General features: G+C 72.8%; 42 protein-coding genes (1 of these 42 running past the window's edge). 23 read left to right on the forward strand and 19 right to left on the reverse strand.

The genetic code is table 11. The features are described 5' to 3' along the window. The first annotated feature begins 222 nt into the window (after positions 1-222). On the forward strand, positions 223-705 hold the full coding sequence (locus ABZ910_RS31305; RefSeq protein ID WP_361371693.1) for a VOC family protein: 483 nt from the start codon (positions 223-225) through the stop codon (positions 703-705). Positions 706-709: 4 nt separating this feature from the next. On the opposite strand, the gene ABZ910_RS31310 is transcribed toward ABZ910_RS31305, so the two are convergent. The 5 genes from ABZ910_RS31310 to ABZ910_RS31330 all read right to left on the reverse strand — a co-directional run bounded on the left by ABZ910_RS31310 (position 710) and on the right by ABZ910_RS31330 (position 6371). Beyond that, positions 710-1594, reverse strand: a complete 885-nt coding sequence (locus ABZ910_RS31310) for an aminoglycoside phosphotransferase family protein (protein ID WP_361371695.1) — start codon at positions 1592-1594, stop codon at positions 710-712. Positions 1595-1692: 98 nt separating this feature from the next. Further along, positions 1693-2595 carry a geranyl diphosphate 2-C-methyltransferase gene (locus tag ABZ910_RS31315; protein WP_361371698.1) on the reverse strand — a complete coding sequence of 301 codons (903 nt, stop codon included), beginning with the start codon at positions 2593-2595 and terminating at the stop codon, positions 1693-1695. A gap of 29 nt (positions 2596-2624) precedes the next feature. Then, a complete protein-coding gene (locus tag ABZ910_RS31320; RefSeq protein WP_361371701.1) occupies positions 2625-3680 on the reverse strand; it encodes a family 2 encapsulin nanocompartment cargo protein terpene cyclase in 1056 nt (351 codons plus the stop codon). A 25-nt stretch (positions 3681-3705) separates the two neighbouring features. After that, positions 3706-5142 (reverse strand): family 2B encapsulin nanocompartment shell protein, encoded by a 1437-nt coding sequence (locus tag ABZ910_RS31325; protein ID WP_361371704.1) that lies wholly within the window; start codon positions 5140-5142, stop codon positions 3706-3708. 221 nt (positions 5143-5363) lie between these two features. Continuing rightward, the gene (locus ABZ910_RS31330) at positions 5364-6371 is read right to left on the reverse strand and encodes a zinc-binding alcohol dehydrogenase family protein (RefSeq protein ID WP_361371831.1); all 1008 of its coding nucleotides are present in this window, start codon (positions 6369-6371) and stop codon (positions 5364-5366) included. 196 nt (positions 6372-6567) lie between these two features. Here ABZ910_RS31330 and ABZ910_RS31335 point away from each other — a divergent pair, with 196 nt between their 5' ends. The 6 genes from ABZ910_RS31335 to ABZ910_RS31360 all read left to right on the forward strand — a co-directional run bounded on the left by ABZ910_RS31335 (position 6568) and on the right by ABZ910_RS31360 (position 11954). Next, the gene (locus ABZ910_RS31335) at positions 6568-7362 is read left to right on the forward strand and encodes a VOC family protein (RefSeq protein WP_361371707.1); all 795 of its coding nucleotides are present in this window, start codon (positions 6568-6570) and stop codon (positions 7360-7362) included. Positions 7363-7395: 33 nt separating this feature from the next. Beyond that, complete coding sequence (locus ABZ910_RS31340; RefSeq protein WP_361371709.1) at positions 7396-8088, forward strand: ribonuclease H; 693 nt, start codon at positions 7396-7398, stop codon at positions 8086-8088. A gap of 126 nt (positions 8089-8214) precedes the next feature. After that, positions 8215-9711 carry an MDR family MFS transporter gene (locus ABZ910_RS31345; protein WP_361371712.1) on the forward strand — a complete coding sequence of 499 codons (1497 nt, stop codon included), beginning with the start codon at positions 8215-8217 and terminating at the stop codon, positions 9709-9711. After that, positions 9708-10328, forward strand: coding sequence for a TetR family transcriptional regulator (locus ABZ910_RS31350; RefSeq protein WP_361371714.1), 621 nt, complete (start codon positions 9708-9710; stop codon positions 10326-10328). The genes ABZ910_RS31345 and ABZ910_RS31350 overlap by 4 nt, the downstream gene beginning before the upstream one ends. A gap of 73 nt (positions 10329-10401) precedes the next feature. Next, positions 10402-11385, forward strand: a complete 984-nt coding sequence (locus ABZ910_RS31355; protein WP_361371717.1) for an aldo/keto reductase — start codon at positions 10402-10404, stop codon at positions 11383-11385. Positions 11386-11471: 86 nt separating this feature from the next. Beyond that, on the forward strand, positions 11472-11954 hold the full coding sequence (locus ABZ910_RS31360) for a DUF6328 family protein (protein WP_361371720.1): 483 nt from the start codon (positions 11472-11474) through the stop codon (positions 11952-11954). 20 nt (positions 11955-11974) lie between these two features. Here the strand turns inward: ABZ910_RS31360 and ABZ910_RS31365 are convergent, their stop codons facing one another. The 4 genes from ABZ910_RS31365 to ABZ910_RS31380 form a co-directional block, all read right to left on the reverse strand. Further along, complete coding sequence (locus tag ABZ910_RS31365; protein ID WP_361371723.1) at positions 11975-13534, reverse strand: serine/threonine-protein kinase; 1560 nt, start codon at positions 13532-13534, stop codon at positions 11975-11977. An 86-nt stretch (positions 13535-13620) separates the two neighbouring features. After that, the gene (locus ABZ910_RS31370) at positions 13621-14580 is read right to left on the reverse strand and encodes a threonine/serine dehydratase (RefSeq protein ID WP_361371726.1); all 960 of its coding nucleotides are present in this window, start codon (positions 14578-14580) and stop codon (positions 13621-13623) included. Positions 14581-14768: 188 nt separating this feature from the next. After that, entirely contained in the window at positions 14769-15986 is a 1218-nt protein-coding gene (locus ABZ910_RS31375) for a serine hydrolase domain-containing protein (protein ID WP_361371729.1), read from the reverse strand. A gap of 214 nt (positions 15987-16200) precedes the next feature. After that, positions 16201-16566, reverse strand: a complete 366-nt coding sequence (locus ABZ910_RS31380; protein ID WP_361371732.1) for a hypothetical protein — start codon at positions 16564-16566, stop codon at positions 16201-16203. Between the two features lie 131 nt (positions 16567-16697). Between ABZ910_RS31380 and ABZ910_RS31385 the strand changes: the two genes are divergently transcribed. Next, positions 16698-16946 carry a hypothetical protein gene (locus tag ABZ910_RS31385; protein WP_361371735.1) on the forward strand — a complete coding sequence of 83 codons (249 nt, stop codon included), beginning with the start codon at positions 16698-16700 and terminating at the stop codon, positions 16944-16946. Positions 16947-16987: 41 nt separating this feature from the next. Here ABZ910_RS31385 and ABZ910_RS31390 read toward each other — a convergent pair whose 3' ends face one another. Beyond that, the gene (locus tag ABZ910_RS31390; protein WP_361371738.1) at positions 16988-17338 is read right to left on the reverse strand and encodes a UBP-type zinc finger domain-containing protein; all 351 of its coding nucleotides are present in this window, start codon (positions 17336-17338) and stop codon (positions 16988-16990) included. Positions 17339-17498: 160 nt separating this feature from the next. Between ABZ910_RS31390 and ABZ910_RS31395 the strand changes: the two genes are divergently transcribed. Further along, positions 17499-18371 carry a universal stress protein gene (locus ABZ910_RS31395; RefSeq protein ID WP_361371741.1) on the forward strand — a complete coding sequence of 291 codons (873 nt, stop codon included), beginning with the start codon at positions 17499-17501 and terminating at the stop codon, positions 18369-18371. A gap of 11 nt (positions 18372-18382) precedes the next feature. On the opposite strand, the gene ABZ910_RS31400 is transcribed toward ABZ910_RS31395, so the two are convergent. Next, entirely contained in the window at positions 18383-19129 is a 747-nt protein-coding gene (locus ABZ910_RS31400) for an MBL fold metallo-hydrolase (protein ID WP_361371743.1), read from the reverse strand. Positions 19130-20052: 923 nt separating this feature from the next. On the opposite strand from ABZ910_RS31400, the gene ABZ910_RS31405 reads away from it, so the two are divergent. The 3 genes from ABZ910_RS31405 to ABZ910_RS31415 all read left to right on the forward strand — a co-directional run bounded on the left by ABZ910_RS31405 (position 20053) and on the right by ABZ910_RS31415 (position 21287). Continuing rightward, entirely contained in the window at positions 20053-20301 is a 249-nt protein-coding gene (locus tag ABZ910_RS31405; protein WP_361371746.1) for a hypothetical protein, read from the forward strand. Further along, positions 20301-21041 (forward strand): peptidoglycan-binding domain-containing protein, encoded by a 741-nt coding sequence (locus ABZ910_RS31410; RefSeq protein ID WP_361371749.1) that lies wholly within the window; start codon positions 20301-20303, stop codon positions 21039-21041. The genes ABZ910_RS31405 and ABZ910_RS31410 overlap by 1 nt, the downstream gene beginning before the upstream one ends. Before the next feature lie 81 nt (positions 21042-21122). Next, on the forward strand, positions 21123-21287 hold the full coding sequence (locus ABZ910_RS31415) for a hypothetical protein (protein ID WP_361371752.1): 165 nt from the start codon (positions 21123-21125) through the stop codon (positions 21285-21287). 8 nt (positions 21288-21295) lie between these two features. Here the strand turns inward: ABZ910_RS31415 and ABZ910_RS31420 are convergent, their stop codons facing one another. The 4 genes from ABZ910_RS31420 to ABZ910_RS31435 form a co-directional block, all read right to left on the reverse strand. Then, complete coding sequence (locus tag ABZ910_RS31420) at positions 21296-23563, reverse strand: 2-dehydropantoate 2-reductase (protein ID WP_361371755.1); 2268 nt, start codon at positions 23561-23563, stop codon at positions 21296-21298. Continuing rightward, positions 23560-24468 (reverse strand): SDR family oxidoreductase, encoded by a 909-nt coding sequence (locus ABZ910_RS31425; protein ID WP_361371758.1) that lies wholly within the window; start codon positions 24466-24468, stop codon positions 23560-23562. The genes ABZ910_RS31420 and ABZ910_RS31425 overlap by 4 nt, the downstream gene beginning before the upstream one ends. Next, complete coding sequence (locus ABZ910_RS31430) at positions 24468-25772, reverse strand: MFS transporter (protein ID WP_361371761.1); 1305 nt, start codon at positions 25770-25772, stop codon at positions 24468-24470. The genes ABZ910_RS31425 and ABZ910_RS31430 overlap by 1 nt, the downstream gene beginning before the upstream one ends. A 429-nt stretch (positions 25773-26201) precedes the next feature. Beyond that, positions 26202-27107 carry a polysaccharide deacetylase gene (locus tag ABZ910_RS31435; RefSeq protein WP_361371764.1) on the reverse strand — a complete coding sequence of 302 codons (906 nt, stop codon included), beginning with the start codon at positions 27105-27107 and terminating at the stop codon, positions 26202-26204. Positions 27108-27257: 150 nt separating this feature from the next. On the opposite strand from ABZ910_RS31435, the gene ABZ910_RS31440 reads away from it, so the two are divergent. From ABZ910_RS31440 to ABZ910_RS31470, 7 genes are all read left to right on the forward strand, one after another. Continuing rightward, a complete protein-coding gene (locus tag ABZ910_RS31440) occupies positions 27258-28346 on the forward strand; it encodes an Lrp/AsnC family transcriptional regulator (protein WP_361371767.1) in 1089 nt (362 codons plus the stop codon). Positions 28347-28844: 498 nt separating this feature from the next. Then, entirely contained in the window at positions 28845-33392 is a 4548-nt protein-coding gene (locus ABZ910_RS31445) for a hypothetical protein (protein WP_361371770.1), read from the forward strand. Then, complete coding sequence (locus tag ABZ910_RS31450; RefSeq protein ID WP_361371773.1) at positions 33389-37108, forward strand: DUF6603 domain-containing protein; 3720 nt, start codon at positions 33389-33391, stop codon at positions 37106-37108. The genes ABZ910_RS31445 and ABZ910_RS31450 overlap by 4 nt, the downstream gene beginning before the upstream one ends. Before the next feature lie 121 nt (positions 37109-37229). Next, positions 37230-42482, forward strand: a complete 5253-nt coding sequence (locus tag ABZ910_RS31455) for a DUF3892 domain-containing protein (RefSeq protein ID WP_361371776.1) — start codon at positions 37230-37232, stop codon at positions 42480-42482. 163 nt (positions 42483-42645) lie between these two features. Then, positions 42646-47364 carry a hypothetical protein gene (locus tag ABZ910_RS31460; protein ID WP_361371779.1) on the forward strand — a complete coding sequence of 1573 codons (4719 nt, stop codon included), beginning with the start codon at positions 42646-42648 and terminating at the stop codon, positions 47362-47364. A gap of 4 nt (positions 47365-47368) precedes the next feature. Next, a complete protein-coding gene (locus ABZ910_RS31465; protein WP_361371782.1) occupies positions 47369-49054 on the forward strand; it encodes a hypothetical protein in 1686 nt (561 codons plus the stop codon). A gap of 287 nt (positions 49055-49341) precedes the next feature. Continuing rightward, positions 49342-50082, forward strand: coding sequence for an SDR family oxidoreductase (locus tag ABZ910_RS31470; protein WP_361371785.1), 741 nt, complete (start codon positions 49342-49344; stop codon positions 50080-50082). Between the two features lie 326 nt (positions 50083-50408). Here ABZ910_RS31470 and ABZ910_RS31475 read toward each other — a convergent pair whose 3' ends face one another. Beyond that, positions 50409-51035, reverse strand: a complete 627-nt coding sequence (locus tag ABZ910_RS31475) for an alpha-ketoglutarate-dependent dioxygenase AlkB (protein ID WP_361371788.1) — start codon at positions 51033-51035, stop codon at positions 50409-50411. Between the two features lie 126 nt (positions 51036-51161). Between ABZ910_RS31475 and ABZ910_RS31480 the strand changes: the two genes are divergently transcribed. After that, positions 51162-51821 carry a TetR/AcrR family transcriptional regulator gene (locus ABZ910_RS31480; protein ID WP_361371791.1) on the forward strand — a complete coding sequence of 220 codons (660 nt, stop codon included), beginning with the start codon at positions 51162-51164 and terminating at the stop codon, positions 51819-51821. Positions 51822-51864: 43 nt separating this feature from the next. After that, positions 51865-53538, forward strand: a complete 1674-nt coding sequence (locus ABZ910_RS31485; RefSeq protein ID WP_361371794.1) for an FAD-binding dehydrogenase — start codon at positions 51865-51867, stop codon at positions 53536-53538. Positions 53539-53545: 7 nt separating this feature from the next. On the opposite strand, the gene ABZ910_RS31490 is transcribed toward ABZ910_RS31485, so the two are convergent. After that, positions 53546-53899 (reverse strand): DUF488 family protein, encoded by a 354-nt coding sequence (locus ABZ910_RS31490; protein WP_361371797.1) that lies wholly within the window; start codon positions 53897-53899, stop codon positions 53546-53548. Between the two features lie 218 nt (positions 53900-54117). On the opposite strand from ABZ910_RS31490, the gene ABZ910_RS31495 reads away from it, so the two are divergent. Continuing rightward, positions 54118-55611 (forward strand): M1 family metallopeptidase, encoded by a 1494-nt coding sequence (locus tag ABZ910_RS31495; RefSeq protein ID WP_361371800.1) that lies wholly within the window; start codon positions 54118-54120, stop codon positions 55609-55611. Between the two features lie 35 nt (positions 55612-55646). On the opposite strand, the gene ABZ910_RS31500 is transcribed toward ABZ910_RS31495, so the two are convergent. Beyond that, positions 55647-55898, reverse strand: a complete 252-nt coding sequence (locus ABZ910_RS31500) for a WhiB family transcriptional regulator (RefSeq protein ID WP_361371802.1) — start codon at positions 55896-55898, stop codon at positions 55647-55649. Between the two features lie 124 nt (positions 55899-56022). Next, positions 56023-57243, reverse strand: a complete 1221-nt coding sequence (locus tag ABZ910_RS31505) for a saccharopine dehydrogenase C-terminal domain-containing protein (protein ID WP_361371805.1) — start codon at positions 57241-57243, stop codon at positions 56023-56025. 120 nt (positions 57244-57363) lie between these two features. On the opposite strand from ABZ910_RS31505, the gene ABZ910_RS31510 reads away from it, so the two are divergent. Then, positions 57364-57671: the beginning of a TetR/AcrR family transcriptional regulator gene (locus ABZ910_RS31510; RefSeq protein WP_361371808.1), read on the forward strand. The gene runs 403 nt beyond the window's last position; 308 of the gene's 711 nt are visible here — the first part of the coding sequence; it begins with the start codon at positions 57364-57366; its stop codon lies off the right edge, out of view.

Consider the following 57671-nt stretch of genomic DNA (forward strand, 5'->3'; position numbering starts at 1 on the left):
GGGACCCCCATCGCGTCGACGCCCTCCTCCGCCTTGCAGCTGCACGCACCAGACCCCGCTCCCTGATCCGGCCTGATCCAAACGAAAGACCCTAGTTCCGGAGCGCGGCTCGCTCATTCGGATTAACCGGGCGTGCGACCGATGAGATACGCGGCGTGGACCAGTCGGTACAGATGCACAGACAAACCGCGTTCCATGCCCAGGAAGCCCCAGGAGGCGCTCATGACCACCGACGGATTCATCACGTGTCTCTGGTTCGACGGCCAGGCCGAGGAAGCCGCCCACTTCTACGTGTCGGTCTTCAAGAACTCCAGCGTGGGCCGGATCACCCGCCACAACGAGGCCACCCACGGATCGCCCGGTTCCGCGCTGACCGTCGAGTTCACGGCCAACGGCCAGAAGTTCGTCGCGCTCAACGGCGGCCCGCAGTTCACGTTCACCGAGGCCATCTCCTTCCAGATCCTCTGCGCGGACCAGGCGGAGGTCGACTACTACTGGACCAAGCTCACCGAGAACGGCGGCGAGCCCGGACCCTGCGGCTGGCTCAAGGACAAGTACGGCGTGTCCTGGCAGGTCGTCCCGGACCGGCTCCTTCGCCTGATCGCCGACTCGGACCCCCAGAAGGCGCTGCGCACCACCCAGGCCATGATGGCGATGCGCAAGCTCGACATCGCGGCACTGGAGGCGGCGCACGCGGGCGGGTGAGAGCTCACTCGGCCAGGATCGCGGCGATCACATGCCGTGAGTTCTCGGCCAGCGGCGGATTGGTCCGCCAGTAGTACGGCAGCTGGATGAGCGAGATCGACAGCGCCCAGCCCCGGCCGCGCGCCCACTCCGCGTCGTCGGCGCCCACGGCCTCCCGGAAGGTGTGCCTGGCCGGCGCGGGCAGCAGGTTCCAGGCCGGGATCAGGTCGACGGCGGGATCGCCCACGCCCACGGTGCCGAAGTCGATGACGGCGCCGAGGCGGCCCGCCGTGACCAGCACATTGCCGGGGGAGAGGTCGGCGTGGGCCCAGACGGGCGGGCCGGTGTGCTCCGGGGCGTGCAGGGCGTCCTCCCATAGGGCGGTGACCGCGGCTGTGTCGATCCGTCCGTCCAGCTGGGCGATGGCCTCGCGCGTCTCCGCGTCCCGGGTGGCGAGGGGGACGGCCCGGTGGCCCGGCGGCCCGCCGTGTGCGTCGATCCGGCGCAGGGCGCCGACGAACGAGCCCAGTTCCTTCGCGAGTTGCCCGGGTTCCCCGACGGCTCCGGCGACCGGATTGCGTCCGTCCAGCCACCGGTACACGGACCAGGGCCACGGGAAGCCCTCGCCGGGTTCGCCCCGCCCCAGCGGCTCGGGCGACGCCACCGGCAGCAGCGGCCCCAGCCGCGGCAGCCAGCGCTGTTCGTGGGCCACGTCCGCCACGGCGCCGGGATGGCGGGGGATCCGTACCACCAGGTCCGTGCCCAGGCGGAACATGGCGTTCTCGGTTCCGGAGGACTCCAGCCGCTTTACGGGCAGCGACCCCCACGCGGGGAACTGTCCGGCGATCAGCCCGCGGACGAGCGCGGCGTCGATCTCCACCTCGTCCGGGCGCATCTTCAGGGCACACATGCGGGCCATTGCAGCGGTCGACGTACCTGCTGTCGAGTGGATTTCACGGCGAGGGGGCGGTGCCGTAGTGGCACCGCCCCCGTCTCCACCGGCCGGGCTCAGACGCGGTCGGCCGCGATCAGCAGGTACTGGAAGCTGCCGTTGCGGTAGGCGGTGAGGAAGGTGTCCTCGATGCCCGTGACCAGGTGGTCGGCCTGCTTGCGCAACTCCCAGTACGGGACGGTGGCCTCGGTGAGGTCCTCCACGTGGACGGGCACCAGGCGGTTGCGGGCCATGGCCCGGAAGTACTCCGACCTGGGGTGGATGTCGCAGATGTAGTGCGCGTTGATGAGCGACACCTCGCGTGAGGCCTGCCCGTAGGTGTCGTTGTAGCAGCCGGTGATCACCACGTAGCGGCCGCCGCGGCGCAGCAGCCGGGCGTGCTCGGCGAACAGCAGGTCCAGTTCGACGTACATGGTGGACTCGTTGTTCCACGAGGCCGCGTACGCACCGGACTTGAAGCCCGTGTCGAGCATGTTGCGGTGGTGGTAGCGCACCTTGTCGCCGATGTCCCGTCCGCGTGCCGTCTCGTTGGCGAAGTCGGCCTGCTTGGCGGAGATCGTGACGCCGTCGGCATGGCAGCCGTACCGCAGGTTCGCCACCACGCTGCCGCCGCCGCGCCCGCAGCCGGCGTCGAAGACGCGGTCGGCGGGGGCGAGCGGGCCGAGGTGCGAGGCGAGCAACTCGGCCTGGGCGTGCTCCAGGCGGTGCAGTTCGGCGGTGACCCGCTCGCGGCGCAGGGCGGGATCGGGTTCGTCGAGCACCGACCAGTCGGCCTCTCCGACGCCGTAGTGGTGGTGGTAGAGGTCGTCGATCCTTCCGAGTTCGAGGTTGACCGGGTTCTCCTCGGCGTTCCAGTAGTCCGCGACGCGGTTCTGGTACGTGGACTGGGTCGGTACCGGTGCGGTCGTGGACCGAGCGGCGACGGGGGCGGTGGTCAACGGTGACTCCTCGTTGTGCATCTGACGGCTTTTCGGAGAAGCTGGGTCTTTCACCAGTAGTCGGGCAAGTGGTAGCGGTGGGTGTTGGAGGCGTGCCACTCGTGGTTGCCGGACACCCAGGCGGCGAGACCCCGGGCGTAGCGCTCGACGAGGGGCGAGGTGGCGGACAGGACGGCCGACTCCTCCTCGAAGGCCTCCATGATCCGGTTGTGGATCTCGACGGACTTCAGATAGGCGGCCTTCAGCCCGCACCGCTCGTCGGCGGCGACGACCTGCGGCAGATTGAGGTGCGTCGGGTCGCTCGCCAGCTCCTTGGTGAACGAGTACAGGTCGTTGACGATCGTGGTGGCGTTGCAGGCCAGGGCGGTGATCCGCTGGAGCTCGGGCCGGGCGTAGACCTGCTCGGGCAGTTCGTAGCCGTCCACGGCGTCGACGATCGACAGACACGGGCGGAAGTTGTTGAACTGCCGCATCACCAGGTACTCCCAGACCTTCGGCACGTACCCGGTCTCCGCCCAGGCGGCCTCGCCCAGATACCCCAGGTGCAGCCGGGCCATGTCGTGCACGAAGCGGTCGGTCTGGCTGGGCGTGGCGAAGGCGGCGAAGTCCTGCAACGCGCAGTGGTACGAGCGCACCGGGCCGTCCGCCCCCATGCCCTCGCGCCACTCCTCCTCCAGCTCCGCAACGCCGTGGTACGGGTCGAGCGCCGACTGGGCGATGACCAGTCGGCCGCCCAGGCCCCGGCGTGCCCCGCCCCGGCCCTCGTCCTCCTCGCAGTAGCAGGAGTCGACGACGTTCTCGGCCAGCAGCAGCTTCCCGGCGACGGTGAGGCGCTCCAGGTCGAGCGCGCCCGGATGCTGGAGCACCACGGCCCGGCCGAACTGGAATCCCGCGAAGTCCCCCTGCCAGGCGGCCGGGAACAGGTCGAGCTCGCGGGCCCACGCCTCGACCCTGAGGTCGACCTCGTGCACCTTCTCCGGGTCGGCGGGAACGGCGGGCCGGTACAGGAGCCCGGGGATCGCCCCGGTGCGCCGCCGCGGACGCAGGGAGCGGGCGAGGTTCGGCGGGCCGGGCAGTGTGTAGGACGGGGTGGGGGGTGCGCTCATGGGGTGCTCCGGTTGCTCCACAGCGTCAGTCGGCCGTCCGGCCGAGCTGGACGTTCTCGAGGATCCCCGCCGCGTCGGGGACCAGGATGGCCAGCGAGTAGTAGGCGGTGACGAGGTAGTTGACGATCGCGGCGGTGTCGATGCCCATGAAGCGCACGTTCAGCCCGGGCTGGTGCTCCTCCGGGATACCGGTCTGGTAGAGGCCGATGACACCCTGGTCGGCCTCTCCGGTGCGCAGCGCCAGGATGCTGCTGGTGTGGTCCCGGGTGATCGGGATCTTGCTGCACGGGTAGAGCGGGACGCCGCGCCAGGCGGGGATCTCGTGCCCGTCGACGGTCGCGGTGCCGGGCACCAGGCCGCGCTTGTTGCACTGCCGGAAGAACGCCGCGATCGCCTTCGGATGGGCCAGCAGCAGCCGGGTCTTGCGGCGCATGGCGAGCAGCTCGTCCAGGTCGTCCGGCGTGGGCGGTCCGGTGAACGTGCTGATGCGCTGGCCGTAGTCCACGTTGTGCAGCAGCCCGAACTCCCGGTTGTTCACCAGCTCCCACTCCTGGCGCTCACGGATCTCCTCGACGGTGAGCCGGAGTTGCTGCTCCGTCTGGTTCATCGGGTCGTTGTAGAGGTCGGCGACCCTGGTGTGCACCCGCAGCACGGTCTGGGTGAGCGACAACTCGTACTCGCGCGGGGCGAGTTCGTAGTCGACGAAGCCGCCCGGGAGCGTCTGCTCGCCCACATGGCCGGCCTGCACCGGGACGTCCGCCTCGCCCCTGCGGTTCATCGGCTTGCTCTGCCGCTCGACGTACGCCCGCAGATGCTCCGCGAGGGACGGCACCCGATCGGTCAACTCCTCGACCACGTCCCAGGGCAGCGCCAGCACGATGCCCGCCGTCTCCGCCCGCACCGAGGCCGGCCACAACGGGTCGGACTGCCCGACCGCCTCGTCGCCCATCTGGTCGCCGTCGGTGACGACCCCGATGACCTCCTCCTCGCCGTACTTGCCGGCGGCGAAGCGCGTGAACCGGCCGTGGACGACGAGGTACGCCTCCGTGACCGGCTGCCCGGCCTCGAACAGGATCTGCCCGGCGCGCACTTCACGGACCCGGAACCGGCCGGCGAGCTCCCGCAGCACCTCCGCGTCGGAGTAGCCGCGCAGCACCGTCAGCTCGGTCAGCGTCTCAGGGATGACCCGGATGTCGTCGGCGCCGTTCTGCTCGAAGTGCACCCGGCCGCGGCCGGTGCGCAGCGTCAGGCGCCGGTTGACCCGGTAGGTCCCGCCCTTGACGTCCACCCAGGGCAGCGTCTTCAGCAGCCATCGGGAGCTGATGGCCTGCATCTGCGGTTCGGACTTGGCGGTGGTGGCGAGCTGGCGTGCCGCGCGCGTGCCGAGACTGGTGAGCTGCCCGTCGGACAGGGGTGCGGGGTCGTCGACGGTGGAACCGGTGGCACTGTCCGGTGTGGACACATTCCCTCCCGGGAGGAGAACAGGGGTGACCGGATCGATCGGTGATGGACGAGGTGTGCGCTGGGACAAGCCAAACAGCCGTGACGAAAGCGGGGTACGGCGCGAAGGGGGCGGTTTCGCGCTCTAGGGGGACAAACCCGTGATCGGGAGGGGAGAGCGAGGCAGTGCGTGATCACGCGCTGGTCTTGTGCTCCCGCGCCCGCACTCCCGGGCGTTTGGGCTCAGGAAAGATCGTTGACCAGCACCGCCGCACCGTCGAAGCGGCCGGCCTTCAGGTCCTTCAGGGCCTGCGCCGCCTGCGACATCGGATACGTGTGCGTCGTCGCCCGCACGCCGTGCAGCGCGGCGAGCGCCAGAAACTCGCGGCCGTCCGCACGGGTGTTGGAGGTGACGCTGCGCAGTTCCTTCTCGTAGAAGAGGTCGGTCTCGTAGTGCAGCGGCGGCACGTCGCTCAGGTGGATACCCGCCACCGACAGGACCCCGCCCCGGTCCAGCGCCCGCAGCGCGACCGGCACCAGATCGCCGACCGGGGCGAACATGATCGCGCCGTCCAGCGGCTCCGGTGGCGCCTCGTACGCGTCGCGCGCCGAGGCCGCGCCCAGTTCGAGCGCAAGTTGCCGGGCGGCCTCGCCGCGCGTCAGGACGTGCACCGTGGCGCCCTCGGCGAGGGCGAGCTGCGCGCACAGGTGGGCGCTGCCCCCGAACCCGTACAGCCCGAGCCGGCCGCCCGTCGGCAGCGAGGTGCGCCGCAGCGCGCGGTAGCCGATGATGCCGGCGCACAGCAGCGGCGCCAGCGCCACGTCGTCCACGCCTTCCGGCAGCCGGTAGGCGAAGGCGGCCGGGACGGTCGTGTACTCCGCGTAGCCGCCGTCGGCGTCCCAGCCGGTGTACTGCGACGCCGGACACAGGTTCTCGGCACCGCGCACGCAGTAGGCGCAGGTGCCGTCGGTACGCCGCAACCAGGCAACGCCGACCCGGTCGCCCACCCTGAAGCCCTCGACGTCCGCCCCCGCCCCGGCGACCACGCCGACCACCTCGTGCCCGGGCGTGACCCCGCGTCGGTGCACCGGCAGATCTCCCTCGGTGACATGCAGATCGGTACGGCACACCCCGCACGCGAGCACATGCACCAACAGCTCGTCGGCCGCTGGCTCGGGCACCGGCCGCTCGACGAACCGGAGGGGGTCCTCCTCGACGGGACCGGGCTCGGTCACCGACCACGCCCCCATGGTCCCCGTCGCCCCGGCTCCGCCTGTCGCTGCCGCCATGGTTCTCCCGCATCCGCCCGTCCGGAGTCGGGCCTTTGATCTCGGGTTTCCGGTCTCCCCCTCCAGTGTCCGGGGTTTCGCGCGTTCGGCGCGCGGCTCGACGCCGGGATGACTAGCGTGATGTTTCGGAGAGTCCGTTCTCACGGAGGGCCGCACCATGGCCGTGCCACCTGAAGGAACCCCCTGCTGGGCCGATGCGATGTTCAGCGACGCCGAGGGAGCCAAGCGCTTCTACGGCGACGTCCTCGGCTGGACCTTCGGCAAGGCGTCCCCCGAGTACGGCAACTACACCCAGGCCTCCGCGGAGGGCAAGGCGGTCGCCGCCGTCGTACCGCCCATGCCCGGCCAGGAGGGCCCGGCGCAGTGGTGTCTGTACTTCTCGTCACCGGACGCCGCAGCCACCGCCGCCAAGATCCGTGAGAACGGCGGCGAGGTCCTCATGGAGCCGATGCAGGTCGGCGAGTTCGGCACCATGTGCCTGGCCCGTGAGCCCAGCGGCGCCGTGTTCGGCGTCTGGCAGGCCGGCACCCACGAGGGCTTCGAGACCACCGGGACACCCGGCGCGTACTGCTGGGCCGAGGTGTTCACCCGCGAGCCCGAGAAGGCCGACGCGTTCTTCTCCGCGGTCTTCCCGTACACGGCGAAGCAGATGGACGACGACGCGGTCGACTTCCGGATCTTCAACGTCGGGGACGACACGGTGCTCGGCCGGATGAAGATGACCGACGACTTCCCGCCCGAGGTGCCGTCGTACATCAACGTGTACTTCACCGTCGACGACTGCGACGAGGCGGTGGCCAAGGCGACCAAGGACGGCGCCGTCCTGCGGTACGGGCCTGTGACCACCCCCTTCGGCCGGTTCGCCGCGCTCACCGACCCGCAGGGCGCGAACTTCTCGGTGATCGACGTCACCACCACCGAGGGCGAGATGCCGACGACCACGGACGTCTGACCGGCCCGGCGGGACGGCCCTCCCGCGCATGGCATGATCGTGCGCATGGGTGAACGTGTGGTGGCCGCGTGCGACGGGGCTTCGAAGGGAAACCCCGGACCTGCGGGCTGGGCGTGGGTGGTGTCCGACGACGCGCGGACGCCGGCCCGCTGGGAGGCGGGGCCGCTCGGCAGGGCGACCAACAACGTCGCCGAACTGACGGCGCTGGAACGTCTGTTGGCGTCGACAGACCCCGGGGTTCCGCTGGAGATCCGGATGGACTCCCAGTACGCGATGAAGGCCGTCACCACCTGGCTGCCCGGCTGGAAGCGCAACGGCTGGAAGACCGCCGCCGGCAAGCCCGTCGCCAACCAGGAGCTCGTCGTGCGCATCGACGGGCTGCTCGACGGCCGCTCCGTGGAGTTCCGGTACGTCGCCGCCCACCAGGTCGACGGTGATCCGCTGAACGACTTCGCCGACCGCGCGGCCAGCCAGGCGGCCTCGGCCCAGGAGGCCGCGAGCAGCACGCTCGGCTCGCCCGAGCCGCCGCCCTCGCCCGACACCCCGGCGTCCGCCGCCCCGCGGCGCAAGGCGCCCCGCCGTCAGGCGAGCGGCTCGTCCGCCCGCACGATCAAGGCGAAGTTCCCCGGCCGCTGCGTGTGCGGCCGGTCCTACGCGGCCGGCGAGTCCATCGCCAAGAACGCACAGGGCTGGGGCCACCCGGAGTGCCGTACGGCCGAGGCCTGATCAGGCGGTCGTACTCGCGGTTTCGCGCGGTCGAACGAAGTCCAGGACGGGTGAATACCCGTTCACCCGGCTAAGGTGCACGGGTATTCACCCATGTTTTGCCTCGTGCGATCCGATGGAGTGCCGATGGACCAGCCCGCCCCGATATCCCGGCCCTCCGGCACGCCCGCCGGGGCGACGCGCGTGCGGGACCGGCTGGCCATTCCGGTGCTGGCGTCGGGCGGCATCCTCATGGCCGTCATGCAGACCGTGGTCGTACCACTGCTGCCGGACCTGCCGCGGCTGACCGGGGCCTCGGCGAGCGCGGTCTCCTGGATGGTCACCGCGACCCTGCTGGCCGGTGCCGTCCTCACTCCGGTGCTCGGCCGGGCCGGCGACATGTACGGCAAACGCCGGGTGCTGACGGCGGCGCTCGCGCTGATGACCGTGGGGTCGGTGATGTGCGCGCTGTCCTCCGACATCGGGGTGCTCATCGCGGCCCGCGCACTGCAGGGCGCCGCGGCCTCCGTCGTACCGCTGTCCATCAGCATCCTGCGGGACGAACTGCCGCCCGAGCGGCGCGGTTCGGCGGTGGCGCTGATGAGTTCCACGGTCGGCATCGGCGCGGCCCTCGGCCTGCCCCTCGCCGCGCTGGTCGTGCAGTACGCCGACTGGCACACCATGTTCTGGCTGACCAGTGCTCTTGGCGCGCTGGGCGTGACAGCGGTGTGGTGGGCGGTCAGGGAGTCGCCGGTGCGGGAGCCGGGCCGGTTCGACGTCCTCGGCACGCTCGGGCTGGCCGTCGGGCTGACCTGCCTGCTGCTGGGCGTGTCCCAGGGCGGGCAGTGGGGGTGGGGCAGCCCGCGGATCGTGGGACTGTTCCTCGGCGCCGTCGTCGTCCTGGCCCTGTGGGTGTGGTGGCAGCTGCGCGCGGAACGGCCGCTGGTCGATCTGCGCCTGGTGGCGCGGCCGCGGGTCGGCCTCTCCCATGTGGCGGCCCTGCTGACCGGGTTCGCCTTCTACGCCAACTCCCTGGTGACGGCCCAACTGGTGCAGGCGCCCAAGGCCACCGGGTACGGGCTCGGCCTGTCGATCGTCGCGACCGGCCTGTGTCTGCTGCCCGGCGGCGTCACCATGCTGCTGTTCTCGCCCGTCTCGGCCCGCATCTCCGCGGCCCGCGGGCCGCGGATCACCCTGGCGGTCGGGGCCGCCGTCATCGCCTGCGGCTACGTGGTGCGGATCGGCGACAGCCGGGACCTGTGGATGATCGTCCTGGGGGCGACGGTGGTCGCCATCGGCACCACGCTCGCCTACTCGGCGCTGCCCACCCTGATCCTGCGGGCCGTACCGGCCGCGCAGACGGCGTCCGCCAACGGCGTCAACGTCCTGATGCGCACCATCGGCCAGGCCACCTCCAGCGCGGCCGTCGCCGCCGTCCTCGTGCACCACAGCAGTCTGGTCGGCGGCGCCCCGGTGCCCACCCTGCACGGCTACCTGCTGGCGTTCGCGATGGCCGGCACCGTGGCCCTGGCCGCCTGCGCGGCCGCCCTGACCATCCCGGGTGACGCGACGCCCGCCGACGGCGCCCGAGGGACGCGCGGCACCGCCCGCGGAGCCAGGGACGAGGCGGTGAAGCGCGCATGAGCGCGGTGAGCGACCGGCCCGACGCCGAGGTGTCCGCGGAGCCCGCCGCGCCCGCCGCCATCCCCGCCCGCCGAGACGCCGAGGCGACCAAGGCGGCCATCCTCAAGGCGGCCCGCTATCTGCTGGCCCGGCACGCGCACGCCGACATCACCCTCAAGGCGGTCGCCGAACGCGCCGGAGTCAGCCCGCCGTTGATCCTGAAGTACTTCGGCAGCAAGGACGCGCTGTTCGCCCGTGTGATGTCCTTCGAGGCCGACGCGGCCGCCCTGTTGGACGCGCCCGTGCCGGAACTCGGCCGGCACATGGTGCGACACGTGCTGCAGAGCCAGCGCGAGCGGGGCACCGACCCGCTGCTGCGCATCGCGTTCGCGCCGCTGCACGGCGATCACGGCGACGTGCTGCGCGCGAACTTCCGCGCCGAGGTGACCGACCGCCTCGCCGACCGGCTCACCGGTCCCGACGCGGGACTGCGCGCCGAGCTCGCCGTCGCCACCCTCGTCGGCCTCGGCGTCATGTACGGCATCGCACGCGGCCCTCGGCTGCGCGCGGCCGAGGTCGACGACATCGTCGAGGGGTACGGAACGGTCGTCCAGGCGCAGTTGACGCCCGCACCCTGAGCCGCCGACCGGGCCCCGACCCGCACAGGCCCCGTCCGCACAGGTCATGCACGCCGGATGACAGACTGGCGGCATGGAAGAACGTGTAATCGGCAGGTCGGGTCAGCTGGCGTCGGTCGTCGGGCTCGGCACATGGCAGCTGGGCGCCGACTGGGGCGACGTGGAGGAGAAGGAGGCCCTCGCCGTGCTGGAGGCGGCGGCAGAGTCCGGCGTGACCTTCTTCGACACGGCCGACGTGTACGGCGACGGGCACAGCGAGCAGACCATCGCCGCCTTCCTGCGGGGCAGGCCGGATCTCGACGTGTTCGTGGCGACGAAAATGGGACGCCGGGTCGACCAGATCCCGGAGAACTACGTCCTCGACAACTTCCGCGCCTGGAACGACCGTTCCCGCCGCAACCTCGGCGTCGACCGCATCGACCTGGTCCAGCTGCACTGCCCGCCCACGCCCGTCTACTCCTCCGACGAGGTCTTCGACGCCCTGGACACCCTGGTCGAGGAGGAGCGCGTCGCGGCGTACGGCGTCAGCGTGGAGACCTGCGCCGAGGCGCTGACCGCGATCGCCCGGCCGAACGTGGCGAGCGTGCAGATCATCCTCAACCCGTTCCGCATGAAGCCCCTGCGCGAGGTGCTCCCGGCCGCCCGCGAGGCGGGCGTCGGCATCATCGCGCGCGTGCCGCTGGCGTCGGGGCTGCTGTCGGGCAAGTACACCAAGGACACGGTGTTCGCCGCCAACGACCACCGCACGTTCAACCGGCACGGCGAGGCCTTCGACCAGGGCGAGACGTTCTCCGGCGTCGACTACGAGACCGGTGTCGAGGCGGCCGCCGAGTTCGCCGCCCTGGCCCCCGAGGGCTTCACCCCGGCCCAGCTCGCCCTGCGCTGGATCACCGAGCAGCCCGGCGTGACCACCGTGATCCCCGGCGCCCGGAGTCCCGAGCAGGCCCGCGCCAACGCGGCCACCGCCACCCTGACGGAGCTGTCCGAGCGGACGCTGACGGCCGTCCGGGACCTCTACGACCGCCGGATCAAGGACCAGGTCGAGACCCGCTGGTAGGCAGGACGGCGCCAGGAGCGGCAGCCGCTGCCGCTCCTGGCGGCACCCTCCGTTTGAACGAACGGGCGGGGGGTTATCCGCACTGCATGACGGAGCCGGTGAGACGGACGGGGCGCGACGAGTCCGAGGAGGAGCGCGCCGACCGCATGTGGGGCGAGCTCATCCAGGAGGTCCGCGTCGCCCAGACCGGCGTCCAGATCCTGTTCGGCTTCCTGCTCACCGTCGTCTTCACCCCGAAGTACGACCACCTCGCCCACAGCGACCAGGTCATCTACATCGTGACCGTCGTCCTGGGCGCCTCCGCGACCGGGGCCCTCGTCGGCCCGGTGTCCCTGCACCGGCTGGTCTCCGGGCGGCGCGTGAAACCCCGTGCGGTGCGCCTGGCGTCCCGGATGACCTTCGTCGGCCTCATCCTGCTGCTCGCCACCATGACCGCCGCGCTCCTGCTGATCCTCCGGGTGGCCACCCACGCCGGCTACGTGCCCTGGCTGGTCGCGGCCGTGGTCGCCTGGTACCTGCTGTGCTGGTACCTGCTGCCGCTGTGGTTCCGGCGCCGCACCACGCGCTGAGCGCACAACGCGGTGCGCGCTCAGCGCGCCGGTTCGCGGAACGTCTGAAGCACGGTCTTCAGCACCAGCCTGCCGGCGGCGTCGTTCCACGCGTCGGCGGGGGTCGTGAAGCGCAGGGAGTAGCCGCGCTGCCCGCCGATGAGGAACCCGCGGCCGAAGGTGCGTACGCGGTCGTCCCCCGATCCCGAAACCCACGACATGTCGGCGGCCGCGTTCCCCTGGTACGTGGTCGCGCGGATGTCGCCGATGCGCCGGAAGCCGTCCAGCTGTTCCAGGTCCGGCTGGACGTCGTCCCGCCAGACGGCGACCGGGTCCGGGCCGACGCGTTCGCTGTAGGTGACCGCGAGGGCGCGTGCGTCGTCGCCGTCGGGCCCGAAGGTGACGCGGTAGGCGAGGCCGTCCGCGCGCGTGGCGCGCCGGTCCCAGCCGTCGGGGAGGGCGACGGAGAAGCCCTCCGGCGCGGTGTAGCGGCGGAAGCCGGCCGGCAGGCCCGAGGAGGACGGGGGCGGGGATGCGCTGCCGTCGGTGCCGTCGCCGGTCGGGGTGGCCGCCGCGGACGTGCGGGGCGGCGCGCCGGTCGCGGAGGTGCCGGGACGGGCCAGCATCTGGGTCGCGGCGAGCACCGCCAACGACACGGTGACGACGGCCAGCGCGGTCCCGGCGACCATGGTGCGCGTGCTCCAGTCCCGGCCGGTGCGCAGGGCGCCGGCGTAGGCGACGCGCAGCCGGGGCACGGGGCTGGTCCGCAGGCCCGCGGCGTCGTCCTCGGTGAGAATGCGGCCGAGCGCGTCACGGACCACCGGCCGGGTCAGCCGCTCCCTGGAGTTCTTGCGCAGCAGTCCCTGCACGGTCCGGGCCAGCGGTCCGGCGCGCAGCGGGGTGCGCAGCGGCAGCCGGTCCACGCCCTTCAGGGTCGTCTCGGGCCGGCCCCGGTCGCGGAACGGCGGCCGCCCCTCGACCAGCGTGTACAGGATCGCGCCCAGCGCCCAGAGGTCCGCGGACGGCCCGATGCGCTCGTCGCGGGCCTGCTCGGGCGAGGCGTACGACGGTGCGGTGATCCGGGGGGCGAGGGTGGCCCCGGCCAGCCCGAAGCCCGTGACCACGACCGGGCCCCGGTCGGGTACGAACACCTGGCCGGGGCTGAGTTCGCCGTGGGTGAGGCCCTCACCGTGGGCGGCCTCCAGCACGTCGAGCAGTTCCAGACCGATCCGGGCCACCCGCACATGGTTGAACGCGCCCTGCTGGGCGAGCAGTTCGCCCAGCGGCGTACCGTCGATCCAGTCGGCGACCGTCCACAGCGTGCCCGTCTCCTCGATCGCGTCGAGCACCGTGGCCACCCGGCCGGGCCGGAGCAGGCTCATGACCTCGGACGTGCGCAGGACGCGATCGGTGGTCCGGCGCGCGTTCTCGTCCGCCGCTCGCTCCGGCAGCACGATCCGGGTCACCAGGCGCGGCTGCTGCGTCTCGACGTCCTCGGCGTACCAGCAGATCCGGTTCACCTCGCGGCTCGCGACCTCGAGGAGCCGGTACCTTCCGGCGACCAACTCGTGTGCGGAGACGTGCGCCTTGGTCATGGCCATCCCTCGTCGAAACGCCTGTTTCTTCCTTCCAGGAAGTACGCGGGGCGCGACGCGGTGTGTTCAACGGATCGGCAACTCGGAGGCGATCAGTGCAGCCCGAACCGCTCCGTCCAGCCCATGATGTCCCGGGGTGTCGAGTTGCCCCCGCACACCACCAGCCCGATCCGGGCGCCGTCGCCCACCCGCTCCCGCACCTGCCGGGCCGCGGGCAGCAGACAGCCGGCGGCGGGCTCCGCCCACACCTTCGCGTGGTCGGCGAGGTCGAGGCAGCCGCGCACGGCCTCCCGGTCGGGGACCACGAGGACCTCCGTGACCAGGGCGGACACATGGTCGTACGTCAGCTGGGATACGGACGGCGCGCTCAGCGTGGTGACGATGGAGGACAGGGCGACCGGTACCGGGCCGCCCGCCGCCAGCGCCTCGGACATGGCCTGGGCGCCCTCCGTCTCCACGCCCCACACCCGGACGTCCGGGCGGCGGGCGCGCAACGCGGCCGCCACACCGGCGATCAGGCCTCCACCGCCGATGCTCACGATGACATCCGTCAACTCGTCGGCATCGTCGCAGAGTTCGAGACCCACGGTGCCCTGCGCGGCGACCAGGGCGGGGTCGTCGAACGGGTGGACCAGAGTCTGCCCCTCGTCCCGCAGCCGCGCCACGAGCTCGAAGGCGCTGTCCATGCCGTCGGTCAGCCGCAGCAGCGCCCCGGCCTCCTCCACGGCCTCGATGGAGCGCGCGGGCGCCGTACGCGGCATGACGACGGTCGCCTTCACATCGAGCGTGGCGGCCATCACGGCGACGGCCACCCCGTGGTTGCCGCCACTCATCGCCGCCACGCCCGCCGCCCGCTCGGCCTCGCTCAGCGACAGCAGTTTCGCCGTCGCGCCGCGCGCCTTGAACGAGCCGGTCCGCTGCAGGAGTTCGAGCTTCGCGGTGACCGGGACGCCGAGCAGCGCGGACAGACCGGGGCTCGGCACGGTCGGGGTGCGGACGACGTGGCCCGCGATGCGCTCCGCCGCGGCTTCGATGTCCTGGATGCCGATCAAGTCAGTTCACCCTTTCGGTGCGGGGCTGAGAACCGCACCGCCCGCACCCTGTCGCGCGGACACGGCACAGGTCAACACCATCTCTCCCGACACGCGGGAACCCATCAACTGCCCTTGCTTGGCCAGGACTTGAAGCGACGGTGAGGGGGGAGCCACCCCCCTCGTCGCCTGAGTTCGCCTACGGGGACTCAGCGCCGTACGACGCCCGGGGCGATGTCCTCGTTCCGCTCCACAGTGGCCGACCGACGGGTCTTGGCCTGCTTGCCGCAGAACGCCGAGTCCAGCGCGCGGGCCATGGTGTTGAGCACCGTGGCGTTGTTGGAGGTGGTGGCGACCGCGGTGAGGCTGCGCCGGCCGTCCTTCGTGGTGAACGCGTAGGTGTAGTAGCCCTGGACGGTGCCCGTGTGGCCGTACACCGAGACACCGCAGGACAGGTCGCGCCGGCGCAGCCCGAGACCGTACGCCGTCGTGCTGTTGACCTTCGTCCAGTGCTCCATCTCCGCCAGCCGCGCGGACGAGAGCAGCCGGCCGCCGAGCAGCGCGGAGTAGAACGCGTTCAGGTCCCGGGTGCTGGAGATGATGGCGCCCGCGCTCTGGGCCCAGGAGACCGTCTGCCGGGTCGCGTCGACCAGGGCGGCACCGGTCTTGTCGGGGGTCAGGTAGCCGCGGGCGTACCGGCCCGGCAGCTTGGTGTCGGGGTGCACGTAGAAGGTGTCGCCCAGCGCCAGCGGCTTGATGATGCGGTTCTCGTACGCGGTCCTCACGGAGTGGCCGGTGAGCTTCTCGATGAGCATCCCGGCGACGACGAAGTTGGTGTTGGAGTACGAGTAGGCGACACCGGGCGCGTTCGTGCGCGGTTTCTTGAGCGAGAGCTTCACCAACTGGCGGTAGGTGAAGACCTTGTTGCGCACCGCCTCGAAGCCCGACACGCTGTGGGCGAACATGTCGTTCGTGTAGTCGTACAGACCGCTGCGGTGGCTCAGGATGTGCCGCACGGTGATCCGGTCGTCCGGGAGCAGTCCCGGCAGATAGCGGTTGACCGGGTCGTCGAGGGTGAGCTTGTGCTCGTCGGCGAGCTGGAGCAGGACGACGGCCGAGAAACTCTTGGTGACGCTGCCGACGCGGAAGCGGTCGCCGGCGGTGATGGCCCGCCGGGTGCTTCGGTCGGCGACGCCCTGCCATGCCTTGTAGACGCTGCCGCGGTCGTCGATCCGCGCCATGGCGCCGGGCGCGCCCTGTGCCACCGCCGAGCGCAGCACGTCGCGCAGGCCCGCCTTGTCGGGCGCCGGCAGCGCCGCGGCCGTCGCGGTGTGCGCGGCCCCGGGCGCGGCCTGGGCCGGCACCGCGAGGAGCGACAGCGCGACCGCTCCGAGCACCGCGCTCCTGCCTACTGTTGTTGAGACCATCCGGTCCTCCCATCTCCGCTGTGTCCGACACAAGATCGGACACATTCAGGCGAGGCCACCTAAGCGCACACCGTCAGATCTCCATCGATGACACGCAGTTGACCGGCCCGCGACCACTCTGTGGCGCCAACGCACGGAGACGGATGACCTTGCGGGCAAGCGGAATGAACGGACGGCTCGGCAAGCCGGAAGGGTGATCGCTGTCGACGGGCCGTCAGATGCGGTCCGTCAGGTTCTCCGCGAACACCTGCGACAGGGGCTGCGGGCCCACGTACTGCTGGCAGTTGCACTGGGCGGCCTCGTAGCGCAGCGGCTTCTTGTGCTCGTCCCAGGCGGTGGGCACCTCGACACGCTCGTGGCAGCGGCCCTGCTTGTCGTGCTTGGCGAGGTGGTGCGTGCAGCCGCACACCGGCTCCGGCGGCTTGTTCGCCGTCTCCACGGCCAGCCGCTCCTGCCTCTCCGCCTCCAGCAACTGCAGCTTGCGCTCATGCCGATTGCGCAGCGCGGTGCGGACGTTGTCGGTCGCCCACGCGAAGCCGCCCGTCCAGAAGATGATGAGAACCCACCAGATCCAGTTCACCAGCCGCCCCTTCCCCCGTGTCCGGCTGCCGGTCAGCATAAGGCTCGTCCCGGGTTCTCCCCAGGCTCTACCCGAACGGGCGGTAAGTGCCAGGGCCGGGGGCTCGTCCTGCCCGCCTAGGATCCGTGGTCGTGGCAGACATTCCCGACGAACTGATCAAACTGGAGCACGCCGCCGAAGAGGAGCGCGCACGGCTCGCGGGCCTCACGGGTGACGCGTACGACGAGCAGTGGAGGGCCTGGCGCACGGCGGCCGAAGCGTTCCAGGCCGCGGTCACGCAGTACGCGGCACGCGCGGATGTGGGGATGTCCCGGCATGAGCTGGAGCAGGCGGTGAAGCAGGCCGTACGGCACGGGCAGGAGGACCCGGCCGTGGAGTGACCGGCCGGCGCGCCGCTCGCGCGGCCGGCCGAGGAGGCGGGTCAGCGCAGCGTCTCCGCCCAGTTCTCCGGCACCCGTCCCGCCGGGCCCGGGACGGGCTGGTCCGCCGGGTGGGCGGCCGGGGGAGCGAGCTCGGGTCCGGACGCGTACAGCTCGCCCGTGTCGTAGTCCCAGAACCAGCCCTCGCCCGGCTCGTAGCTGCGGATCACCGGGTGGCCGGTGGCCTTGTGGTGGGCGGTGGCGTGCTTGGAGGGCGAGTCGTCGCAGCAGCCGATGTGCCCGCACTGCGCGCATCGCCGCAGGTGGAACCACCAGCCGCCGGTCGCGTCGCACTCCACGCAGCCGCTGCCGCTCGGCGGGACGCTCTGATCGATCGCGGCGTCACTGCTCATGATGTCTCCTCGGGCGGGACGGGGGCGCCGTGGTGACCGCACCGGTACCTGCCCATCGTATGTTCGATCGGCCGGCTCCGCCCCGGTACGCGGCAGCGCGCACACCGGGTGAAGACTGGCCGTGGAAGCGGTGCGACGAACAGGCTGGGAGGCCCGAGGCATGACACGCCCGATCACGGCAGGGGTCGACGACACGGAGGAGAGCCGGGCCGCGCTCGCGTGGGCGGCCCGGGAGGCCGTACGCCGTGGGCTGCCCCTGCGTGTGGTGCACGCGTGGCGGTTCCAGCCGTACGAGGCGATCGGCGCGGCGGACCGGCGGACGCAGGAGGTCTGGGTACGGGACGCGGTGACGCGTGCCGTGCGCGCCGTCACCGAGCGGCATCCGGAGCCGGCGGTGTCCGTCGACGTGGTCGAGGGACATACCGTCGAGACGCTGGTCGCGGCCGCCGCGGAGGCCGCGATGCTGGTGCTCGGCTCGCGCGGCCACGGCCCCGTCGTCGGATTCCTGCTGGGCTCCGTCGGGCAGCAGGTGATCGCCGAGGCCGCGCGGCCCGTCGTCCTGGTGCGGGGCGGGGACCGGCCGTCGGCCGAAGCGGCCGGCCGGGAGGTGGTCGTGGGCCAGCAGGGCGGTCCGGAGGACAGCGCGGCGGCGCTGCGGTTCGCGTTCGAGACGGCGGCGGCCCGCGGAGCCACCGTCCGGGCCGTACGGGCGTGGAGCCTGCCGCCCGTCTTCGCCTACAGCCCGGGCTCGCTGCGGCTCCTGGACGAGGTCGGCGGCCTGGAACCGTACGAGAAGAAGGCGCTCGCCGAGGCACTGGCGCCGTGTCGGGAACGCTTCCCGGGTGTTCGCGTGGCCGAGCAGGTGGAGATGGGCAGCGCGGGGGAGGTGCTGCTGTCGGTGGCCGCGCGTGCCCAGCTCATGGTCGTCGGGCGCCGCGCGCACCGCACCGCGGTCGGCGCCCGCATCGGCTCGGTGGCGCACGGCGTGCTGCACCACGCGGAGTGCCCGGTGGCCGTGGTCCCGCACGACTGAGCGCCCTGCCGTCAGGCTGCCTGCTCCCGTGCTCGCTCGACGGCCTTCCGTACGGATCCGTGGTGGACGGGGCCGTGGCCCGGCAGCAGGGTGTCGCCGGCGAGCTGTTCGATCCGCCGCAGCGAGTCCAGCGCGCGGGCACGGTCGTGGTGGAACATGTCGGGCAGCAGCTGTGGCCCCTTGACGCGGGATGTGGCGTGGCCGCTGACCAGGGCGTCGCCGGAGATGACGATGCCCGCGTCGGGCAGGTGGTAGACGGCGTGGCCGTCCGTGTGACCGGGGGTGTGCACCGGGACGGGACGGCCCGGCAGATCGAGCGCGCCCTCGCCGGGGAACGCCTCGGGTGCGGCGACGGGATGCTGCTCGGTGCCCCCGGAGCGCACCACGTGTACCAGCCACGGTGCGACGCCCGGCCGCCACACGTTCCGCAGCACCTCCCCTACCGTCACCTGTTGCAGGAACTCCCGGCGCGCGTGCGGGACTTCGGCCTCGTGCAGATAGACCGGCGTGCCGTAGGTGTCGCGCAGGTACTCGGCCGAGCCGAGATGGTCGTTGTGCGCGTGGGTGATCAGTACGGCCGCGACCGCCTCCGGTGAACTCCCCACCGCCGCCAGGGAGTCGAGGAGCCCCTGCCGGTCCCCGGGATACCCGGTGTCCACCAGGGTCGCGGCGTCCCCGTCCTTGAGGATCACCCAGTTGGTGTGGCCGCCGTGCACCAGGTAGGTGTTGTCGGCGACTTGGCGTACATCTGCGCGCATGATCTCCCCGAGTTCTGAGCGTCCGGCCCCGTCGGGGACAGCCAACCAGATGTCCGGGCGTGGGTCGCGCAGGGCGCTTGCCGTTCGGCGATGCTGCTCGACTCCCAGGTGGAGGCCGCCGAGGCCATGCGGTCCAGGGTGTCGGCTCGATGGACAGCCTGGTCGACGGCAGCGAGCAGCTGCGTGATCAGGAGCTGGAGGCCCGTTGCACGGAACACCACTGGCCGCCGAGGCGGCCGCCGCAAGGAAACGCTTCAAGGAGACGGGCAGAGCCTCCGGCCGGCGCCTGTCCCTGGCACCACGTCTGATCACCGTCCACCGCACGGACGCCGAACCGCGAACGGTCGACCTGGGCATCGACGCCGGCGAACGCCCGTACGGCTCACTCTTCGGTAGCCGACCAGACCTCATCAACTACGGACTCGTCGGGTTCGGTCGACTCACCACCCCGGACGCATGGTTGTCCACCTGGTCCGGTCTGAGCTCCCACGCGGCCTTCGCTCGCTGCGCACCGGGTGTGCGTGTACCGACCCTCCTCATCGAACTCACCGGTGACAGGCGGCCTTCCCGTCCACCACCAGCCGTATGGTCGACGCTCTTGGTGCTGCGGACAAGACGCATCTGTTGGTCCGGGGCACGCACTTCGGCGGTTCCATCGCGCCCGGCGAGCCGTCAGGAAGCAGTCTTGCCGCAACCCGTATCGGGCAATGGCTAGAGCAGCGCTACGCCAAGGGGCGATCGACCAGCAGGGCCTGACGATCCAGGCACTGCTGCGAGGCCACGAAGAGAGCTGCCGCCGAGGCGATCGTGCTCGCTCAACTCCCCTGGAACGGCTGCGGGTTGCGTCTGATTTCCGATGTCTTGACGGGAGCCTGTCAATATCCGGGAGAATTGCACCCACCTCACACTCACCTGGAGGCCCCGTGACCCATGGCCCATCACGCCGCGCCGCGCTGCTGGCAGCGGCCGGTGGAGCGCTCGCGCTGCCCGTCATATGCTCCGGACCCGCGCGTGCCGCCACCCCCGTGCCGTCGGGGAGCCGCGAGCTCCCCCTCGTGACGCACCCCCGCGACCCGGGTGCTGTCTACGGCCCTGACGCAGCCCGCGAGTTGCACGCCGAACCCCTGAACGCCACCGTCGGCTGCGCCCTGGGCAGAGGAGAGCGGAGCTGATGGCCACGTTCGTCACGCGTGCGCAGTGGGGCGCCCGGGCGCCCATCAGCGTCAGCAGCAACATCACCCCAGACCAGGGTGGCGTGGTCGTCCACCATGTCGATGCCGTGAAGGTGGCCGAGGCCGAGCACGCCGACTGTGCCGGCCAGGTGCGCGGCATCCAGAACTTCCACATGGACAGCAACGGCTGGTCGGACATCGCCTACAGCCACCTTGCCTGCGTCCACGGCTACCTCTTCGAGGGGCGCGGCGAGCACGTCCGTACCGCCGCCCAGGGCACCACGCAGGGCAACGACGACTGGTACGCGGTCTGTGCGCTCACCGGCGGCACCAGCAGCAACTACGACACCATCACCGCCGGGCTGATCGACGCCATCCGCTACGGGATCGACCGTCTGCGGGTGCCGGGCGGCGCCGCGCAGGCCATCACCGGCCACCGGGACCACCACTCGACCGACTGCCCGGGCAACCTGTACTCCCGGGTGCTCAGCGGTGAGGTCAACCCCGGTGGCGGCCCCCTGCCCTACCCGGGGGTCAGTTTCCGCCAGCCGCCGACCTTCGTGCACGCCAGCGTGGCGACCTGGCAGTACCGGATGAACAGCGCGCACGGCTACTCCCTCACCGTGGACGGCCAGTACGGTCCGGGCTCCGATTCCGCCTGCCGCAGCTTCCAGTCGAGCAAGGGCCTGAGCGTGGACGGCATTGTCGGTCCCGCCACCTGGGGTGCCACGTTCGCCTAGGCGCAGGACCAGCCGGGGGCTGCCTGGCGCCTCCTCACGGCGTACGCCCGTAATCGACGGACTTCACGGGGGGCACCACCCATGCGTTTGTCTCGCGTACTCACCACCCTCGCGGCGGTCCTCGGCCTACTCCTCGGCGTGGCCACAGCGCTGCCCGCCCACGCCGACGACGGCACGGCGGCGCCGGCCCAGTGGCGCAGCTACTGGGTGGACGCCTTCAGTCCCAGGAACAGGACCGGGTCCTGAGCGAGCCGTCAGGCGCCGGCGAAGGCGGCGAGGAGGCCGGCCGCCAGGGCGGAGCGCTCGACCATGCCGCTGAGCGTCACGTGCTCACTGCGGGCGTGCGCGCCATCGCCGACCGCACCGAGTCCGTCCAGGACGGGGGTGCCGGCGTCGAGGATGAAGTTCCCGTCGCTGGCGCCGCCCACGGCCGTCTCACGCAGGTCGAGACCCAGCGGCGCGGCGCAGGCTCCGGCGACGGCGAACAACCGGTCCACTCCCTCGGTCCGCTCGAAGACCGGCCGGTTCCAGCCGCCGCCGAGTTTCAGGGCGGTCCGGGTGTCGACCGGAGTGAGGGCGGACAGGGCCGCGTCGACCCGGGAGCGTTCGGCGGCCGTCGCGACCCGGATGTCCAGTTGTGCGGTCGCTTCGCCGGCGGTGACGTTGCTGCGGGTGCCGCCGCGCAGCACGCCGACGTTGACGGTAGTCCCGGCTGCCGGGTCGGCAATGGCCTCCAGCGCGAGCACCTGGCGGGAGATCTCGTTGACCGCGCTGGCGCCGCGCGTCGGGTCGAGCCCGGCGTGCGCCTCCTTGCCCATGACGGTGAGCGTGAACAGCCCGACGCCCTTGCGGGTCGTCTTCACCGCCCCGTCCGCGCTCGCTTCGAAGACCAGTGCTGCGCGGGAGGCCCGCGCCTCGGTGACGATGACGTCGCTGGACGCCATGCTGCCGGTCTCCTCGTCCCCGTTGAGGAGCAGCGTGCACCCCGGACGCGGCAGGTCCAGTGCCGTGAGCGCGCGCAGCGCCCAGATGGCCTGCACGAGTCCGGCCTTCATGTCGAAGACTCCGGGCCCGGAGATGTGGTCGCCGTCGCGGTGGTAGGGCCAGTCGCGCAAGGTTCCGGTGGCCCAGACGGTGTCGTAGTGGCCGACGAGCAGCAGCGCCGCGGCGGTGGAGGGGCCTGTTCCGGCGTAGCGGCGGATCAGGATGTCGCCGGCGTCCGCGCGCGGGAGGATCTCCTCACTCGCGGGCGTGCCGAGGGAAGTGTCGAGCCAGCCGCGGACCCAGTCCAGGCAGGCGGCGAGGGACGCCGGGTCGTCGCTGGAGCTCTCCTGGCAGGTGTAGGCGGCCAGGTCGTCGGCCATCGCGTCACGGTGGTCGTCCAGCCAGCGGAGGACGGCGACAGCCTGCGCGTCGGTGAGCGCGGGCCCGTCAGGCAGATCCCGCCCGATGGAGCTGCCTGCATCCATCGTCCCGCCGGTGCCTGATCCGCTGTCACCGGCGGACGATGCCAGGCGGTCGAGAGCGTCGAGCCGGGACTCCGACATGGCGGACGGGTCCCGCTCCAGCTCCCGCAGACCGTCCAGGACGGCCCGCAGCACCGGGGCGTCCCGGCCCGCGCAGCGCGCCTGCTCGAACACGGTCGTGTAGTGCGTTGTTGCCTCCACCGGACGGCGGCGGACGGCCAGGTCGCGCCAGATACCGCTGCGGTCCTTGGGCTGGGTGCGCAGCCAGGCGGTCAGCCGGTCGCAGGCGGCGTCCCGCAACGCCGGGTCGGTGTCGGGCCGGAAGGCGAGCGCCTCGAAGCCGTCGAAGGACTCCAGCGTGACCCCGGCGGCGCCGGCTGCGGTGTACACCTCTGCGGCCAGCGCGTACATGGTGGTCCGGTGGCGGTCGATCAGGTCGGCCATGGCCACGTCGGCGAGGGCCGTGGCGGAGAGCATCGCACCGAACGCGGCCTTCGCCCAGAGGTAGCCCTCGACGTTGTCGCTGGCCTGGGCTGGACCCCACGCCTGGAGGTCGGCGACGAGGGCGCGCACCCGCGCGGAGACCGGCGCACCCCCCGGCTCACCGATGACGAACGCGCCAGGGCCACCGTCGCGCACCACCCCGGGCTCGGCGAGGTCGGCAAAGATGTTGACGAACGCGGCGACGGTCCGTTCCGTGCCGACGTGTTCGGCGATCAGCGCCTCGTTGAAACCGTTCTGCACCGAGACGACGTAGCCCTCCGGGACGAGGCGCGGCGCGATCCAGCGCATCGCCATTTCTGTGTCCTGCGCCTTGACGCTGAGCAGCACCCGTTCGAGCGGCGGGCCCTGGTAGGTGTCGGGGGTGGCGGCGTCCAGGCGCACGCTCGCGCGTTCCTCGCCGCGCAGGATGCTCAGTCCGTCAGCCTGGATCGTGGCCACATGGGCGGCGTCGGTGTCGATGACGGCGACCTGGTGCCCGGCCGCTGCGAGGCTGTGGGCGAGCGTGCCGCCGATGGCGCCCGCTCCGACCACGGTGTAGGCGTCGCCGGTCATGAGGTGTGTCCCTTCGTGGCATCCGGGCGCGTGCCCGGGGTGCGGGGGTGAGGTACGGCGTGCGCGGGGTGATCGTCCGCCGGGGCACGCGGGGCCCGTTCGGCGCCCGTGCTGTCTCCGGCACCGGCGCCTGCGCCGCCGCCCGGCGATCCCGCGGCCGGGGGCCAGAGGCGGGGCAAGTGGGTCGCGCCGGTGCCGCTGCCGCCGTCCACGCGGAGGATCTCGCCGGTCACCCAGGAGGCGTCCGGTCCGGCGATCCACATGACGGCACGGGCGACGTCAGCCGGAGTGCCCGGCCGTCCGAGCGGATTGACGGAGACAGCCGCGGCGTACTCGTCGGCAACCGGGTTGCAGGCGCTGTCCACCCCGATGAAGCCGGGGCTGACAGCGTTCACGCGGATGCCGTGGGGGCCGAGTTCGAGCGCCGCCGCACGGGTGGCCATCTCCAGCGCCGCCTTGGAGCTCGCGTAAGGGCCGCCGCCGGGCCGCGCGCGGAGCGCGGCACCGGAGGAGATGTTGACGACTGAGGCCGCCCGGCCGGCCCGCGTCGCGCGACGGGCCAGTTCGGCCGTCGCAAGCACCGGGGCGCGGGTGTTGAGCGCGAAGACGCGATCCCAGTCGGCGGCGGTGACCTCGGCCATGTCCAGCGACGGGTAGATGCCGGCCGCATTGACCAGCACGTCCACCGGTCCCTGGGTCCGCCAGGCGTCAGCGACGGCGGTGGCCGGGCCGTCGGCGGCGCACAGGTCGAGGACCAGGTGCGCCGCGTCCAGCGCGCTCGCGGTGATCGTAAGCCGGGCGGCGTCGACGTCCACCAGCGTCAGCCGGTGGTCGGCCGCGGCGAAGTGCTCGGCGACGGCCCGTCCGATGCCGCTCGCGGCCCCGGTGACCAGTACGTGCGGCATCAGGCGAACTCCTTGTCCTTCGTCTCGGGCATGGTCAGGTAGATGACCAGGGACACCAGCGCGGCGCCGGAGACATACAGCCAGAGCTTGTCGGCGTGCCCCGAGTCGCTCATCCAGGTCGTGATGTACGGGGCGGTACCACCGAAGACGGCGACAGCCAGGGCGTACGGCAGCGCAATGCCGGTGGCCCGCACCTCCGGCGGGAACTGCTCGGCCATGATCACCGCGCAGTTGGCGGAGTAGCCGAGGATCAGCAGCATGCCGGTGAGCTGGATCAGGAACAGCACGACGAAGCTGTCGTTCAGGAGGTGCAGCATCGGCCAGGCCAGGACGACGAAGCCGCCTGCGAAGGCCGCCATGGTGGGCTTGCGCCCGAGCCGGTCGGAGAGCAGGCCGGCGAAGGGCAGGAGCACGACAAAGACGATCAGGCACAGCGTCTGGGAGAGCAGCGCCCGTTCCAGCGGTATGCCAGTAGTCAAGTTGGCGTAGGTGGGAAGGTAGTTGACCCAGATGTAGTACGTCAGCGTGCCGGCGACGGTGATGCCCACAACGCGCAGCGCAGCAAGCGGGTGCTCGACGAACATTGCCTTCAGCGGGTTCTTGCGGTCCTGTCCCCTCGCCTTGGTCTCGGCGAAGGAATCGGTGTCCTCGATGGAGACCCGTAGCCAGAGGCCGACCAGACCGAGCAGGCCGCCGATGACGAACGCCACGCGCCAGCCCCAGCTGTGCAGAGCGCCCTCGCTGAGCAGCGAGGTGAAGGTGGTGCCGAGCAGCGAGGCGATCAGGGCGCCGACCGCGACGGACACCTGCTGCCAGGAACCGGCGAACGCGCGCCGCCCGGCCGCGGCCGACTCCACCAAGAACGCCGAGGACGAGCCGAACTCGCCGCCCGCTGAGAAGCCCTGGGCGAGCCGCGCCAGCAGCAGAATCAGCGGTGCCGCGATGCCGATCGTCTCGTAGCCGGGGGTGAAGGCGATAACGAAGCCGCAGCCCGCCATGAGGCCGATGGTGAGAGTGAGCCCCTTCTTGCGGCCGTGCCGGTCTGCGTACATTCCGAGGACGGCTGCTCCCACGGGACGCATGACGAAGCCGACGGCGAAGATGGCGAGCGTGGAGAGCAGCGCGACTCCTCCGTGGGCCTTCGGGAAGAAGACATCGGCGATGATCTTCACGAAGATCGCGTAGAGAGCCCAGTCGACCCACTCGACGGCGTTGCCCACAGTGCCGGCCACGATGGCCTTGCGCTGCCGGGGAGTCAGTTTGTTGGACGGTGCGATGCCGGATGCGGCGGTGTCGGTGTTCACGAGGGACGTTCCTCGCTTCCTTGGGAGCGTCATGGGGACGGATCGGGCTAGGAGCGTGCGGGGTCCTGGTTCTGCGGGGGATGCGACGAGGGCGTGCGGTTCCGCATGGGTCCGGGCTGTGCGACAGGCGTGCCCGCACCCGCACATGCGCCGGAACACCGTGCGGGTACGCCGGAGGGCGGGCGCGCGGGGTGTGCGCCTGCGCCAGCGGGGCGCGTGGGGTGCGCGTCGGCAAGCCCGATGGGCCGTGGGGCGTCGCGAGGTGGGGACGCCGGGTGCGGCACGGACGGGTACTGCGGCTCGGCGGTGCCAGGCAGGAGTAGGTGTCCTGGCTCGAAAAGTAAGGGCGCCGTCGCCGCTTACCGGACGGGCGGCGGTGCCCAGTTGGGGTCGGTGGCCGTGGGCCGGCCGTCCAGGAGGCCGGCCGGGTCAGTCGGCCGGGCGCCGCGCGAGGCAGTACTCGGCGATGTCCCGGTGGGTGGCCGACCACACCCCCTCGTGCTCGCTGATGTAGGTGAACAGTTCATCGAGCACGACGAGACGGGAGCGGTGGCCGATGATGTGCGGGTGCAGAGTCAGCTGGAACAGGCCGCCGGCCGCGTACGCCGCGGCGAACTCGTCCTTCCAGATCTGGAGTACGTCGCGCGGCGCAATGTAGGGACGCAGGGAGGCGAAGCGTTCCATCATGAAATAGGGCGCGTCATCGCGGATCCACTCCACGGGGACCTCCACCACGCCCGTCGCCTCTCCGTCTTCGACCAGCTCGTAGGGCTCGTCGTCAGCCATCAGCGAGGAGTCGTAGAGCAGGCCCATCTCGCGGGTGATCGCCAGGGTGTGCGGCGAGAAGTCCCAGCTGGGCGTGCGGATGCCGACGGGCCGTACGCCGCTGATCCGCTCCAGGGTGTCGGCCGAGCGAAGCTGGAGCTCGCGCTCGGTCTCCGCGGTGAGCAGGGTGTTTCGCTCGTGGATCCAGCCGTGAATGGCCAGCTCGTGCCCGGCGCTCGTGTACGACTTCGCCTCCTGCGGACGCAGCAGGGCGCAGACGGCAGGCATGAAGAAGCTCGCCGGGACGCGGTGCCGCTCCAGGAGGTCCAGGATCTTCGGCACCGCCACGCGGGCGCCGTACTCGCCCTGGGCAAGCTTCGCCGGGCTCGTCTCACCATCGCGCAAGGCCGGCGTCTCGTGGTCCGAATCGAAGGACACGGCGATGGCACAACGGGCTCCGCCCGCCCAAGTGTCAGGGGTGAGGGAGCGCCCGGCCCGGACGTGTCCGACGTGGCGACGCCAGGTCGGCTCGTCCCATTCCCACGGCTGCTGCTGTTCGTTCTGCGGCATTCGGATCCGGCCCTTCCGTGAGAGGTGCGTGCCCCGTGACACGTCGGCGGACCTGCCGCTCCAGTCGCCATCACTCTTGCGTGGCCCGTCGGTGGTGGTTCATCGTGGCCGTCTCCTGTTCATCAACCACAGAAAACGATGAGAATCACCATGGAGCAGCTCAGCATGAAGGATTCCGCCGCTGCGCTCCAGGGTGAGCTGGACGAGACGGACTTGACGATCGCCCACGCCCTCCAGATCGCGCCGCGGGCGTCCTGGACGGCGTTGGGCGAGGTACTGGGCCTCAGCGCGGTGACAGTCGCCCGGCGCTGGGGGCGGATTTCCGACCGCGGACTGGCCTGGGTGACGGCCACGGGCAGCCCAGGCCTGTGGCAGTCGCTGTGCAACGCCTTCATCGACGTGGACTGCGAACCGGCCGCGCGCAGCAGGGTCGCCCTCGCGCTGGCCCGGGACCCACGGACGAAGTCCGTGATGGAGTTGGCCAGCGGACGGGACATCCACGTGAACGCCGTCACCAGGGACCTGCCGGGCCTGTCCCGATTCATCCTGGAGCACGTGAGCCGCCTGCCCGGTGTGGTGCGGGCGAGCGCCCAGATCACCACGCGCATCCTGGTCGCCGGGAGCGACTGGCGGCTGGACGCTCTCCCGCGCGCGCAGCAGTTGCTTCTGTATGCCATCGCGGGTGAGACCGCGCCGCGGCAGAGTGCCCCCGGCCGACTAACCGCGCCGGACCGGAAGCTGTTGCTCGCGCTCGCGCACGATGGTCGTCTGCCCGTCACTGATCTGGCGGAACGCACGGAGACGAGCCAGACGGCGGCCCGTCGTCGTCTGACGCGCCTGGAGCGCGCGGGCGCCGTCGCGTTCCGCTGCGAGATCGCGCAGCACGTCACGGGCTGGCCGGTCACCTCGCTGCTGTGGGCTCGGGTGCCCGTCCGACAGCGGCGGCAGATCTGCGAACGACTCGGCCGGATGCCGGCCGTCCGGCTGCTGACCGCGACCAGCGGCGAGACGAACGTTTTCCTCTCCACGTGGCTGCACTCCGTGGACAGCGTCCTGGAGGTGGAGGACCGCATCGGGGCGGAGTGCCCTGGTTTGGAGATCGTCGACCACGGCATCGTGCTGCGGACGGTGAAGCTGCAGGGGTGGATCCTGGACGAACTGGGACGGCGGCTGGAGTGCGCGCCCATCGACCCGTGGTGGGACGGAGACATCTCGCTCCCGGAGGGAGAGTCACGCTGACGACGGCCCGGCGGTGTTGGCGCCCGTGCCCGGGGCGCCCCCGCTCGTGACCGGGCTCCACGACGGCGGCTGGGCGGACCGACGCTGCCGGTCCGCCCAGCAGGCGCCGTTGTCGGTGACGACGCGGTGGATGTGGGCGATTCCGTGTGCGGCGCATGGACCACTCGCGCGTGCGTACGCAGGGGTCGACGTACTCAGCGGCGACCTACTCGACGGATGGCCCAAGGACCTGCGGTTGATCGTCCGTAAGGACGGCCGTACCTGACCCGGCTTCGTGTTCCGTTCGGTGAAACACGCGCTTGACCTGGGTGAACCCTTCGGAGGCAGTCCACAGGCAGTCTGTGATCTCGCGGTCGGTTTGTGCGGTGTTCGGTAAATACGCAAGCTCTATATGTTTATTGAGTGTATATCAGGTGTAGGTCGTGTGGAGACTAAGTGTCGGGCATCCTGCACAGAAGGGACGGGGTGGGGGTTATGGGGGGAATCGGGGGGCCTGTCGTGTCCGAGCTGCCCGCATTGGACATCGCGGCCCTGCCGCTGGTGCTCGCCGGGCCGATCGTGCGGCGGGTCGACCGGAGCGGCGTCACCGTGTGGCTGGCGCTCAAGGCGCCGCGCAAGGTCACGCTGGACGTGTACGAGGGCGGCGTGGGGGAGTTACCGGCCGTGCCCACGCTCACCGGGACCCGGGTGGCCGCGCGGATCGGGGAGCACCTGTACGTCGTCGCCGTGACCGCCACGGCACCCTCCGAGGGCGTGCTCAAGTCAGGGACGATTTACCGCTACGCGGTCCGGTTCGGCGAGGACGTGTCCGCCCCCACCACCCCCGTGGCCGCCGGTGCGCCCGGCCTGTTCGGTGCCGGGATCGTCGCCGCCGACGAGGCCGCTGCCCGCAAGGCGCTGCTGTACGAGGGCACTTCGGGTGCCCCGAACCTGCCGAGCTTCGTCACGCCGCCCGACGAGCCGGCCCGGCTGCGGCTTTTCCACGCCTCCTGCCGCAAGCCGCACGCCGAGGGCACCGACGCCCTGTCGATCCTCGACGAGGTGCTGGCCGCCGACGTCGCCTCGGCCGAACGACGGCCCCAGCAACTGATATTGACGGGGGATCAGATTTACGCGGACGACGTCGCCGACGGGCTGCTGCACATCTGTTCCACCTACGGCCGCGCCCTGCTCGGCCGCGACGAGAAGTTCCCGACCCTCCCGCCCGCCAGCCAGGAGTGGCTCTTCCGCCCCGGCCACCGGCAGGACATGGTCACCGGGGACTTCCACATGACCACCACCGAGGGGCGCAGCCACCTGCTGCGGCTCTCCGAGTTCCTCGCCATGTACCTCCTGGCGTGGTCCCCGGCCCTGTGGCCCGCGGCGTCCCCGGTCCGCTTCTTCGCCGAGCTGTTCCCGAAGGAGTCAGCCGCCCTCGGCGACCCCGACCCGACCGAGTTCTTCGGGCTGCGCACCAAGCCGCAGTACAAGAAGGCGCACGAGCGGCTCATGGAGTACGTCGCCGAGTGCGACTTCATCGACGGCTTCCACAACACCCTGGGCATGGTCCGCAGGGCGCTCGCCAACACCCCTACGTACACGATGTTCGACGACCACGAGGTCACCGACGACTGGTTCATCTCCAAGCGCTGGGTGGACGAGGTCTGCGACACCGTCCACGGCCGCCAGTTCCTCGGCAACGCCATGGCCTCGTACGCCGTCTGCCAGGGCTGGGGCAACACTCCCGAGCAGTTCGCCGACGGCCCCCAGGGCGAGGCCGGCCGCGAGCTGCTCACCGCCCTCGCCGCGCCCGACCACACCGCCGCCGGACCGGCCGCCGTGATCGCCCGCCGCACCGGTGTGCCCAGCAGGACCGACGCGTCCGGCCGGATGGTCCGCGCGGACGGCTCGCTCACCTGGCACTACGCCATCACCTGGAACGGCCACCAGCTCGTCGCCGTCGACACCCGCACCCAGCGGGTCTTCCGCGGCGGCCCCACCGACCCGCCCTCCCTGCTCTTCTCCGACGCCGCCTACGCCGCCATGGTGGAGGCCCCCGCCGACCAGGGCCTGGACAAGGTCACGGTGCTCCTCTCGCCCTGCCCGGTGCTCGGCGACCCGCTGATCGAGGAGTTCGCCCAGCCCGCCGTCCGGCGCATCAAGGGCTACCCCGGTCAGCTCGAAAGGGACTACGAGGCCTGGGGCCACGACCCCCGCGCCTTCGAGAAGTTCGTCGCCCGCGTCCTCGGCCACGCCCAGCCCGGCTCCGACGGGGTGCGGCGCCGCCGCGTCATCTGCCTCGGCGGCGACGTCCACTACGGCTTCGCCGCCCGCCTGGCCTATCGCGCCACCGCCCCGTACAGCTCCACCCCCGGCCAAGTCCGCGGCGTCCTAGCCCAGTTGACCGCGAGCTCGCTCAAGAACCAGGCCGGCGGCACCCTGTTCCTGCAGGGCATCGGATTCACGCTTGCCGGTCTTCCGCACACCCGCAAGACCGGCTGGGCCAACGCCGAGGGCCGCTCCCTGCCCGTGCGGACGTACGACGCATCCGGCGAGCCCTCAGGCCTGACGTACGTGCGGGAGAGCCCCGCCCTGCTCGCACTGTCCGACAGCACCACCGTCCACAGCCCGGCCCCCGAGTGGGAGTACGAGCTGAACTACTACCGCCACGACGACCCCGACGGCACCGCCCCGCGCCCGGGCACCCCCGCACCGGTCTCCTTCCCCGCCACCGGGGACCGCCGCGCAGCCCTCGCCCAGTACGTGCAGGCCGCCGAGAACCACAAGGGCTACAGTGTCTGGGGCAGCGGCAAGGAGATCGTCGGGTCCAACAACATCGGCGAGGTCCAGTTCACCTGGGACGGCCAGGACGCCAAGTCCGTGATCCAGACGCTCTGGTGGCGCCTGCCCGGCAACGTCAACGGCGCCCCCCTGACCCGTCTCGTCGTCCCGCTCGACGTCGGCCAGACGACCGGCGCCCCGCCCGTGTCACTGCCCGACCTGTACGGCGGCAAGACCCTGCGCGAGGGCGACACCGACGCCTCCACCGCGGGTGGCACCGCCGGCGCCACCCACGTCGGCGACCTCCAGCGCGACCTCCTGGAGCTCGGCTTCGGCGTCGCCGGCATCCGCGACGGCGCCTTCGGGCGCGATGTGCGGTGGGCGGTACGGGAGTTGCAGTCGTACGCCAAGATGGGCCGGGTCGCCAAGGTCGCCACCGCCGTCGTACGCCTCGCCCAGCCGCTCCCCGCCACCGCCACCGCCCTCATGCTCGCCGCGCCGGCCACCGGGACCCTGCCCGAGCTGCCGTTCAAGGCCCGGATCGGCGACGAGAACGTCACTGTCACCGCCGTGTCCGGCACCACCTGGACCGTCACCCGCGCCGCCGACGGCACCGGCGCTGCCGCGCACCCGGCGGGCGACGCCGTCACCGCACTGCGCGACCACCGCTGGGCCTCCGCCCTGGAGAGCGTCGACGTGCCCGCGCCGCAGCGCTTCACCGGCTCGGTCAGCGGTGTCGTCGACACCGCCACCCGCCAGGTCATCGCCCGCTGGAAGACCAACGGCTGGCGCTGCCCCCTCGTCGTCGAGGCCTGGCAGCTCACCGCGGCGGCCGCCCCCGACGCCATCCCGGTCATCCCCGCCGCCGGCACCCGCCCGGCCCGGCTCGCCGACAACGTCTGGCGCTGGGACGCGCCCGTCAACGACACCAAGACCTCGCCGCGGATGTACGCCAGGGACTTCTCCGACTACTGGACGCGGCCCGCGAGCCGCCCCGCCGACAGCTGGCAGACCGACCGCAAGACCCCCATCGGCCAGCGCGCCCCCTACCCGGACCCCAGGGCCGGCAAGACGGACCCGTTCCGCTGGATGGCCGGCCCGGTCGCCGACCCGGCGCGCAGCCAGACCTGGGCACCCGAGGCCGAGATCACTCCCGAGGCGCTCATCGGAACCCGGCTGCGCGATCTCGACGCCGACACCCTGGCCACCTTCAAGGTGGTCCGGGCCGTCGCCGAGGTCGAGGCGCTCGGCTCCTTCGACTCCGTCAACTGCTACGACCACGCCTTCGCCTCGCTCGGCCTGTGCCACTGGACCGCCGGCACCCGGGTCTGGCACCCGGCGGGCGAGCCCGGCCGGCCGGACCGCTCCCTGTGGGAGGTCAAGGACGGCGAACTGTGGGCCTTCTTCGCCTATCTGCGCAGCCGCGACGAGGCCGCCTTCCAGAAGGTCGTCGGCTTCTTCGGGGTGCAGCCCGACCGGGCCTGGACCGGCAACGGCCAGGTCGGCACCCCACGCCCCTGGGATCCGGCCGAGCGCAAGTACGCCGCCCGGGGCGTCCTCACCCGGCAGGACGGCACCACCGCACCGCTGGGCGGCTACCCCGCTCCGGGCCCCGGCGTCACCCAGAAGTACGGCCAGTACGCCGAGCACGAGTACTTCCGGCTGTGGCACTGGTTCTACCGCTTCGTCATGGCGGGCCGCACCCTGGACGGCTTCCGCCGCGGCATGTGGGACATGGCCCGGATGCGGCTGCGCGACCTGCGGGCCACACCCTGGAACCACCCCACCGCCACCAACCCGTTCCCGCTCCAGGCGGGCACCACCATCGGGGACGTCTTCCGCTCCGAGAAGACCGCCGCCCTGCTGTACCGCTGGCACGTCTTCGGCCCCGCGTACCTGCTCCGCGACAAACCCGACTCCACGGCCTCCGTGCGGCTGCAGAACGTGGTGGCGACGGCGGCGGCCTCCTCGGGCCTCACCTTCGGGCCGAACACGGCTACCTGGACCGAGGCGCACGAGGTCGCCCTCGCCGCCGCGATCCTCACCAACAACCCCTGCCCCGACACCTCGGTGCCGGGCTTCAAGCCGCACCCCTCGAACCACGACAACCACGTCGGCTACTCGGACCCCGGCCACACCCTGCGCGTCGTCGACGACTGGCCGGACTGGTTCGGCGGGAGCAATACCCGCCACTTCGCCCTCCCGCTGAACGACCTGCCCGCCGACCAGCGCACCCTGCGCACCGCCCGTGACTTCGTGCTCGACACCGAGGGGCTGCCGACATGACGGAGAACTCCGAGCGCGAAGCCCGCGGGCCCGAGAACGACTTCCTGAACGACTTCCTGAACGACGGGGCGAACGGCACGGACGGCATGAACGGGAAGCCCGGTGACGCCATGCGCGCGTTCGCCGAGTTCGCACGCGAGACGGTGTCGGCGGCCGCGGCCGAGCCCGCGCCGGCGCCCTCGGCCGCCACGGCCGAACCGCCCGCCGAAGAACCACAGCCGCCCGCCGACGGGCAGAGCGCGCTGGTCACCGAGATCCTCCGGCTGATCGCCCCGCTCACCGAGGCCGTCGCCAACCCCCACCAGCTCGCCGCCCTGCTCGCCCGGACCGGATGGAACCCGGCCGCCGCCGGCGAGCGGGGCGCCGGCGAGGTCGCGGCCTGGCTGGAGACCGCCGCGAGCGCCGTCGGCGGCCTCGAGGAACTGGTCGCCCACCCGCCGCAGGACCTCGAAGGGCTCGGCCTGCTGCTCGACGTCGTCGGGAACGCGGTGGACCTGGTCCGCGAGGTGCCGCCGGCGCTCGGGGCGTTCGACGCGGCCGCGTTCGCGGAGGACGTCGTCCACTTCCTCGTCACCGACTGGCTGCTCCGCCACCACCAGGTGCTCTACCACGTCCTGGTCCTGCTCGGCGTGGTCGTGCTCCCCGAGGAGGCCGGCCCGCAGAGCCCGGTGGTCAACCAGGACGGCGAGCCGGTCCGTACGGACGTCGCCCGGGCCCGGCTGCGCCCGCAGCGGCTCGTCGAACTCGTCACCGACCCGGTCGCCTCGCTGCGCGCCGACTACCTGCCCCGCGGACTCGTCGACGAGGCCGCCGCCGACGCGCTGGCCGCCACTCTCCTGCCGCGGCTCGGCGGACTCCTGCACGAGCTGGGCGTACGGATCGTCGCCGGGCTCGGCGACACCACCGGCTCCGGCCTCGACGAGGCCTCCGTCGCCCTCGGGCGGCGCATGCTCACCCTGGGCATACCCGTCCGGCTCGCGCCCGGCATCGGCGGCGAGATCGGCGCCACCCTCGGCATCTCCTCGCCCGGGTCGGGCGGCCTCGGCGTCGTGGTCGTCCCGCGCGGGGCGGCCGCCGTCGACCAGCTCCTCGGCGGCGGCTGGGCGCTGCGCGCCGACCTGTCCGGTGCCGGTCCCGCCGTCTCGATCGGCCCGCAGGGCGTCGCGTTCGCCACCGACACCGCCGGCCGGGTCGAACTCGCCCTGGAAGTGCGCAAGACCGGCGAGGAGCAGAACGCCCCCGCCCTGCTGCTCGGCAGCGCCACCGGCACCCGACTGGAGGTCGGCGCCTTCCGCGCCTGGCTCAAGGCGGTCCTGGAGGACACCCCCGAGGGCGCCGAGGGCCGCGACGACGTCGAGATCGGCATCGCCGCCGACAAGGCCGCCGTCGTGGTCGCGGGCGGCGACGGCGACGGCTTCCTCGCCAAGGTGCTGCCCCCCGAGGGACTCCGTACCGAGTTCGCCCTCGGTCTGCAGTGGTCCCGCCGCAAGGGCCTGAGCTTCACCGGTTCCGCCGGGCTCGACGCCACCCTGCCCGTCAACACCCGGCTCGGCCCCATCGAACTCCAGGCCCTGCACCTCCAGTTGGGAGCGGACACCGCCGACGGCAAGCTCCGCGGCGCCGTCTCCGCCACCGCCCGGCTCGCCCTCGGCCCCGTCCAGGCCACGGTCGAGCGCTTCGGACTGGGGGCCACGCTCGCCACCACGGACGGCAATCTCGGACCCGTCGGTCTCGGCGCCGCCTTCGACCCGCCCAAGGGCGCCGCCCTCGCCGTCGGCGCCGGACCGGTCACCGGCGGCGGCTACCTCTTCTTCGACGAGCGGAAGCAGGAGTACGCGGGCGTCCTCGCACTCCAGTTGGAGAGCATCGCCCTCAAGGCCGTGGGCCTGCTCACCACCAGGATGCCGGACGGCAGCGAGGGCTTCTCCCTGCTCATCCTCGTCTCCGCGGAGTTCACCCCGATCCAGCTCGGCTTCGGCTTCACCCTCGCCGGAGTCGGCGGGCTCATCGGCATCAACCGCTCCGTCTCGGTGGACGCCCTGCGCGCCGGCATCCGCACCAGGGCCCTGGACTCGGTGCTGTTCCCCCGCGACCCGCTGGCCCGCGCCCCCGAGATCATCGCCACCCTCGGCGCGGTCTTACCGCCGACCCCCGGCCGGCACGTCGTCGGCCCCATGGCCCGGATCGGCTGGGGCACCCCCACCCTGCTCACCCTCGATCTCGGTCTCCTCCTCGAACTGCCCACCCCCGTAAGGCTGGTGATCCTCGGCCGGCTGCGGATGGCGCTGCCCACCGAGGAGGCCGCTGCCGTCGTCGTCAACATGGACGTCCTCGGCGTCATCGACTTCGAGCGCGGAGAGGCGTCCGTCGACGCCACCCTCTACGACTCCCGGATCGCCGCCTTCCCGCTCACCGGCGACATGGCGATGCGCGCCCGCTGGAAGGGCACCCCTTCCTTCGCACTGTCCGCGGGCGGCTTCCACCCCCGCTTCCAGCGCCCCGAGGGCTTCCCCGAACTCCGTCGGCTCAACCTGGCACTGCTGAGCGGCGACAACCCGCGGGTCCGCCTGGAGGCGTATTTCGCGCTCACCTCCAACACCCTGCAGTTCGGTGCCCGCCTGGAGCTGTACGCGGCGGCTCTCGGCTTCAGCGTCGAGGGACTGCTCGCATTCGACGCCCTCGTCCAGTTCGACCCCTTCGGCTTCGAAGCGGTCATCGCGGGCCACTTGGCCCTCAAGCGGGGCAGCCGCACCCTCATGGGCATCGGGGCGGAGGTCGCGCTGTCCGGGCCCGCGCCCTGGCACGTGCGCGGCCGGGCGCGCTTCGAACTCCTCTTCTTCAGCGGCGAGATCAGCTTCGACCGCACGCTCGGCGAGCGCGGTGCGTCGCCCGCGTCGCCCGCCGCCGTCAACGTCACCACCGAGGTCGAGAAGGCGCTTGCCGACCCGCGCAACTGGACCGCGCAGCTCACCGGCACCGGCCGCACCCTGGTCACCTTGCGGGAACTGCCGCAGACCGAGGGGCAGCTGATCGTCCACCCGCTGGGCGGCCTCTCCTTCACCCAGCGGGTCGCCCCGCTCGGCGTCACCCTCGCCCACGTCGGCAACGCCCCGGTCGACGGTGACCACCGGGTCGACCTGGAGCGCGAGCTCACCGTGGAGGACACCGACCCGGCGACCGAGCCCGTCACGGTGCGGCTCACTCCGACCAAGGAGTACTTCGCCCCGGCGCAGTTCCTCGACCTCACGGACGAGGAGAAGATCTCGGCGCCCTCCTTCGACCTGCTGACCGCGGGCGCCACCGCCGAGGACGCCCTCGACCGCCGACGGGAGCTGGCCGGGGTGTTCGCCTCCCCGATTGCCTACGAGGAGATCGTCGAGGACGGACCGCACCGCACCGCCACCCCCGGCGCCCCCGCAGGACCGGCCCTCCGGGCCACGGCCCTGCGCACCGCGGCCGCGCCCGCCGCCCGCGCGGCCACCCGCCGCAGCGGCCGCCGGCGCTTCGCCGCCGCTCCGCGCTCCCTCGGCGTCCGCGACACCCGCTGGACCGTGGCGGGCCCCGACCCGGCCCCGCAGCGGGCCTCCCTGCGCACGGCCACCGGCCCGGCCAGTGGCCCGGGCACCACCTGGACCGAGGCCGCCGAACACCGCCGCGCCCTGCGCGCCGAGGGCCTGCGGCTCGTCCCCGAGACGGCCCCAGGAGGCGACCGTTGAACCGCACGCTCCACCCGCCGAACCGGACGCCCCGCTCGCGCCTCGCTGTCGGCCGCCCCGCCCCGTCCCTCCGTACCACCCCGTTCTCCCCGACCGTCGATCGCGCCCCTGGAGGGATACGTTGAGCGGCCTGATCTTCCTCTCCTGGGTCCGCGAGGGCCTCGCCGCCGCCGGCGGGGCCGTCGACGCCACGTCCGGGACCATGCCCTCCCGTACCAGCGTCACACTCCGCCCCCGCCTCACCGGGCGGGACTCCGTGCCCGTGCCCGCCCGGCTGCTCGGGCCGGGCGACGTGACCGGTCTCGACAGCGCCCAGGTGATCCGAGACTTCCCCGCCGCCGACACGCCCGACGCCGAACCGCACCTCTTCCCCGCCGTCGAGTTCGACCGGCCCGACCTGCCCTGGCTGTTCACCCCGGCCGCCGCCACCACCGAGGGGCGCCTGCGCCCCTGGCTGGTCCTGGTCGTCGTCGAGGCCGGGCACGCCGCACTCCTGCCGGGCGACGGCGGCCTGCCCCGGCTGCGCTGCCGCCGCTCCGAGCTCCCCGACCTCGCCGAGTCCTGGGCCTGGGCACACGCCCAGGTGGCAACCGACGGCGGCGCCGACGACACCGAGGTCGACCGGATCCTCGCCGAGGAGCCCGACCGCACCCTGTCGCGGCTGCTCTGCCCGCGCCGGCTCCACCCACGCACCCGCTACCTCGCCGCCGTCGTGCCCGCCTTCGAGGCCGGCCGGCTCGCCGGACTCGGCCTGCCCGTCCCCGACGGGGACCTTCAGCCCGCCTGGCCCACCGCGGCCGAACGCCCCGGCGAGACCGAATGGCTGCTGCCCGTCTACCACCACTGGCGCTTCGGCACCGGCCTCGACGGCGACTTCGAGTCCCTGGTCCGCGCCCTCACGCCGCGCGCGCTGCCCGGCGACGTCGGCACCCGGCCGATGGACGTCGGCGGCGCGGGCGGTGGCCTGCCCGAGCTCGCCCCCGGGCATCCCGGGCGCGTCCTCGACCTGGAGGGCGCGCTGCGCTCCGCCGGCACCGACCCGCGCCCCTGGCACCCCGAGACGGCCGCCGCGTTCCGTACCGCCTACCGGGCGGCACTCGACGCCGGCCCGCTCAACACCGAACTCACCCCGCCCGTCTACGGCTCCGCGCAGGCCGGCACCACGGGCCTGCCCTCGCCCCAGGCCGGGCCCGCCTGGCTGCGCGAGCTCAACCTCGACCCCCGGCACCGAGCCGCCGCCGCGCTCGGCGCGGAGACGGTGCACCGCAACCAGGAGGACCTGGTCGCCGCGGCCTGGGACCAGGCGGCCGAACTGCGCCGCGCCAATGAGGTCCTGAGGCAGGGGCAGCTGGCCCGGACCGTCGCCGAGAGCCTGCACCGCCGGCTGCCCGGCGCGACCACCAGCGGAACGCGCGCGGGCGACGACCGGCTCGACGCCCGGATGCTGCAGATGACCTCCGCCGTACGGGACGCGGTCGACTACGGCGACGGCACCGCCGCCACGGAGTTGAGCCGCAACAAGGAGGCCAGGGCGGCCATGGACCCCGCCTTCCGGCGGCTGCTGCGCCCCGGCGGGCCGATCGCCCGCCGCGCGGCGGCCCCCGGCGCCGCCCCGGCCACGACCGACACCGCGGCGACCGGGCTCGCCGCCTCGCTGGCCCGCCGTACGGAGCAGGCCGTACCGCCGCTCGCCACCCCCGCCGGGCTCACCGGCGTGGACGACCTCGCGGGCCACGAGACCTTCGAGGCGCTGAAGGCCGACCGGCTCCTCACCCGCTGGTGGGAGAAGGACCTCGTCGAGCCGCAGGAAGGGGTGGCCCCGGCCGTCCCCAGCGTGCGCTGGGTCGGCGCGGCCATGGACAACCGCGTCTTCGTCGTCACCGGCGACGGCCGGCTGATGTCCCGGGTCACCCAGGCCGACGTGCCCGGCTGGGTCGACCACGGCTGTCCGCCCGGCACCACCTGCGGCTCGCCGCCGGTCGCCGTGCGGGACCTGCACGTGTTCGTGATCGGCGCCAACGGGCGGCTCTGCCAGCTGCGTTGGGACGGCGACCAGTGGACTTGGATGGACCACGGCGTGCCCACCGACGGCCGTCCGCTGGTACCCGGCGAGGGACGGCTGACCACCGCCGTCCGGTATCGGCCCCCCTCCGGCCCGTCCACCACGACCTACCTCGACCAGGCCGCCTACGCCGTGGACGAGAACGGCAACCTGTGGGGGCTGCGCGGTCGCGAGGACTCCTGGCACTGGACCAAGATCGGTATGCCCGGCGGCTTCTGGATCACCGGGGTGCGCTCCCAGGACCCCTGGGAGCTGCTGCTCGTCAACCGCGTCGGCCATCTGCTCCAGCTCACCCACAACGGCACCGCGTGGGTGCACCGGGACCTCAACGCGGTGATGGCCGCGGGCGCCGGGTTCACTCCCGACCGGGGCGTGCCCGTCCGCGCATCCGACGGCAAGTACTACGGCATCGACGCCAACGGCGTCCTGTACATGACCCTGTGGTTCGGCGGCAACGCCCTGTGGCCGCCGATCAACATGTCCGCACCGGTGTCCCGGGTCCTCGGCCTCGGCCACGACGCCAACGCCATGATCTCCACCAGCGACTCCTCGGTGTTCGTGATGCCTCCGAGCGGCACTCTCCCCGGCGGAGGGCGGGTCCCCGCCGGATCCGACCAGGGTGTCCAAGGATCCGCGTACGGCCGCCTCGTCCACGTGGTCGCCGACGGCCAGCTGATCGTGACCGATCGGACCGGCGACAACGCCTGGCACCAGTTGGGGCGGCCCGAGTTCGGCGGCAAGGGCGACCCCGCCGCGTACCCGCCCCGGCACATCCGCTGGAGTCCCAGGCTCGGCTTCCTCTCCCACCTGCTCGTCGGCCATGTCGATGCCCCGAACGGGCCGAACATCCCCTACCTTCGGCTGGGCCGTGCCACCGACTTCGACGGCGCCGTACGAGGCGGCTGGCAGCTGAAGCCCGCCCTGACCCAGGCGCCCGGCGGCGGCATGGTGGCCGAGACCACCCAGGGCTTCGGCATCGCCGTCGGGGACCTGGACAACGCCGCCACGGACTCGTCCCATCGCCCCGACGTCGTGGTGTTCTGGATCGAGGAGCACGAGAACCACGGCCACTTCGGCAACTTCGGCCGCTACCTCATCGGCCGCGACCTGGACGCCGACGCCAACCCGACCTCCTGGATCGGCCCCGTGGACTTGCCTACGCCCATGTCCACCACCGCCACGTCGAGCGGCGGCCTGACCGAGGCCGTGTACGTGCAGGCCGGCAGCTGCACCCTGGCCGACCTCGACGGGGACGGCAACCAGGAGCTGCTCGTCGCCTACCTGGGCGGACTCAAGGGCAACCGCCGGCTCTTCCTCCGCATCGGCTGGAACATCTCGCCCGACACCGGCGTCGCCCGCGGCGGCTGGTCCGACTCCGTCGAGATCCCCTGGCCCGGCCGCCCCGACGACTACGCCCCCGTCGTCTACGGCATGGACATCGCCGTCGCCGACCTCAACGGGGACCTGCGCCCCGAGCTGGTGGTGATGCTCATGGAGCAGACCCCGAGCGGCGTACGCGGCTCCTACCGGATCGGCTGGAACATCAACGCCCGCGGCCGGATCAAGGACAACGTCTGGAGCCCCGTCGTCCCGATCCCCGGTGCCTTCGACAAGGTCGCGGGGGCGGGCATCACCGTCGCCGACTTCAGCGGTACCGAGAAACCCGACCTCGCCGTCCTCGTCCTGGAGGACGGGCCGACCGCCAACTCCGCCTCGTACCGCATCGGCTGGGACATCGAGGGCGCGGGAGCGCCCCGTTCCTGGTCCGATCCGATGCCCGCCGACGCCGGCTCCTGGTACGGCTGGATCAACCAGGGCGCCGGCATCGCCCTGGCCGACCTGCCCGGCACCGTCGCCGAACGCCGCAGGACCATCACCTCCGACTTCCGGGACGCGGCCAAGATCCACCAGAACGCTCTGCTCGCCGCCCAGGACCGCGCCCTGCGGGAGCACGAACCCGTGGTGCCGCTGCGGCAGCTCGCCGCCGCCGTGCGCACCGCGACCGAGCCCGAGCGCACCGTCACCGCCCGCGTCGTCGCCCGGGTCGACGGCGCCGACCTGGCGGGCTCCGGCCTGCCCGACCCGCTCGGCCCGCTGCTCGCTCCGCCGTCCTTCGCCCAGCCGATGGCCGAACTGCTCACCGAGCTCGGCAGCGACCACCTGCTGCCCGGTGTGCACAACGTCCCGCCCGAGACGGTCACCCTGCTGCGCGCCAACGGCCGCTTCATCGAGTCGTTCCTCGCCGGCGCCAACCACGAGCTGGGCCGTGAGCTGCTCTGGCGCGAGTTCCCCACCGACCGCCGGGCCACCGCCTTCCGTCACTTCTGGGACGCCCGCGGGACGGTCGCACCCGGGCAGGAACAGCCCGACGTGCCGCCGATGCGCGACTGGGGTCGGTTCGGCCGACTCGGTGAGACCCTGCGTCGTCCGCCCGGCGGAGACGACGCCGTCGTGCTGCTCGTGCGCGGCGAGGTCGTGCGGCGCTTCCCCTCGCTCGGCCTGCACGCCCGGCGCGCACTGGCTCCGGGGGGCCCCGGCGGCCCGCGCCGGCTGGGGGAGGAGCGCCTGGAGCCGGTGTTCTCCGGGGAGATCGGCAGCGACGTCCTCTTCGTCGGCTTCCCGCTCACCGTCGCCGCCGCCCTCGGCTCGGACACGGACCCCGGCTGGTTCTTCGTCTTCGAGGAGCACCCCACGGCGCCCGCCTTCGGCCTCGACAACCCGCCGAAGGACGCCGTGTACGGGCCGGGGCCGTTCACCTGGCGGGACGTCACCTGGGCGGCGACGGTCCGCAGCGCGGTGGAGCTGGCCGCGCTGACCCACCTCGGGACTCGGCCCGCCTTCGGCACCGACCCGCGCCCGCTGCACCCGGGCTCCGACGCGCCCCGGCTCTCCTGGGCGCACAACGCGTCCACCCTGGCGCACATCACGCTCCAGCAGCCGGTACGGGTCGCCCACCACGCCTCGGCGCTGCTGCCGCTGCACGGGCCGGGCCTGCGGATCACCCACGTCCGCAAGCGCGTGCCCGGCAGCGACCGGGTCTTTGTCCGCGAGATCGCCGGACGGCACCCGGACGGCAGTTGGTGGCGGATGTCCAGGGCGGAGGCACTCGCTGCCCTCGACGGCCGCCAGGCGCTGTACGTCGAGCAGACCCCGGGCCGGCGTGTCGCCGTCGCCGCCGCCTCCGGCGGCAGCGGCGGCCGTTACCTACGCGCCGAGGCGAACGCCGAGCCCGGGGACAACCTGCTGGCGCTGCCGGCCATCCCGGACGAGGCGTATCAGGTGCAGCCCGCCTACCCGCCCGTGAGCTCGTGACCGCTGCGGTACGACACCGCCGTACGCAATCGCCGTACTGCCGTGCTCGTACGACTTTGCCGCCCGGCCCGGCCCTGAAGCCGGCCGGGCCGGGCGGCCCGCCGCCCTCCCTTTGCCGGCCCCTTCGCCTTCCCTCCGTACGACTCCACCTGGACGGACGTAGATGACCACGCCACCGCCTCCCGCCTGGAACCTCCCCACCACCCTGCCCGTGGTCCTGCTGCCCGTCCGGCTCGAGACCCGGTTCACCGCCACCGAACTCCTCGTCCGCATCTATCCGGACGAGATCCACATCGACACCCACGAGGTGCCGCTCACCACCGACGAGGGGGAGTACGGCCGGCGCTATTGGCGGGCCCTGTGGGCCGCCCGCGGCGACCTGCCCGCCGAACAGGCCGCCTGGGGGGAGCTCGCCGACCGCTTCGGCGCGGAGCGGGCCGGCTGGATCGCCCGGGCCCTGTTCCCGCTCAACCCCTTCGACCAGCCCGGCATGGGCGGGGCCGGCGCCCAGCCGACGTTCCCCCCGACCGGCGACCCGCGCCCGGCGAGCTGGACCAAGCGGCCCGTCGCCCGCGCGCTGCCCACCCGCTGGTACGTCGTCGGCCGGCCGAAGGACCCGGCCGCTGCCGTCGTCACCCGGGTCGGCGGGCCGGTCGGCGGAGCGGCCGGCGGCCCGCTGCCCGTCGGCCCCGCGCCCACCGCCGACCTGGACCACCTCGACCCGGCTGCCCCGCCCACCGACGAGGCCACCCGCTGGCTGGTCGACTTCGCCGCCGCCGAGGCCGCCGGCATGGCGGTGCGGCTGCCCCGCGGCACCGGCTACGCCCAGCTCTTCGCCTACGGGGTGATGGAGAGTCAACCGACGCGGGCCACCGCCGAGTTGACCGAGCTCATCGAGGCGCACTACTACACCCGCGGACTCGGCTACGTGCCGCCCGGCGCCCCCTCCAACAACACCACGACCGCCGCGTCCCGCTACAGCCGCACCGACCCCGCCCACCGCGCGGCCTACCAGGTCCGGAGCACTGACAGCGCCCCCACCCACACCGACTCCAACGCCGTCGTCCTCGCCAGGGCGCTCGGCCTGCCGCTGACCGCCGCCTCCGGAGGCCCCGCCCCACTGGCCCGGGCCCGGGACGCTCAGCGCCGCGACCAGGGGGCCGCCCGCGACATGACCACCGCCCTGTGGGGCGCCACCTGGGGCTACTTCCTGAGCCAGTTCGGCGAGGAGCGCTTCCCCGAGGAGAAGGTGCGCGGCGCCCGCGAGCACGCCCGCCAGTACCTCCGCCCCGGCGGCCCGCTGCCCGCCGTGCGGATCGGCAGCCAGCCGTACGGCCTGCTGCCCGTCCTGCCGCTCGCCCGCTGGACCGATCTGGAGGGCACCGGCCTCGGCACGCTCCGGCTCGACCCGGCCGTCCCCGGCTTCCTGCGCACCCTGCGCGAACGGATCTGGGCGCCCACCGCCGCCGACCCGCACGCCGTCCCCCGGATCACCCGCGGCGCCGCCGCGCAGGACACCGTCGCCGAGATCCTCGGCATGGCCCCCACTGCCCGCCGTGTGCACGCCCGCAGCGCGCTCGGCACCGAGTACGTCGCCGATCTGTGGCGGTACGGCCCGCTCGGGCTCAGCGACGAGTGGCGTACCGGACTCGCAGGCCAGATGCGCGACCTCGCCGCCCGGCTCGGGCTGCCCGCCTGGGACTACGGACCCGGCCGCGTCCTGTACGCCAACCGCGCCTGGCCGCTCGACCACCCGTGGGTGCACGCCCCGGCCGGCACCCCCGGCGGCGCCCCCGACACGTACCTGGCCGCCCTCGCCCACCCGCTCGACCCGCCCTCCTGGGCCCACGTGCCCGGGGCCGGTGAGCGCGAGAACCTCCCCTGGACGCGCTGGTTGCACGACCTCGGCGGGAGCGACAGAACCGAGGCCGAGCGCGCCCTGACCACCCCGCTGCTCTACCGGCTCGCCCGGCACTCCCTGCTCGCCGAGTACGCCCGAGCCGTGGACCTCGTCCTCGGCTCGGGCCCCGCCGCCCGCCGCGAACCCGAGGTGGTCGACGCCGACAGCGACGACAGGACCGCGACCGTGTGGCGGCGCGCCAAGCGCCTCACGCCCGGCTCCGCCACCACCGTCGACAGCTATCTGTGGACCCCGGAGGCCAGGAACCGCCCCGAACTGCAGCCACTGCACCAGACGGTGGCCGCGCTCGAGGCGCTCGCCCCGCTGCCCGCCGAGGACCTGGAACGGCTGCTGGCGCAGAACCTCGACACCACCTCGCACCGCCTGGACGCCTGGATCACGTCCCTGGCCACCCGTCGGCTCGCCTGGCTGCGCCGTCCCGGCTCGCCGTACCCGTACGGCACCCACGTCGGCGGCTACGGCTGGCTGCTCGACGTGGTCCCACGCGAGACCAAGCCCGTCGAGGTCCCGGCCGCTCAGCGCCCCGAGGGCGAGCGCACCGACCCGCTCGCCGAGCCCGGCTCCGTCACGCCCTGGAAGCTGTACGCCGCCGCCGACACCGCCGGGCCGATCCACGCCCCGTCGCTGGCCCAGGCCACGACCGCCGCCGTGCTGCGCGCCGCCCAGCGCGCCCATGGCGACCGGCCCGACGCGCCCACCGCCATCGACCTGCCGTCCGCCCGGGCCCGCACCGCCGCCTGGATCCTCGACGGCGTCCGCCAGGGCCAGCCCCTCGGCGCCCTGCTCGGCTACCGCTTCGAACGCGCCCTCCAGGACCACCCGATCCGCACCCTCGCCTCCTGGACCGACCGCTTCCGCGCCCTCGCACCCACCACCGCCACCCACGTCGACCACGACGGCACGGTCAGCGAGACGATCGCCGCCCACGACGTCGTCGACGGCCTGCGACTGCACCGCCGGCGCGCCGCCGGACAGCTCGAACTCGTGCGCAACGTCGGCGTCCCGGCCACCGCCACCGACGAACTCGCGGCCCTGACGTCCGTACTGGACGACCTGGACGACGCCGTGGACGCGGTCGCCGACGCACTCCTCGTCGAGGGCGTCCACCAGGCCGTCCAGGGCAACCCCCTGCGCGCCGGCGCCACCGTCGACGCCATGAGCAACGGCGAGGCCCCGCCACCCGAACTGGAGTCGCTGCGCACCAGGAGGGGCGGCGACGCGATCACACACCGGGTGATCGTGCTGCTGCCGGAGCCGGCGAGCGAAGCGACGTCCGCCGTGGCCGGGACCTCTGCCGCACGTGCCCTCGCCGTCGGCGGCGGAGGCGCGGGGGAGACGCCGCCCATCGTCGTGCCGCCGCCGACCGACGACGGCCCCGGTGGGCCGCCCGGCAGCGGTGGGGGCGACGAGGGTCCGTTCGGCGGCGGTACGAACGGCGACGCGACGCCTGTCGAGCCCGTCCCCGCGACCGGCTGGGCCGCCGACCCGCTCACGCAGAGCCGTGCCCTCGCCGAGCCGGCCCTCGACACGTGGCTGACCGCTCTGCTCCCGGCGCCCGCCACCGTGGAGTTCGGAGTACGGCTCACCGACGGCACCGCCCGGAGCGTGCCGCTCGCCGGCGTACCCCTGTCGCCCTCGGACTGGCTCGCCCTCGGCCTCGACCCAGAGGCGCTGCCGGGCTCCGACCTGGAGCGTCATCTCCTCCTGCACGCGGACCGCCACCTGGCCGTCCACGAGCCCGACGCGCCCCGCCCGACCGCCGTGGACCCGGCGTCCGACGGTCTGGGACAGCTCCTGGAGACGGTCCGTGCCGCCCGCGAACTGCTGCGTGCCGCACGCCCGTTGCGCCCCGCCGACCTCGCCCTTCCGGAGGCCGCCGACCCCGCGGCCGTACCGGAGGACCTGAGCCTGGAGCCGCGGGCCACCAACGTCCGTACGGTCGCCCAGGCGGCCGCCGCCGACCTCACCGCGCAGGACGCCGTACGGCTCCACCGGGGCCTGGTCACGGCCAATCTGCTCGGCATCCCCGCGGCCGCCCCGCCGCTGCCCCCGCGCCCGGGCGCTCCGGCAGCCGAACTCGACGACCACACCGCCCTGTTGGGCAAGCTCGCCGCCGTGGTCATCCCCGAACTCACCCGCAGGCTCACCCGTCTCGCGGACCTCGACACGGCCGTCACCCACAGCAGGATCACCGTCCCAGAGTGGGCCCGGCAGGTGCTCACCACCCTGCTCGGCAGCGACCTGGTGCTGCTGCCCGGCTTCGCCGCGCCGGCGCCAGGACCGCTCACCGAGTCCCTGGCGAACGCCGACACCCTGCTCGCGGGCGACCCGCACGCCCCGGCCGGCTGGCTCACCCGCCTCGGCCGGGTCCGGCGCGGCGTCGAACGCCTCGTCACCAGCCTGGGGTACGCGGAGGCTCTGGAGACCGGGGACGCGCTGACCGCCGTCGTCGCCCAGGCCCCGTACCAGAGCCCCGGCGACCCGACCCGCGCCGAACGCTGGGCGGCCCTGCCCTCCGCCGCCGGCCGGTGTGCGGGCCCCCGGCTCTCCCTGGTCCTGCACACGCCCGGCGCCGCCGTCCCCGCCGACCCGGCCGCCATCCTGTCCGGACGGCTCCGCGGCCTCGTCGTCGACGAATGGACCGAGGTCGTCCCGCGCGACCGCCAGACCACCGGGGTCGCCCTGCACATCGACGCCCCCGACGCCGCACCCCCGCAGACCGTCCTGCTCGCCGTGCCGCCGGATGCCTCGCCCGTGTGGACCCCGGAGTTGCTCGGCGCCACCGTCGAGGCCGCCCTCGACCTGGCCCGGCTGCGCGCCGTGGACTACGAGGCCCTGCATCCCGACAGCCCCACGGCCGTCGCCGACATCGGCCAGCTCGCCCCCGCCGCCCTCCTCGCCATGAACACCCGGTACGAGGACGCGGTCGCCACCGACTTCACCCGCGGCCTGACGAGGTAACCCCATGGCATCGATCACCAGCTGGACCCGGCTCGAACCCCGCGCCCGCACCGGCGATCTGCGCCCCTCCCTGGAGGCGCAGGTGCACGACCCCGCCTGGATGCTCGCCCGGCAGTGGCAGCTGGGCGAGTTCCTCGGCGACGACGCCGGCACCCCCGTCTGGGTCCGGGTCCGCGGCAACGCCGACCGGCTCACCCGCTACCGGCCCGGACCCGCCGCGGGCGCCGCCCTGCCTTATGACGGCGCCACCCCCCTGGAGGCCCTCGCCGAGGCCGAGCCCGAAGGGCCCCGCGCCACCTCCACCGATCTGCGCTCCGGTGCCGAGGCCGGACAGCATCTGCTGCGGCTGCTGCGTGCCGCGGACCTGCCCGCCGAGGCGCTGTCCGAGGCGGTCGCCATGATGCTCGACGACTTCCCGCTCGGCCTCACCGGCGAGGAGGGCACGGCGGACGCGGCCACCGAGCGCTACCTCTCCGTACTGCGGGGCCGGGTGCCCGACGGGCACGCCCTCGCCTTCACCCTGCACGCCGCGCCGTCCACCCCCGAGGAACCCGGCTGGGGCCTGCCGGCCGCGGCCTTCGCCGTGCTGCGGGACTGGCTCGCCTGGTACGACGCGCGCCACATGACCGCCCCCCAGGGCGCGTCGCCCGCCTGGGACGCGCGCCGCCTGGAGCACCGCTTCTCGGTGGGCCTGTCCGAGGGTGGCACGCCGGCTACCCTCACCGCGCCCGGCTATCAGGGCGGCACCCTGGACTGGACGGACTTCACCGCGGACGGCGACACCGGCCTGGCGGCGCCCGCCGCCCGCGAGAGGCTGCTCAGCACCACGTTCCCCGCCCCGGTCCGCTTCCCCGGCATGCCCGCTCGCCGCTACTGGGAGTTCGAGGACGCCCGCGTCGACCTCGGCGGCGTCGAGGCCGACCCGTCCGACCTGGCCCGGATGCTGGTCGCCGAGTTCGCCACCGTCTACGGCAACGACTGGTACGTCGTCCCCGTCGACGTACCGGTGGGCAGCCTCACCACGATCACCTCGGTCGTCGTCGGCGACACCTTCAGCTCGGAACTCGGCGGCCCCACCCTGCTGCCGGCCCCCGGCGCGGGCACGGGCGACGCCCACTGGTCGGTCCACCGCCTCAGCACCGGGGACGGCGGCCGCCGCACCGGGCTGTTCGTCCCGCCCGTCACCGTCGGCACGCTGGAGAGCGAGCCCGTCGAGGACGTGCTGCTCGCCAGGGACGAGGGCGCCAACCAGGCCTGGGCCATCGAGCGCCGCGTCCCCACCCCGCTCGGCGGCTCCCTGGACCGCACCCGCACCTCTCCGGACCCGCGGCCCATCCCCGCGCGCCCCGGCGGCACCGCCGCCTACCGGCTGCGCACCGACGTCCCCGCCCACTGGTTCCCGCTCCTCCCGATCGAGCCCCGCCCCGGCGCGTACGTGCTGCGCCTCGGCCACCTCGACGGCCCCGACGGAATCCCGCTGCGCCCACTGGGCGGCCTGCTGAACCCCGGCCTGCCGAGCGCTTACGACCTCTTCGCCGAGGAGGTTCCGCGCGAAGGCGTCACCCTCACCCGCACCCACCAGTACGCCCGCACCACCGACGGCCGCAGCCTGCTGTGGACCGCCCGGCGGGCCCGCCCGGGCCGCGGGGAGTCGTCATCGGGCCTGCGTTTCGACCAGCTCGAGGAGTGAGGCGCTGCTCTGTTCGGCGGCGACGGAACCGGTCGCCCCGTCGCCGCAGACCATGAAGTCGATGCGCGATCCGGCGGGCACGGGACACGTCCTGTTCGCCACGGATGACGCGTCTCGTCGGTAGATGCGCGATTGCGAGACCGCGTGGGCCACGGCCCCGGCTGGACCATGATCAACGATCGGCCCGGCGTGGGTCCGTCCCCGTCCTGGAATGAGCCCTCAGGATCATCAGTGACACGAGGAACAACCGACTGCATGTCGTTCCTCTCGGCTTGGAGGAGCGTTCCATGACTGCAGAACTGGACGGATCCACCGCTCTTGTCACCGGCGCCACCGCCGGCATCGGCCGGGCCATTGCCCTTCGCCTGGCAGCGTCGGGGGCCTCGGTCATCGTCCACGGGCGGGACGAGCAGCGAGGTGCTGAGACCGTCAAGGAGATCGCTGCCGCAGGCGGGAAGGCCCGGTTCGTTGCTGCTGATCTGAGCAGCTCTGAAGAGGTCCTGCGTCTTGCCGCTGAAGCAGGCGAGGTGGACATTCTGATCAACAACGCCGGCATCTACCGGTTCGCCAGTACGCCGGACACCACCGCCGAGATGTTCGACACTCAGATGGCCGTCAACTCACGTGCGCCGATGCTCCTGGTCGGTGCCCTCGCCCCGGGAATGGCTGCACGCGGGCGTGGCGCCATCGTGAGTCTGAGCACAGCGGCGGCTACCACGCCGGCGCGGGAAGCGGGCGCTTACGGGGCCTCCAAAGCTGCACTCGAACTTCTCACACGAGTATGGGCTGACGAGTTCGGCGCCCAGGGCGTCCGCGTGAACGCCGTGGCCCCGGGCCCTGTCCATACCCCCGGGACGGAGGAGATGGGAGGCGAAACCCTCCAGGCGATCGGGCGAACCACCGTGCTGGGGCGGGTCGCGGACCCTGAAGAAATCGCGGAAGCGGTTCTGTTCCTTGCCTCCCCGCGCGCCAGCTACATCACCGGCGCGGTTCTCGAGGCACGCGGCGGACAGCTCGCGATCGGCTGACTCCGAGCCGGGATGTCCGTGGACTGGTCGGCGTCCCCGACGGGAGAGGCCCACACCACGAGCAGCGGCTCGATGTCCGAGAGCGGCCCGTTCGGGCACGAGGCGAAGGTCCGCGGGTGCCGCGTGGTAGTTCCGAGGGTGCTGACGCAGTTTGCGTACTCGCGGCGGGCCTGAGTCGCGCCGGAACCGCCGCGGTGCTGCCGTGCACCAGGTAGGTGTTGTCGGCGACTTGGCGTACGTCTGTGCGTATGTTCTCCCGAGTTCTGAGTGTCCGGCCCCGTCGGGGACAGCCAACCAGATGTCCGGGCGTGGGACGCGCAGGGCGCTCAGCGCACGCCGCGCGGACGGAACTGGATGCTGATGCGCGGTCCCGTGGCGCGCGCGGTCTTGGGGATGCAGTGCTCCCACGTCCGCTGGCAGGAGCCGCCCATCACGATGAGATCGCCGTGACCGAGCGGCCGCCGCACCGTGTCACCGCCGTGCACCGGGCGCAGCAGTAGGTCCCGGGGAGCGCCTACGGAGAGGATGGCGACCATCGTGTCCTCGCGCGCGCCCCGCCCGATGCGGTCGCCGTGCCAGGCCACGCTGTCCCTTCCGTCCCGGTAGTAGCACAGCCCCGCCGTCGTGAAGCGCTCGCCCAGCTCGTCGGCGTAGTGACGGGAGAGCGCGTCGCGCGCCTCGACGAGCACCGGGTGGGGGAGCGGGTCGCCGGCGGAGTAGTGGGCGAGCAGCCGGGGGACGGCCACGACGTTGTCGTACATCTTGCGTCGCTCGGCATGCCAGGGCACGTCCGCGGCCAGCCGCTCGAACAGGGCGTCGGCGCCGCTCAGCCAGCCGGGCAGCACATCGATCCAGGCGCCGGAGCCGAGCTCGGTCCGGCGTGTCCCGTCGAGGGCGCCGAGCCGCAGCTCGTCGCTCTGGTCGAACAGGGAGCCCTGGAGGTGCGTGGCCATGGGGCCAGCGTACCGCTTAATCGAAAATATGTTCGTGCACCCCGACCGTCGCGATCTGGTGCCGCTCCGAACTTTCGATGCATTCATGTATCGGATACATTCGCGTATCAAACGACGGGAGGGGCGATGCCGGCGATGGAGGAGACCGCCAAGCGCGTCACCAAACGCCGTGTCCGCACGCGGGCGCGGCTGCTCGACGCCGCGTTCACCGTGTTCGCCGCCAAGGGCTTCGGCCGGGTCTCGATCGAGGAGGTCTGCGAGGCCGCCGGCTTCAGCAGGGGCGCCTTCTACTCGAACTTCGCCACCCTGGACGAGCTGTTCTTCGCCCTGTATCGGGAGCGGGCCGACCTCATCGCCGCCCAGGTGGCCGACGCGCTCGCGCTCGACGGACCCGACCTGGACGTGACCGCCTCCGTGGACCGGGTCACCGAGGTGCTCCTCCTGGACGTGGACTGGCTGCTGGTGAAGACCGACTTCCTGGTGCACGCCGCCCGCGACCCCGACGTCGCCCAGGCCCTGCTGGACCACCGGGCGCGCCTGCGCGGCGCGATCGCCGAGCGGCTCTCCCGGGCCAGGGGCCACACCGAACTCCCGGCCGTCCTGGGCGACGTGGACGGCGCCGCCCGCGCGGTGGTCGCCGCCTACGACGGAGTCACCACCCAACTGCTCCTGGACCGGGACGTGGAGCATGCCCGCGCCTGGCTCAAGCAACTGCTCACCGCCCTGCTGACCGACGGCAGCGGCACCCCTCCACGAGCCACTCCTCCACGCGCCACCCCCGCATGAGTCGCATCAGCCGTACGAGTCGTATGAGGAAGGAACGGTCGCCATGGACGCGGACGTCATAGTCGTCGGAGCAGGCCTCGCCGGTCTGGTCGCTGCGCACGAACTCACCAGCCGGGGCAGGCGCGTTGCCCTGGTCGAGCAGGAGAACGCCGCCAACCTCGGCGGGCAGGCGTTCTGGTCCCTGGGCGGCCTCTTCCTCGTCGACTCCCCGCAGCAGCGCCGCATGGGCGTCAAGGACTCCTTCGACCTCGCCTGGAACGACTGGCAGGGCAGCGCACAGTTCGACCGGCTCGCGGACGAGGACTCCTGGGCGGTGCGCTGGGCCCGCGCCTACGTCGAGTTCGCGGCCGGGGAGAAGCAGCCCTGGCTGGAGGGGCACGGCATCTCCCTGCTGCCCACCGTCGGTTGGGCCGAGCGCGGTGACCTCCGCGCGGATGGGCACGGCAACTCCGTTCCCCGCTTCCACATCGCTTGGGGCACCGGCATCGGCGTCGTCGAGCCGTTCGCGCGCCATGCCCAACAGGCCCAGCGCGACGGTCTGTTGACCTTCCACCACCGGCACCGGGTGGACGAGCTGGTCATCGAGGAGGGCGAGGCGCGCGGAGTGCGCGGCACCGTCCTCGCCGACGACGACGCACCGCGCGGCGTCGCCTCCAACCGCGACCCGATCGCCGAGTTCGAACTCACCGCCCAGGCCGTGATCGTCACCAGCGGCGGCATCGGCGGCAACCATGACATCGTGCGCCGGTACTGGCCCGAGCGGATGGGCACCCCGCCCGCCGAGATGGTCACGGGCGTGCCGGCGTACGTCGACGGCCGGATGCTCGACATCAGCGCCGACGCGGGCGTACGGCTGGTCAACCGCGACCGCATGTGGCACTACACCGAGGGCCTGCAGAACTGGGACCCCATCTGGCCCGGTCACGGCATCCGCATCCTGCCCGGCCCGTCCTCGGTCTGGCTCGACGCCCTCGGCCGCCGCCTGCCCGACCCCTGTCTGCCCGGCTACGACACCCTGAGCACCCTCCGGCACCTGCGCACCGCCGAGGACATCGCGGGACACGACCACTCGTGGTTCGTCCTCACCCGGAAGATCATCGAGAAGGAGTTCGCGCTGTCGGGCTCCGAGCAGAACCCCGACATCACCGCCAAGGACCGGGGCGCCGTGCTGCGCGACCGCCTGCTCGGCAAGGGCGCCCCCGGCCCGGTCCGGGACTTCCTGCGCAACGGCGCGGACTTCGTCACCGCCGACACCCTCGAGGGGCTCGTCGAGAGGATGAACGCGCTGACCGGCAAGCCGCTCCTGGACGCCGTCCAGGTGCGCCGTCAGATAGAGGCGCGCGACCTGCAGATGGCCAACCCCTACAGCAAGGACTCCCAGATCCAGGGCATCCGCAACGCCCGCCGCTACATCGGCGACCGCCTCGGCCGCGTCGCCACCCCGCACCGCCTCCTCGACCCGGCCGCCGGACCGCTGATCGGCGTCAGGCTGCACGTCCTCACCCGCAAGACCCTCGGCGGCATCCAGACCGACCTCGACTCCCGCGCACTCGGCGCCGACGGGGAGCCCATCGGCGGTCTGTACGCGGCGGGCGAGGTGGCCGGCTTCGGCGGCGGAGGCGTCCACGGCTACAACGCCCTGGAGGGCACCTTCCTCGGCGGCTGCCTGTTCTCCGGGCGCGCGGCGGGCCGGGCGGCGGCGCGGCAGACCGCCTGACTCCGGCTCAGTCGCTCTGCAGTAGCCGCGCCAGGATCGAGGCGTGACTCCGCTCCGGCGTCTTGGACGCGGTGAGCAGGGTCACCGGGCCCTTGCGGGCCGACTCCCTGAGGCCGTCGAGGAGTTCGACGGCCTCGGGAGCGGCGAGCTCGGCGTCGTAACGGCTGCGGAACTCCTCATACGACGCGTCGCCCGCGTGGTACCAGCGGCGCAGCTCGGTCGACGGAGTGAGGGCCTTGGGCCACTCGTCCACCTGCGCCGCCTCCTTGGACACTCCGCGCGGCCAGAGCCGGTCGACCAGGACGCGCAGGCCGTCCTCCGGCTCGGGCGGTTCGTAGATGCGGCGCACGCGGACGCTCACGGTCGGGGCCCCTCTCGGGTCGCGGATGGCCGCGCTCCCGTTCTCGGGGCGCGGACGGCTTCGCGAGCCTACTGCGACGGGTCGCGCCGACCGGTGGGCGACCCGGCGCCACCTGGCCTGACGGCGCGTGACTTGACCTGAACGTGAGGGCATTTCGGGGCCGAAGGCGCCTAATCTGTGGCAGATCGATCGTCGGCCACCCGCCCCAAGGAGCGCACGTGACGCCAGTCCGCCGCCAGGCCGCAAGACGCAGCCGCCCGGCCCTCCGCCGCCGGGCCGTCCTCGCCACCGTCCCCGTCGTCGTGGCGGCCCTCCTCGCGACCGCCGCTCCGGCGACGGCGGGGACGACCGGTTCCTTCGGTACGATCGCCCCGTACGGCCCGCTCGTAGGACCCGCAATGGCCGGGACCACCGGCTCGTCCGGCGCGGGCGACCCGTACTTCCCGCTGGCCGGCAACGGCGGATACCACGTCCGCCACTACGATCTGACGCTCCGTTACGACACCGCCTCCCGCCGCCTCGACGGCACCGCGGTGCTGACGGCCCGCGCGACCCAGCGGCTGACCCGCTTCGACCTCGACTTCACGGGGCTGAAGATCACGCGCCTCGCGATCGACGGCGCTGCCGCGTCCTACCGCCGGGACGGCCAGGAACTCGTCGTCACCCCGCGCCGCGCCCTGCGCGAGGGGCAGGAGTTCCACGTCACCGTCACATACCACGGCATTCCCAAGCCCGTCACCGACCCCGACGGCTCACCGGACGGCTGGATCCCCACCGACGACGGGGCGTTCGTCGCGGGCGAGCCGCAGGGCGCGATGACCTGGTTCCCGGCGAACAACCACCCCAAGGACAAGGCCTCGTACGACTTCACGCTCACCGTGCCGAAGGGCCGCACCGCGGTCGCCAACGGCGTCTTCCTCGGCCGGCGCACCGCCCAAGGACAGACCACCTTCCGCTGGCGGCAGGCCGAGCCCATGGCCGCCTACCTGGCCACGGCCACGGTCGGCACGTTCGACGTCGAGCGCTCCACCACCCGCGACGGCATCCAGGTGTACAACGCCGTCGACCCACGCGAGGCGAAGGCCGCCGCGCCGGTGCTGAAGAAGCTGCCGTCCGTGCTGGAGTGGGAGAGCAAGCTGTTCGGCCGCTATCCGTTCCGCGCCGCCGGATCGATCGTCGACCGGGCACCCGACGTCGGATACGCCCTGGAGACCCAGGGCCGCCCCCTCTACGACTCCGCCCCCGCCCTGTCGACCCTCGTCCACGAGAACGCCCACCAGTGGTTCGGCGATTCCGTCTCGCTCACCACCTGGAAGGACATCTGGCTCAACGAGGGCTTCGCCACCTATGCCGGGTGGCTCTACAACGAACAGCACGGCGGGGCCAGCGCGCAGAAGACCTTCGACACGCTGTACGCCCGCCCGGCGAGCGACCGCCTGTGGGCGTTTCCGCCCGGCACCCCCGGAAGCGGCGCCAACATCTTCGCCACCCCCGTCTACGCCCGCGGCGCCATGACGCTGCACGCACTGCGCAAGTCCGTCGGCGACCGGGTCTTCTTCCACATCCTGCGCGCCTGGGCCGCCGAGCACCGCCACGGGCACGGTACGACGGCCCGGTTCACGCAGCTCGCCGAGCGCGAGTCCGGGAAGGACCTGGACGGGCTGCTTCGGACCTGGCTGTACACGGACGGGAAGCCGGACCGGTCCGCGTGACCGGCTGAACGACCCCCTCCGGGAGCGCCGGTGGCTCACCCGGAGGTCCGCCGCGACGGCGCCCGCCGGGCCAGCGCGCGCCGTTCGGACTCGGTCGTCCCGCCCCAGATCCCCGAGACCGGCGCGGCCGTCAACGCCCAGTGCAGGCACGGCTCGCGGACCGGGCAGTGGCCGCACACCGCCTTCGCCCGCTGGATCTGCGACACCGACGGGCCGGCGCCGCCGATCGGGAAGAAGAGGTCGGGATCCTCATGGCGGCACCGCGCCCGGTCTCGCCAGTCGTCCATCGAACTCACCTGCGCTCCACGTCGCCTCTGCCGTCGGTTGTCCGGTGTTCGTGTCCGGGTCACCGCAAGGGGCGCGGGTGAAACGACTTGGGTTTCGTGTGAGCGAGAACGGATCCAAGGCCGATCACTGCTCGCGCAGGCCCCACGGAGAGCCGTACTCCGTCAGCATGTCAAGGAACGGGCGGGCCGGGAACGCCTCCGGGCCGAGGACGCCCGCGCCCGACCACGCGCCGTCGGCGAGGAGTTCGAGCGCGACGACCGGGTTGACCGCCGTCTGCCAGACCACGGCCTGGCAGCCGTACTCGGCCATCGACCACTGGTTGTCGACCACGTGGTAGAGGTACACCTCGCGCGGCGCACCGTCCTTGGTGCCGCGCACCCACGTGCCCGCACAGGTCTTGCCGTGCATGCGCTCACCCAGCGTCGCCGGGTCGGGCAGGCAGGCGGCGACCACGTCGCGCGGCGACACCGCGACCGGGCCGCCGGGCCCCGGCACGGTGACCGGGGCGGTACGGTCCAGGCCGAGCAGGTGCAGCGTCTTCAGCTTGTCGATGAACTCCCGGCCCAGCCCGTACTTGAAGGTGACGCGCCGCGCGTCGACCCAGCGCGGGACGAGCAGCACCTCCTCGTGCTCCACGTTCACGCACTCCACCGGACCGATGCCCTCGGGGAAGTCGAACACCTCGGGCTCGCTGAACGGTGCCGTGGTGAACCAGCCGCGCCCGGCCTCGTAGACGACCGGCGGGTTGAGGCACTCCTCGATGGTGGTCCAGATACTGAAGGACGGGGCGAAGTCGTAGCCGTCGACGGTGAGGTTCGCGCCGTCGCGGATGCCGATCTCCTCGATCTCGTCGAAGAGTTCGTCGGCCGCGTACCGGGCGAACACGTCCGACAGACCGGGTTCGACGCCCATGCCGACGAGCGCGAGCGCGCCCGCCTTCTCCCACTCGGCGGCCAGCTCGAACTGCTCGTCGCCCAGCTTGACCGCGCACTCCTCGTACGGGCGCTCGGTGTGCGGCCGGGACAGGGACATCGCCATGTCCAGGTACATGGCTCCGGCGGTGCGGGCCGCGCGGAACAACGGCATCACGAAGCGCGGGTCGGTGGCGTTGAGCAGGACGTCGCAGCGGTGGCGGGCCAGCAGCTCGGCCACCGCCGCCTCGTCGCTCGCGTCCACGCGCTCGGCACGCAGCCGGGACTCGTCCGGGCCGAGGGCGGCGACCGCCGCCTCGGCCCGCGCGAGGTCGTAGTCGGCGACCACCATCAGGTCGAAGAACGAACGCCGGGCGGCGATCCGCGTGATGGCGGTGCCGACACCGCCTGCTCCCACGAGCAGCACACGCATGAGGAGTCTCCCTCTCGAGTCGATTCGAAGTCGGACCTGGCGCGCCGTGCCCGGAATACAACGCCGACGGGGCGCGTAAGGTCAATGGCGTTGGCATAAGAGCCTGGAGGGAGACGAGCCGTGCCGAAACCGGTGGTGCCCGAGGAGAAGCGGCGCCGACGCCGTCCCACCAAGGCCGGAACCGTGCTGTCCGAGCCGCTGATCGTCGAGACCGCGCTGCGCATGCTGCGTGAGCACGGCAGCGCCGGGCTCACCGCGCGCCGCCTCGGTGTGGCCCTCGACTGCGATCCCAGCACCCTGTACCGCTACTTCCGCGGCATGGACGAGCTGACCCTGGCCATCGGTGACGCGCTCATCGGGCAGGCGCTGCGGGGATGGGAGCCGACCGGGCGGTGGCGGGCCGATCTGCGCGCGATCGGGCTGCGCAT

Origin of the sequence: Streptomyces sp. NPDC046805, from assembly GCF_040645355.1 — a bacterium.
GTDB lineage: Bacteria > Actinomycetota > Actinomycetes > Streptomycetales > Streptomycetaceae > Streptomyces.

Coding starts and splice junctions, on each gene's coding strand:
- ABZ910_RS31305 (WP_361371693.1), top strand. CDS start 223: ATGACCACCGACGGATTCATCACGTGTCTCTGGTTCGACGGCCAGGCC.
- ABZ910_RS31310 (WP_361371695.1), bottom strand. CDS start 1,594: ATGTGTGCCCTGAAGATGCGCCCGGACGAGGTGGAGATCGACGCCGCG.
- ABZ910_RS31315 (WP_361371698.1), bottom strand. CDS start 2,595: ATGCACAACGAGGAGTCACCGTTGACCACCGCCCCCGTCGCCGCTCGG.
- ABZ910_RS31320 (WP_361371701.1), bottom strand. CDS start 3,680: ATGAGCGCACCCCCCACCCCGTCCTACACACTGCCCGGCCCGCCGAAC.
- ABZ910_RS31330 (WP_361371831.1), bottom strand. CDS start 6,371: ATGGGGGCGTGGTCGGTGACCGAGCCCGGTCCCGTCGAGGAGGACCCC.
- ABZ910_RS31335 (WP_361371707.1), top strand. CDS start 6,568: ATGGCCGTGCCACCTGAAGGAACCCCCTGCTGGGCCGATGCGATGTTC.
- ABZ910_RS31340 (WP_361371709.1), top strand. CDS start 7,396: ATGATCGTGCGCATGGGTGAACGTGTGGTGGCCGCGTGCGACGGGGCT.
- ABZ910_RS31345 (WP_361371712.1), top strand. CDS start 8,215: ATGGACCAGCCCGCCCCGATATCCCGGCCCTCCGGCACGCCCGCCGGG.
- ABZ910_RS31350 (WP_361371714.1), top strand. CDS start 9,708: ATGAGCGCGGTGAGCGACCGGCCCGACGCCGAGGTGTCCGCGGAGCCC.
- ABZ910_RS31355 (WP_361371717.1), top strand. CDS start 10,402: ATGGAAGAACGTGTAATCGGCAGGTCGGGTCAGCTGGCGTCGGTCGTC.
- ABZ910_RS31360 (WP_361371720.1), top strand. CDS start 11,472: ATGACGGAGCCGGTGAGACGGACGGGGCGCGACGAGTCCGAGGAGGAG.
- ABZ910_RS31365 (WP_361371723.1), bottom strand. CDS start 13,534: ATGGCCATGACCAAGGCGCACGTCTCCGCACACGAGTTGGTCGCCGGA.
- ABZ910_RS31375 (WP_361371729.1), bottom strand. CDS start 15,986: ATGGTCTCAACAACAGTAGGCAGGAGCGCGGTGCTCGGAGCGGTCGCG.
- ABZ910_RS31390 (WP_361371738.1), bottom strand. CDS start 17,338: ATGAGCAGTGACGCCGCGATCGATCAGAGCGTCCCGCCGAGCGGCAGC.
- ABZ910_RS31395 (WP_361371741.1), top strand. CDS start 17,499: ATGACACGCCCGATCACGGCAGGGGTCGACGACACGGAGGAGAGCCGG.
- ABZ910_RS31400 (WP_361371743.1), bottom strand. CDS start 19,129: ATGCGCGCAGATGTACGCCAAGTCGCCGACAACACCTACCTGGTGCAC.
- ABZ910_RS31410 (WP_361371749.1), top strand. CDS start 20,301: ATGGCCACGTTCGTCACGCGTGCGCAGTGGGGCGCCCGGGCGCCCATC.
- ABZ910_RS31415 (WP_361371752.1), top strand. CDS start 21,123: ATGCGTTTGTCTCGCGTACTCACCACCCTCGCGGCGGTCCTCGGCCTA.
- ABZ910_RS31420 (WP_361371755.1), bottom strand. CDS start 23,563: ATGACCGGCGACGCCTACACCGTGGTCGGAGCGGGCGCCATCGGCGGC.
- ABZ910_RS31425 (WP_361371758.1), bottom strand. CDS start 24,468: ATGCCGCACGTACTGGTCACCGGGGCCGCGAGCGGCATCGGACGGGCC.
- ABZ910_RS31435 (WP_361371764.1), bottom strand. CDS start 27,107: ATGCCGCAGAACGAACAGCAGCAGCCGTGGGAATGGGACGAGCCGACC.
- ABZ910_RS31440 (WP_361371767.1), top strand. CDS start 27,258: ATGGAGCAGCTCAGCATGAAGGATTCCGCCGCTGCGCTCCAGGGTGAG.
- ABZ910_RS31450 (WP_361371773.1), top strand. CDS start 33,389: ATGACGGAGAACTCCGAGCGCGAAGCCCGCGGGCCCGAGAACGACTTC.
- ABZ910_RS31460 (WP_361371779.1), top strand. CDS start 42,646: ATGACCACGCCACCGCCTCCCGCCTGGAACCTCCCCACCACCCTGCCC.
- ABZ910_RS31465 (WP_361371782.1), top strand. CDS start 47,369: ATGGCATCGATCACCAGCTGGACCCGGCTCGAACCCCGCGCCCGCACC.
- ABZ910_RS31470 (WP_361371785.1), top strand. CDS start 49,342: ATGACTGCAGAACTGGACGGATCCACCGCTCTTGTCACCGGCGCCACC.
- ABZ910_RS31475 (WP_361371788.1), bottom strand. CDS start 51,035: ATGGCCACGCACCTCCAGGGCTCCCTGTTCGACCAGAGCGACGAGCTG.
- ABZ910_RS31480 (WP_361371791.1), top strand. CDS start 51,162: ATGCCGGCGATGGAGGAGACCGCCAAGCGCGTCACCAAACGCCGTGTC.
- ABZ910_RS31485 (WP_361371794.1), top strand. CDS start 51,865: ATGGACGCGGACGTCATAGTCGTCGGAGCAGGCCTCGCCGGTCTGGTC.
- ABZ910_RS31500 (WP_361371802.1), bottom strand. CDS start 55,898: ATGGACGACTGGCGAGACCGGGCGCGGTGCCGCCATGAGGATCCCGAC.
- ABZ910_RS31505 (WP_361371805.1), bottom strand. CDS start 57,243: ATGCGTGTGCTGCTCGTGGGAGCAGGCGGTGTCGGCACCGCCATCACG.